The sequence below is a fragment of the Priestia sp. 40 genome (assembly GCF_049368575.1).
In the GTDB taxonomy this organism is placed as follows: Bacteria; Bacillota; Bacilli; order Bacillales; family Bacillaceae_H; genus Priestia; species Priestia zanthoxyli.
Genome location: NZ_JBMPZA010000025.1, coordinates 172801 through 229654 on the forward strand (window position 1 = coordinate 172801; position 56854 = coordinate 229654).

Below are 56854 nucleotides of genomic sequence, written 5' to 3' on the forward strand. Positions count from 1 at the left end.
CGGACAATCCGGCTGGGCTGAATCCGTAGCGTGCGCAGATCCTTTTTATAAAGAAGAAACGCTTAAAACAAACTGGCACATTATGGAGGATTTTTTAATTCCTTTGCTTCAACAGAAAGAAATTCAGCATCCTGATGAAGTATCCCAACGCTTTGCTCATATTCGAGGCAATTACATGGCAAAAGCGGCGTTAGAAGGCGCAGTTTGGGATTTGTATGCGCGGAGGCAAAACCTCTCTCTATCTAAAGCGTTAGGAGGCAGTAAAAGTCAAATTGAAGTTGGTCTTAGCGTTGGCATTCAGCCTACGATTGACGAAACGCTTCGCAAAATTGAAGTCGGATTAAATGAAGGATATAAGCGAATCAAAATTAAAATTAAGCCGGGCTGGGATCTTAACTTGACGCGCGCGGTTCGAAACGAATTTCCTTCTATTCCCCTAATGGTTGATGCGAACTCTGCTTATACGCTTGCAGATGCTGATCACCTTGGTCAGCTTGACGAGTTTGATTTAATGATGATAGAACAGCCGTTAGCTCATGATGATTTAATTGATCACGCTGAACTGCAGGCCCGCATGCGCACGCCTATTTGCTTGGATGAAAGCATTCATTCAGCTGAAGACGTTCGAAAAGCTATTAAACTTGGAAGCACGCAAATTATTAATATTAAAATTGGCCGGGTAGGCGGACTAACCGAGGCCAAAAAAATTCATGATCTTTGTCAAACTCACGGTATTCCCGTATGGTGCGGCGGCATGCTCGAATCAGGTGTAGGGCGAGCACATAATATTGCCATTACCACACTAGCTAATTTTACGCTTCCCGGAGATACGGCTGCATCATCTAAATACTGGCCGCGTGATATCGTTCACCCGGAAATCACCGTCGACAACGGTATTATTTCCGTTCCTGATACACCGGGCATTGGCTATGAACCTGATTATGACCAGATACAAGCGTTAACTTTACACGAAAAAACCTATACTTGCTGACCTTGAAGATCCTGGACCAAAAGTATGTTAGTTGAAGAAAGATCCGAACGATGAATCGTTCGGATCTTTTTATTGTGATGATAAACGTGAACGTAGGTTTCATGTATGTAGTGGCTTCTAGCGGTGGATTGGAGGACAAGACGAAGACTCCTGCGGGGTCTCATCTGTTCCGCTTTTCCCGCAGGAGTCTTGCACGGAAATCCACAGCGGCGTAACAAGCGATCCTACTAGCTCATTTATCACATTTGTTCGTCTTTAGATTGGATTGATCTAGTCTTCTTGTAGGCTCCTCTCCCGAGATGATACGTGCCTTGGCAAGATAAACAAACATATTAGCAAAAATGGTCTTATGCACAATCCTTCTAGTAATAAATGAATATAAATAGAGTGTAAGGGACATGCAAGGGTATATTCATTACAAATTTTAGAAGAAAGGAGCATACTGATGAATATTGAAATTGGAATTGCCATTTTCGTGTTTACAATGACAATGCTCGTCATTTTTTGGAGGCCAAACGGCATCAACGAAGCATGGCCGGCAGCCATAGGAGCAGCCATTATCCTGCTTACAGGGATTGTATCCAAATCAGACATTGTTGATATTTTCGCAAAGATAAGCGGCGCTTCTATTACCATTATTGCCACCATTGTCATGGCCGTCATATTAGAAAGTTTTGGATTCTTCCACTGGGCAGCTGCACGACTAGTGAGTTTATCCAAAGGCTCAGGGTACCGATTATATTGGTACATTCAACTGCTTTGCTTTTTAATGACTTTACTATTTAATAATGACGGCAGTATTTTAATTACCACTCCAATTTTAATTCTACTTTTGAAAAACCTTCAGCTAAAACCCCACCAGCAGATCCCCTACCTTTTAAGTGGAGCGCTTATTGCTACCGCTTCCAGCGCGCCTATAGGTGTAAGTAATATTGTCAATTTGATTGCCTTAAAAATTGTTCACATGTCGCTTTATATGCACACGGCGATGATGTTTGTACCGGCGACACTTGGTTTATTATTTATGTCTTGGCTCATGTATACGGTCGTAAAACGCCATTTGCCAAAAAAACTGCCGCATGCTTCAAAAGATATAGAAGAAAGTTTCTTTACGAAACAGTTTCACCCCTTAAAAGGAAGCATTTCTGTTGAAACAAAACGTAAACGCACACAATTTATGCTGAAAGTTTTATTATTTGTGTTTGTTATGCGCTGTCTCCTATTTGTCGCCTCTTATTTCGGCATACCAATCGAATTGGTTGCTGTACTGGGCTCACTGATCTTACTCATTTGGAGATGGTATCACTTACGTACAAACCCAATTGATATTTTAAAGAAAACGCCATGGCACATTTTCGTTTTTGCCTTTTCGATGTACGTGATTATTTACGGACTGCATAACGTAGGGTTAACGGAGCTGCTTGTAAAAGTTTGCGAACCAATTGTAAATCGAGGACTTTTTGAAGCAAGCTTTATCATGGGAGGACTTGTTTCTATTCTTTCCAACTTGTTTAACAATCACCCCGCCCTGATGGTCGGAACCATTACCTTGACTGAAATGGGGCTCGATCCTATTACTCTTAAAACCATTTATCTTGCTAATATTATTGGAAGTGATATGGGCTCGCTTTTATTGCCGATTGGAACACTAGCTTCTCTTATCTGGATGCATATTTTAAAAGAAAATCATATCAAGATAAAATGGAAAGATTATTTAAAAGTATCACTTATCGTTATCCCGCTTACCACGATCGTTACTCTTTTCCTTCTATTCTACTGGGTGCAGCTCATTTTTTCTTAATACTGATTTACAGGACGGATTGTACTCTTTTGAAGCTTACAGTCCGTCAGAAATAAACAAATGTCTCCCATAAAAACCCCACTATATTTTTCTATTGTTTTTTATAGATACACATTCACCCAATAAAAACATTTTTTTACATTCACTAATTATTTAGAACAATTTAAAAAGAAAATCAATAAATATATTGAATCGAATTTCGTTCATGTGATAAGATATGGTTATATTGTTACTTTAACAATACATAGAGCGAATGAAGTAGAAAATATGCAGATGCATAGAACTTTCTAAACCCCACACGCAACACTTAGAAAGTGACATTCATTTTCTCAGTAACACCCATACCTTTCTGAAAAGAGTGAGTACATTAGACTTGCTCTTTTTGTCTGTTTACTAGCAAGGTGCACTCCTTATGTAAGGCCTTGTTTTGCAATAAGACGACAAAAAAACAGGTAACTAAGCATGCCGCTTCTTACCTGTTTTTATATGCTAAAATGATAAAATCAAATTCTATCGCGCGAACGCCCTTTACGAAATTGATTTTAATTCTTCAATTAATTGAAAAAATTTCTCTTTGTTTCTTTCTTCTAATGTTTGATCGACTTCACGTAAAATTTGATCTCTTCTAAAATCTCGGATAGCCTTATTTAATACCATTTTAGCAAATATAGAATCGAGGATATCCATACGGATGGGCTGCGAGTCTGTCGGGTGCTTTTCGATATAAATCCACTCCTATCCTTTCCTCTATTATAACAAATTCTAGCAATGTATCAAAATTTCATCGAGATATGCGCTGTTGTGAAATAGCTTCGTATTCTGTTTCTAGTTCTTGAAGCGTAAGCTCATATAGCTGCTTGTTTCCTTTTTTATAAACCCCTGCATCCAGCAATAAATCAATCATTGATGTTTTTTTACATTGTATGTGAGAGTAAGGTTGTTTTGTCATCGTTACACCGCCTATTTTACACTTAAAAATGAAATGATTTCTCTATCTTTCACGACCTTTCTTTATCATACGGCCCGTCCTTTAGCTTACTGTGAAGAAAATGTTAAATTTATGTAATAATGCATAAAAAGAGGCCGGGACAGATGAAGCTGTATTCACCATAACAAAAAAAACGAACCACTAATCAAACTTGTTGATCAATGGTTCGTTTTTCACTTGGGCTAAAATACTTTTGTCCCAGCCTCTTAGTTCTTCTATTAAAAATCAAAGTTGTCCGGATCTGGACCTACTCGGTGATTTTGGTTTAATTCATTAATTTTACTTATGTCTTCAGCATCCAATTCAAAATCAAATAGCGATGAATTTTCAACAATACGATGTTCTTTTGTCGATTTTGGAATCGTTACAACTCCGTTTTGCAGATCCCATCGCAGAATAATTTGAGCAACTGATTTACCGTGTTTTTCAGCAATTCCTTTTAACACATCGTTATCTAATAGTTCTCCTTGCATAAGCGGAGACCATGCTTCTAGCTGAATATCATGCTTTTGACAAAAAGCATGCAGCTCTTTTTGCGTCAAACGAGGATGATACTCCACTTGGTTAATAACAGGCTTAACATCTGTATCTTTCATTAAATCTTCTAAATGATGAATTTGAAAATTACTTACGCCCACAGCTCTTACTTTTTCTTCTTTATACAGCGTTTCTAATGCTTTCCACGCTGCTTTATACTTACCTTCTACCGGCCAGTGAATTAAGTATAGATCTAAATATTCTAAGCCAAGCTTTTGTAAGCTTGTTTCGTAAGCAGCTAGCGTCTCTTCATAGCCTAAATCTGCGTTCCAAACTTTTGATGTAACAAAAATGTCTTCGCGTGAAAGACCTGCTTCTTTCAGACCTTGGCGAATTCCTTCTCCTACACCTTCTTCATTTTCATAAATAGCTGCCGTATCAATGCTGCGATAGCCTTTGACGATAGCTGTTTTCACGGCGTTCACTAATTCAGGTCCTTCTTCTACTTTAAATACACCTAATCCAAGCCAAGGCATTTTGACTCCGTTGTGAAGTGTTACTGTATCTTGCAAATGATTGCTCATTATAAAAAACCCCCTGCTAATTTCTTTACATTTGTTATTATGAAACAGGAAAAAAGAAAAAGATAGAACCCACTTTAAAGTAAGTTAGGAACTTCAAAGTTCTAAGGTAACTTTTTAGTAACCTTCTATCCCACTTAAAATTCACTAAAAAAAGAATCCTCCGCAGAGAATTCTTTTTTGTTTTTATTTAACGTTTATATTGACTGCTGAACTTGTATTTCCAGCGGCATCTTTTGCCGTCACAGCCAGTTTTACGCCTGCTTTTTGTTTTGGAATAGTTACTTTAAACTGTCCTTTGCTATCTGCTTTGCCTGATCCGATTACTTTTGTACCGCTTTTAATCGTAATCACGGCATTTGCTTCCGTTTTTCCAGAGAGAAACGTGGACAAAGACGTAACGGCATTCACTGCCGGAGGTGCCGGCGGGGTTGTGTCTTGCACTTTTACAATTTTATACGGACTGTATCCTACTTTATTTTGCAGAACTGCCGTCACTTCCGTTCCTGCTTTTTGAGCAGGAATTTTTACGCTGAACTTGCCGTTTCCATCAATTTTCCCACTCGCAATAATTTTTCCGCCTACTTTAATATAAATGGACGCATTTTTTTCTCCTGTTCCCGTTACTGCTGTACTTTTTTCAGTAAGCGTATTAACAGTTGGAAGCGCTGGTTTTGTCTGTACGGCACTAACCGTTACAAACGTGTTGGAGCTGTAGTTATTGGCTGCATCTTTTGCAATAACAGCTAATTTTGTAGCAGCAGGCTGCTTTGGAATGGTGATGCTGAACGTTCCATCCGATTTTGCATTTCCTTTGCCAATTACTTTTTTGTCAATTTTCACATGCACTTCTGCTCCTGCTTCCGTGCTTCCCGTTATTACTGTATCTTGATTGCTTACACCGTTCACTTTTGGTGTAACGGGTGCTGTTTTATCCTGCACGGTTACGGTTACGACTGGACTTACGCCCGCTGCGTTTCCAGCCGTTACAGACAGCTTACTTCCTGCTTTTTGTTTTGCAATCGAGATGCTGTATGTTCCTTTGGCATCCGCTTTACCAGCTGCAAGCTGAAGACTTCCGTTTTTAATGATAACCGTCGCATTTGCTTCTGCTGTACCCGTAACGGCTGTGCTTCAATCACTCACTTCATTCACTGTCGGTTTTACCGGAACTTTTTGCTTTGCCGTAACGGTTACAGTCAATACAGTGCTGCTATTTCCTGCTGCATCTTTTGCTTGTACGCTTAGCTTTGTATTCGCTTTTTGCAGAGAAATGGCAACAGAAAACGCTCCATTTGCACCTGCTTTAGCCGTTCCCACAGTTGTTGTTCCTGCTTTTACAGTAACCGTCGCATTTGCTTCTGCTGTACCTGTAACTTTTGTATCTTGATCACTTACTGCGTTTAATTTTGGCGCAGCTGGTGCCGTTTTATCCTGTACGGTCACCGCAGTGGCTGAACTTGTTCCACCTGCATTTTGAACCGTCACGTACAGCGTGCTTCCTGCTTTTTGTTTCGCAATTAAGATGCTGTAATTTCCTTTAGCATCTGCGTTGCCTGCTGCAAGCTGGAGACTTTCGTTTTTAACGATGACCGTCGCATTTGCTTCAGCCGTTCCTTTAATCACGGTGTCTTGATCACTTACTGCATTTACTTTTGGTGCAAGCGGTGCTTTTAACGTAGATTTAACCGTAAAAGAAGGAGCTTGGCTTTCATTTCCTGCTTTATCTTTTGCACTTACTTCTATCGTTGTTCCACCTTTTTGCAAGGGAATTGAAACCGTAAATGTACCGTTGGCATCTGCTACTGCAGAGAATGTTGCATCGCCTGCTTTTACCGTCACGGCGGCGTTTGCTTCTGTTACGCCTGTTACGGTCGTATCTTGGTCACTCACTTCATTTACAATAGGAACCGAAGGAGGCGTTTGATCCGTTACGGTCACTACTGTGGCCGTGCTTTCATTTTCAGCTGCATCTTTAGACGTTACCGACACTTTGGTATCTGCTGGCTGCTTGGCAATCGTAATTGCAAATTTTCCGCTTTCATCAGCAAGACCCGTTCCAATTACTTCATTTTCCACTTTGGCAATAACAGAAGCATTTGGTTCTGTCACGCCCGTAAGCGATGTTTGGTTATCTCCTAATGCATTAACTGAAGGTGCATCAGGCGCAACCGTATCTTTCGGTGCTTCTTGCTCCTGCTCTTTTCGGGGATATTTTGTTGTATAAAAACTTAAAAGAGTAGTTGTTGGATAATAAAAATCTAAAATTTCACGATAGTCTTTTCCTAGGCTTGCCATTTTTTGAGCGCCGTATTGACTCATTCCAACACCGTGTCCATTTCCTTTACCATTAAAAGTTGTTGATGTGCTTGTTTCATTTGTTTCCGTTACAAGCAGACTAAGCATCGCACGGCTGTTTAACATCGATTTTAGCTTCGTCGATGTTAAATCTGTCAATTCTAAATGATGAACCACTAGTTTTTGCGAACTGTCTACATCTCCTTTAACGAGATAGTCTACTGTAATCGCACCTTTAGTCACACGACCTCCTGATGAAGGAGCATAAAAACTCACCTTTGGAATGGACGTAATTTTAATCGTTTTACCAGGATGCTTATTGGCTACTAACCATGACTTCAAATTATCCGTAACGGTTTTATCTTTTTCAGAAACCGTATTCCACCAAGCGCTATAGTTGGCTAAATCTTTTCCTGTTAAATCAATTTGCGTTTTTTGAATAGCTAACGTCCAAGGCGTCTGCTTATCGTATGGATCTTCTTTCACCGGGAAATAAGAAAGCTGAGTTCCTCCCCAGGCATTGCTGTTTGATTCCGTTCTTCCACCGTTGCTTGATGAGAAAACGGCGTTGATTAATTTATTGTTATAGGTCACTACTTGTCCGAATGTCTGATCTACTGCTTGGTTTGTGCTGTCATACCACGTATAGCCACCATACACTTGATAGCTTACCGTGTCATTGATTACTTTTCCTGCATAGCTCATTGCGTATGTTCTCGCTGCTACTGCCTGAGTTTTTAAGGCTTGCAGATTCCAAGATGTATAGACTTCATTTGGTACAACGCCTTTTAAATAGTCTTCAATCGGCAGCGTATTAACAGGTCTGACGTAAGTTCCTTTTTCATTTGTAAACGCAACGTCCCCTAAGTACTGTCTGCCGTTAATAGATACGGGATTTTTATAAAGAGACGGTGTAATTTCAAAGCTTGTAAAATCACCTAATACCGTGCTTCCTTGTTTTAAAGTGACACCTTGAGTTGTTGCCGTTACCGTATACTCTGTATTTGCCTTTAAGACCAAATCCGAGTTTTTAATAGTGTATAAATAAGACGGCTTAATTGTAATTGCATGCTGATCTCCTAAATAATTTACTAATTTTACAGACACAACTGGTTCTACCGTTTCAGCTTTCACGCTAGCAAGCGGCGTGAATTGAAACAGCAGTACGCTTAGTACTAAAGCTAATGCCGTTAACTTTCTCATCTTGTTCCCCCATTTTCATGTACTGTCTAATGCATGTTACTATCACTTTTTATATCGACACCGTTTTATAGAAACTGAAGCATTTTACCTAATTTTCTTTTCTGCTCGTCCACTTTTTTGTCGAAAAAACGCTTTTTTTATATCATATGAACGACAAAAAAACGTGTGACATAAATCAATTGATTTAGTCACACGCTTTTATAGGTCTTTTCACCTTTTATTTTTTCATTTCTTCATATGCCACGATACCGTCTGCAACATGATTCATCAGCTTTGTAAGATAGGCCTGATCAGAAAGGTTCCGGTCCTCTTCTGGATTCGTCATATATCCGAGCTCCACTAGCGTTACGGGTACAGTCGACCAGTTAAATCCCGAAAGATCACTGCGATAACGAATGCCGTCTACTTCGACAAACTGATCTTTTTTCACCTCTGTCAGAATAGCTTGAGATGCCTGCAGACTGCTTTGATAAATAGGTTTTGTATAAGAATTATCTTCTGCAGGAGTGAGCACAGAAAGTCCTTTTACAGAACTATTTTCAGAACCATCTGCATGTATCCGCACGTGTAAGTCAGCTTTCGAATTGTTCGCAAGCTCCGCTCGTTCCCGGTTGCTGATATCTACACTATCAGAACTCCGAGTAAGCTTTACCGTTATGCCTTTTTCTTCGAGCAGCTGTTTTAATATCACAGAGGCTTCCAACGTCAGCTTGTATTCCGGCTTCTTGGTCACTACGCCTGATGTGCCTCCGGAAACTTTTATTTTTGTTTCTGCTGCTCCCGGTCCGATTGGCTCTTTCTCGAGGTTAGCATGAGCTTGATGACCAGGGTCAATGTAGACTAAAAATGGAGGCGAATCCGCTTTTTCAGGCATGTTGTTTTTTACATTTTTCATTTCATTACCTGCTTCATGAGGCTGTACTGCTTGGAACTGTGAGATGGGCTGCTTCACTCTTTCTCCCTGCGCATGAGCTTTTGGTACATTTCCGCTAACGACGGCTTTCTCTGTTTGACCTTTCATCATAAAGAAAAGTGAGAGTACTGCTACTATTGCAACAATACCTATTCCATAACTCCATACTAAGCGCTTCATCTTCGCTCACCAAACTTTCGAATAGAGTGGGATGTTCCTTATGTTAAAGTACAAAATGTGTTAACGTTATTATCTCATAGAATATGGATTTTTTTGTATAAAACGTTAAAAATAATATCGGCAATATGTTATGTATATGCAAACAAAAACAACACTACATAATGTAGTGTTGTTTTCCAAAAAAATGACGGATGGTTAAATCCGTTTTGCACCAATATAACGTGCTTTCCAGTAGCTGTTGCTAAGAGATGTAATCGTCACGCCTTTAGACGTAGAAGCTTGAAGAAACTGATTGTTCCCTAAGTACACGCCTACATGTGAAGGACCTTTTTTATACGTTTGAAAGAAAACTAAATCTCCTTTTTGAAGCTTTGCTTTTGAAACGCTTGTCCCTACTCGATACATTTGTTCCGTTGTGCGCGGAAGTGTTTTTCCAGCTTTTTTGAAAATGTATTGAATAAATCCAGAGCAGTCAAAACCTTTTGTTGTTGTGCCTCCCCATTTATAAGGAACACCCATTAATTTTTTACCAGTAGCAATAGCCGTATCTTTGTATGAATATGACGCTGCTTCTACTGTTTGAGCAGGTGCAATAAACGGACTGGCTCCGCTAAATAAGACTGTCGCTGCCGTTATAGACCCAATGATGGCTTTTTTCATTTTTTTCCTCCATTATGTAACCGAACGTTACGTTTCTATGAACCTATTTTTCAATGTGTTCGGTTTAATTATAATGAAAAAAGCCTCAAAAACTATTACGCTATGATTAAATAATGTTACAAAATGGTTACTTAGGAATTTTTATCTTTAGTTGTTTATAAAAAAGAGGATGGGACAAAAGCATTTTTCACTTAGGGAAAAACGAACCACTAATCAGCATGTCTGATTAGTAGTTCGTTTTTTTGTGGTTGTGAACATAGTATTATTTGTTTCGTTCCTTCTAGCAGTTGATTGGAGGACAAGGCGAAGACTCCTGCGGGAAAAGCGGAGCAGGTGAGACCCCGCAGGAGCGCAAGCGACGAGGAGGCTCAGCGCCCGCCCGCGGAAAGCGAAGCCTTGCACGGAAATCAACTGCGGTGTCACAAGCAGTCCAGGTCATGTATCTCATTTATTCGTCTTTAGGCTGGATTCATTTCATTATGTCTCAGTTTTTTTTCTTTTACTTTTCTTTTTGCTGTTTCAAAATTAAGTCCTGTTTCGCTTTAGCATCATGATGCTGCGCTAACTCGCGTGAAAATTCTTCATTTGCTTGATCCGGAGCAATTTTTAACTCTTTTGGTGTTTGAGGCAGTGACCCTTTGTTGTTATGTGATGATTTGTGATTATTTGCTCTTCCCATGTTGTGACCTCCTTGTATCAATCATTTGTTTTTCATCTTTAGTTACTATTCCCAACTTTTCAAAGCAAATTCAAACGAAAAAATCCGAACGATTACTCGTTCGGATCTTCCTTCAACTAAAATACGTTTGTAATTACGATACTTTTTTCGTTACTTCGTTAATATAAGCTTCCTTGTCTTTATCGTTAAATTGACCTTCCCACTTCGAAATGACGATTGCACCAAGTGAGTTTCCAATTACGTTTACCGCTGTACGTCCCATATCTAACAAACGGTCAATTCCAGCGATAAAAGCAAGCCCTTCTACTGGAAGTCCTACAGATCCAAGCGTTGCAAGCAGTACAACAAACGATACGCCCGGAACTCCTGCAATTCCTTTAGATGTAACCATTAAAATTAATATTAGTGAAATTTGCTGTGTGATGCTCATATCAATACCGTACATTTGCGCGATAAAGATCGCAGCAAGCGCTTGATAAAGAGTAGATCCGTCTAAGTTAAACGAATATCCCGTCGGAATAACAAAAGATGTAATGGCTTTAGGACATCCGAACTTTTCCATTTTCGCAATAATACGCGGCAATACCGTTTCTGAACTTGCAGTTGAAAATGCTAGCAGCAACTCATCTTTTAGCACTTTTAATAAGTGGAAGATATTAACGCCAACCCATTTAGCTACAAGTCCTAGTACAACTAATACAAAGAAGATCATTGTGCCGTAAGCAACAATTACAAGCTTACTAAGCGGAATCAGAGACGCTAGTCCAAATTTTGATACGGTTACACCGATTAATGCAAATACGCCAAACGGTGCAAACTTCATAACTAAATTCGTTACCCAAAACATCGCTTCTGCCGTGCCTTCAAAGAATCTTAAAACCGGCTTGCCTTTTTCACCGATTGATGCAATTCCAAGTCCAAATAGGACCGAGAAGAAAATAATTGGCAGCATGTCGCCTGCAGCAATTGACTCAAATACATTCGTTGGAACGATGTGAACAAATGTTTCTACAAATCCTTTTTGCTCTGTAGCTTCTGCCGTTGATGTGTAGCTGCTGATATCTGATTTTTCAAGACCGCTGCGGTCCACACCAGTACCGGGGTGAAGCAAGTTAGCTGCTAATAAGCCTACAACAATGGCAACCGTTGTAATGATTTCAAAGTAAAGAATTGTTTTTCCGCCTAATTTACCAAGCTTCTTAATATCACCAACACCCGCAACGCCCACAATGATACTAGATATAACAATCGGCACCACGATCATTTTAATTAAATGAATGAATACGTCTCCAATTGGCTGCAGCACTTCAACTGCTTTAGGATTTCCGTAAAAAATAGCCCCTACAATAATACCTGCAATCAAACCAATTAAAATTTGTCCTGCTAATCCAAGCTTTTTGAACATATCTTTGCACCTTCCTTCTTTTTTCTAACAGCTCGAAGCTGTTTATTTGCACTTAATGTATTCAACAGATACAATTCCATTAAGAACTGTTTATTAAGTAGTTCTTTTATTCATAAGATTACATTATCACAGGCATCACAAAATCTAACAAAAACCTACTGAAACTAACAAAAAGTTTTTAGAAAATTACAAAATGAAAACGCTGTAGTTTTTTTACTACAGCGTTTGTTTGACTTCATAATAGAGCATTTGAATAAATTTCTTTACATTTATACGACTTGGCGTACTGCTTTTGCCCGTGCCTTTTTCTATATCTCTCATGCGCTGATGCACCATTGAAAAATCGAAAAACTTAGAAGCATAATTTTCAAATTTAGGATTAAAGAAGTCAACCATACCAAGAGAGGTCAAATGATTTAAAGACTGATAAATAGCTCTTCTGACTCGCTGCTCGGCTGCTTTCATTTCTTTTTGCAGCACGTCTTCTGAAAAAGATGAACCAAGCTTTCTCACGGTAATTTTCTCAAAAATTTCTTTGAGAGAAGGAAAATGCTGTTCATACATCGTGCTTTTTTCCGTTTGATACAGGTAATTGATGATTTCAATTAAATCTTTACTTCCGCTTTCTCCTAAAATCCCAAGTTCTCTTAAAAGAAACCTGCACGCTTCTGCCGGATCGCTTTCTTTTTTACCAAAAGAAGGCGTTTTTTGCTGGTTTCCTATATTAAGTACGGTATTTAACGATTCTTGAATTTTCTCCATTGATTGTTGAACATGAATTCGTTCAATTACTTTTTGAATGACCATGAGCACTTCCATACGATTAAGCGGCTTCGTGATATAGTATTCAATGCCAAGCGAGTAGGCTTTTCCAATCAAATCTTTTGTTTCTACCTGTGACATCATAATAATTTTGCCTTTAAAAGTATCCTTTATTTTGCGCACGGTTTCGATTCCGTCTTGAATGGGCATCAACAAATCAATAAATAAAATATCGATCTGCTGCAATAGAGAAGATTGATCATTTAAGACAATTCCGTCTTCTGCTTCCCCTATAACCTCTCCTAGATCATTATCTTCAATAATTTCAGCTAACATTGAACGAAAGACTTCGTCATCATCTATGATATAAAATCGCATATTAGTCCTTATCCCCCATTAACGTAGACATAGGTAAATCTATAGTAAATTGAACACCGGGGCTTGGAGACAGATTAATAAATTGAATACTCCCGCCCAGCTGCTCGGTCATTTGCTTAACGTAGACAAGCCCAAGACCTGTAGAAGGCGTCCCGTCCTTTGCATATTTGGATGTAAATCCCGCTTTAAAAATGAGACGTTCATGCCTTTTTTTCACGCCGGGACCGCTGTCTCTTACATACAATAAAATGCGGTCTTCTTCTCGGCATACGTCGATAATAATGGTGCCTTCTTTTTCAATCGCTTCGACTGCATTCGTTACTAGGTTATTAATTAATGATAAAAACAAGTACACGTGATAGCGAGGGTGCTCTCCTAGAATCGAATGTGAAAAATGAATATCTTTTGCTAACAGCGCTGCATATTTTTCATTGCTGCGCATGACGATTTGAAGCAGACTTTCGATTTCCATATACTCAGAAAATTCTTCTTTTGTAATGACCTTGGACAGTCCTGCTGATATCCGCTGATTGTCTTTTTTAATATCATGTACTTCTCCTGCAATTTGTAATGCTTTTTGGCTAAATTCGTGCAGCGAAGTAAGCTGGTGGATATCCGCTTCGTGTAATTCTTCATATAAATCATACGACTTTTTCGTAATTCTCTCAGCGTCTTGCAGCGTTTTTTTCAAATGAATGGATTCTTCATACAAATTTGAAAGCACAACAAGCAGCTGATCATTTTTTTGAGAGATTTGCCGTTCTCTGAGCTGCCCTTCGTAGAGTTTGATCATGCTAAACAGGCATAAAACAAAGAAACTTCGAAAGACCCCTACAATAAAAATTTGCATGAACTCTGGAAACATAATATGATGATGAACCATCACATACATACAAAGCAGTTCCATGCCGCCCGAAACCGTTTCGATGATGATGCTCCATATGCCAATAATCCACGGCTTTGAATGAAAATCGTTAATCTTAAACCAAGAAAAAGCAATCGCATAAACAAGATAATAAATCCCTGCTGAGCACCGGATCTGCAAAGAATGCAGAAAATCAAATGATTCGTAATTATACCAATCAAGGTACATCCGAAAGGCCACTATAGCACTAGCAACTAAAATACCTGGTATGACAGGAGATACCTTTCTTAAAAGCAGCAGTGAAAAGAAAAAAATGGGCACAGCAAAGCTAACTCTATACGTATCATGAAAAGGATAATATTTGAGCTCTCCTGCTAGCGGCACAACAACTATCATCACCAAAATGAGGAAAACATCTTTTTTTACTACCGTATCAACTTTCATTGTTCACGTCCTGCACTTTTTGAACATAAGTATATAGTTTAGCAATCTAAAAGACAATCGCTCTTTCCTATATTTTTTACACTCCCACTTCCATTTATAAATATAGCCCATATATAAACGATTATTTATTCTCTTTCATTATTCTTTGTAGTTTTTTAGATTTTCTTGTTTTATTTTGTAATTTTTGTTGTATAGTAGAAGTACCTTTTAAAATGTGAGGCTGTATCACAACTATTCAATTATTATTACATCACCTGATAGCTACACTAAAAAGGAAAACTATTATTTTATAGGGGGAGCTTATTTTACAATGTGGATCATTACCGTTTACTCGAAAAACCAAAGTCCGACTATGTTTGAATTTGAATCAGAGGTAGAGGCGAAAAAGACATTTCAGGAGATTAAAGGGTGTAAGATCCTATCGGAAGTTATTTACTATAACGACCGAGTTCCCGCTTTAGCGTAAATCAGTTGATGTAGGAAATTTTACAAATTATCGGTTAAAAGCCACGTAAAGAGCCAAAGGATGATCCTATTCCTTTGGCTCTTTGCTGTTTGATTAGAAAAAACGAGGCTGAGGCATAATGAGATGAATCTACTATAAAAACGAACAAACGGGAGACATGAGCTGAAAAAAAAAACGAACCACTAATCAAACGTGTTGATCAATGGTTCGTTTTTCACTTCGTCTAACATACTTTTGTCCCAGCCTCGTTTTGCTTTGTGAGCATACTGACTCCCCACATTACGATAAAGTTGACAAGCAGCGCAATAAATCCGACGTTGATATCTTTCATTTGCTGAGGCAGTGACGGGAACAACGTACCAATAGTAGATCCGCTGATTGTAATATAGGCTACTACAATAATTCCAGCAACAATCCCCCACGCTGCTCCTTGTTTCGTTACAAAGTTATTTTTCTTCAAACTGAAAAGCAGAGATGGAAACAGCTGTGTCATTAGACTGTAGCCCATTAAAATAATTGTTGACAGCGTCGTTCCTCCGTTTAGCGTAAAGTAAACGGAAATAAGGGCCACGACCGGTACAAAGCTTTTCGCTAAAAGAGCAATACGCGCTTCGCTTGCTTGAGGAGCAAACGGTTTGTAAATGTTTTTCGCCAGCAGCGTTGACGCGCTCATTAACAGCATCGATCCCGGCACAAGCGCTGTCAGCAAACCTGCTCCTCCTATAATTCCAATAAACCAAGGATCAAAGGTTTGGATTGAGATCCGTAATAGCGCAAGATCCACGTCCCCTCCGCTTAAACCAGGAACTTTTAAAATAGCTGCAAATCCAACAAAAAATACAAAGAGCAGCATTAGCGTATAAAGAGGACTAATGATTGCATTTTTACGAAATACCTTTGCATTTTTTGCTGTATAGCTTGAACTAAACACCTGCGGCCACATATAAAAACCAAGTACTAGTAAAATAACGGTCGAAATAAACCATGAGACGCTTAATCCTTGCTCAGGAAACTTTAAAAACCCCGGCTTCGCTGTATTCACCGCTTCAAACATTGGACCGTATCCTCCGTAATAATGAAAAGGTAAATAAATACCTAAAAATCCGATCACAGCAAGCATCATAATGTCTTTAATAACAGCCGTCCATGCAGAACCGTGGATACCAGATATCATCACATACAGCGTTAAACTGATAGCTCCCATCCAAATGGCTGCCGGCATTGAAATGGCGCCGTATGATGCTTGTGATACAATAATCCCCAATCCTTTTAACTGCACAACAATAACAGGAATGACCGCAATCACTCCTACAGCAGCTACAAGCACACCAAGGTAAGGGCTTTTATATTTGCTTACAAAAAAATCAGGCTGCGAGACGAGCTTATGATCTTTTGCATACTTCCAAATAACAGGAAGAAGCCAGTATGATAAGACATATGATAAGCTAATATAAATTAAGACATAAAGTGCAGGAGCTCCTTTTCCATAAGCCCATCCGCTTCCGCCTAAAAACGAAAACGTTGTATAGATTTCTCCGGCCATCAGCACAAAAACTAAAATAGCCCCGAAACCGCGTCCGCCTACCGTCCACTGCTCCAAGTTCATATCCTTGCCTTTGGTTGATCGTATGCCAAGAAAAATAGCTGCCACTAAAAATAGTAAAATAATAATAAGTGCACTATTCATTCTTCTTCCCCTTCCCGATTTCTGGGATCAAGCTTGTACATAACCCCTAAAATAATGGACGTAAGCACCACCCATATCACCATCCAAAACATATTGAACGGCATACCGAGAACAAACGGAGTCACTCGATTAACAAAAGGAAGAAACCCTAATATGCCTACGAACGGAAGGACAGACAAAATATAGATAAATTTCATGACTAAACTCCTCCGACTTTCTAAAACTAACTTCTTTATATTACCACATATTATGTGTATTAAATGAAGGAATGCTTGCATTTAAACTGAAATAATCTCCAAAAGATAAAATATTCTGTACTATTTTACAAAAATACTGTTTTCATTTTTCTGAATAAATAGTATAATCTTTTCTTATAGTTCGCAGGAGGTATCGTACAGATGAAAACAATAGAGAAAATCAGTACATTTGCAGGAAAAACATTTACGCTTTGGGTTATTTTAATTTCCGTTATTGCCTACTCATTCCCAGAGCACTTTGTATGGATTGGAAAGTATATCGTTCCGCTTTTAGGAATTGTCATGTTTGGAATGGGATTAACGCTCTCAGCGTCTGATTTCAGTGAAGTATTTCGAAGACCGAAAGAAGTAGCACTAGGCGTGGTAGGACATTTTATCATTATGCCGCTTCTCGCATTCGGTTTGGCGATTGGCTTAGATTTACCAAAAGAAATAGCAGTGGGCGTTATTTTAGTAGGCTGTTGTCCAAGCGGCACATCATCAAACGTAATGGTCTTTTTGGCTCGAGGAAACGTTGCGCTCGCAGTTGCCATCGCTTCTGTTTCAACCATTTTAGCACCGATCGTTACACCGCTTCTCATTTTATTATTTGCAAGCAAGTGGGTCGATATTGATATCATGTCTCTTATTATTTCCATTATACAAGTTGTCATCATTCCGCTTGCTCTTGGATTTACGATCAAAAAGTTTTTTGGAAAAGCTGCAGAAGCAAGTTCCAAAGCTCTTCCCCTTGTTTCAGTAGTCGCAATTGTTTTGATTGTATCTGCCGTTGTGGCAGGAAGCCAAGCGCAGCTTGCTAAAACGGGCGGTATCATTTTTGCCGTAGTCGTGCTTCACAACATTCTTGGTTTCACAATCGGTTTCTTCTTTGCCCGCTTATGCGGAATGGACCTAGCCAAACAAAAAGCGGTCGCAATGGAAGTGGGCATGCAAAACTCAGGGCTCGGCGTTACCATTGCTTCCACTCACTTTTCGCCACTAGCCGCTGTCCCAAGCGCCATCTTCAGCGTCTGGCACAACATCTCAGGCTCAATTCTTGCCTTTATCTTCAGCAAACTAAAAGACAAAAACCAGCCCTCGTCTGATAAGAAAATGGCTGGCTAATATAAAAAACTTATAAGGGAGGCATAAAAAGCTCCCTTGAATCTTCCTAAAAAGGTTTTAAAAAGTTCTTAAAAGGTTTTACCTAGGCGAATGCCACCAACCCCGCAAGGGGGGTGGCATTCGCTTAGGTATAGAAAAAAGAGACATGGCCGATTTTGCCATGTCTCTTTTTTCTACATCGATTAAAAACTATTAGCCTCTTCCTGCTTGGAAAGAAGGGTATTTCGTCATACCGCCATCAGCAAATAATGTAATACCTGTTACATAGCTTGCTTGTGATGATGCTAAGAATGCTGCAACTGATGCTACTTCTTCTGGTTTACCGATGTAACCCATTGGAATCATGCTTTCTACGTCCGCACGTTGTACAGGATCTGCAAATTTCTCTGCGTTGATTGGTGTGTTCATCGCACCTGGTCCAATGTTATTTACGCGGATACCTTTTGGTGCATATTCAAGAGCCAATGTTTCCGTCATTAGTTTCATACCGCCTTTACTTGCTGCGTAGTGAACAAATAATGGCCAAGGAATCATTTCGTGAACACTAGACATGTTAATAACGTTTCCTTTAATGTCGTTTTCAACGAAATATTTAATTGCTTCACGGCTTCCTAAGAATGCACCTGTTAAGTTTGTATCAATAACTTTGTTCCAGTTATCTAAAGATAGCTCATGAGAAGGAACTGGGTTTTCAACACCAGCGTTGTTAATCATAACGTCTAATGTACCGAATTCTTTAATAGCTGTTTGAACAAGATTTACAACGTCTTCTTCTTTTGTTACGTCGCCTTGAACGATGATTGCTTGTCCGCCTGCTTCTTCTACTTCTTTTTTCGCATCTAAAGCTTCTTCTTCATTGTTGTAATAGTTAATAACAACTTTTGCTTCTTCTTGACCGAAACGAACAGCCATTGCACGTCCTAAACCTGTTGATCCACCTGTAATTACAACTACTTTATCTTTTAAATCTGTATACATAATAAAATCCTCCTAGTGTTTTCATTTATTCATACATACTATCATTAACTTTTACGTAAACGTTAACTTTTAGCCATTCCGAGGAATACGCCACCTAAAATGATGAGCACAATACCAATCGTAATTGAAATAAGCTGACGCTTTGTTTTCTTTTCTCCAAGTAAGAAGATACCGCCAAGCGTTGAAATAACGATTCCCATTTGTGATAATGAGAAGCTTGTTGCAACCCCTACTTTAGGTTGAGAAATAAATAAGAACATATTACCAGCTGCCCAAATCAGCCCTGGAATAATGTTGCGAATTGCGTATTTATTAAACGGTTTGTGTTTATAAGTAAGTATAAGTCCACCAATTAACATACCAATTGCTTGTGGGAATAGTGCCGACCAGCCGTCTACATTAAATAAACGAGCGACAACTACATACACTAAGTATCCAATTGTTGAAACAATAAGGGTAATGATCCCTTTTTTGAATTGTCCAGATTGCTCTGGGTTTTTTTCGCTTTCTAGTGATGTTAGCACGATACCAATAACAATGAAAATAAGAGCTAACACGCCTAAAATAACGGTTGTTGTTGTTGACCACTCGTGAAACACGATAACACCAAATAGTGATGTTGTCACAAGCTGCATACCAGTTGAAATTGGCATGGTTTTTGAAACACCAATATAATCAATCGTTTTCAACTGATTACTTTGCCCAACTGCCCAAAATAATCCTGAAACGATTCCGACAATAAAAATAAGCGGCGTCAACACTGGATGAACTACGAAATAAATAACGGCTGAAAAGATCAGCGCACCAATTGTAGTCCCAAGCGTTTGACTGTAAGGACCTCCGCCCAATTTAACGTTGAACAGGACAATACTTCCCCAGAAAATTGCAGGAAGAATAGCCAAAAGGATATCCATTTGATACTAACCTTCTTTCTCAAACTCTTGATGTAATTGTAAATTTAAAGTACCTTTTATTTAACTAGGTAACTTTATGTAACCAATCTTAGACCTTTTTTCTTGATACGTCAATAATAATATGTCGATTCTGTGACTTTTTTTTAAAACTTTACAATACAGCGTTTCCAAGCTACTGAAAGTTTTGAAAATAAAAAAAGATAGCCTTTTCATTATCCAAATGCTAGTATATAATAACATTATAAGGGTTACTTTTAATATCCTATATACGATAAAGTAGGTGGCATTGATGAATGAATTTGATGAGTTATGTCCAAAAGTGTGGAAAACGTTTGATATAATAGGAAAAAGATGGAACGGGTTAATTATTTATGTCCTGATGAGCGGTCCTAAACGCTTTAGTGAAATTCACAGCAGCATTCCCTCTTTAAGTAAACGAATGTTAACCGAACGAATGAAAGAGTTAGAAGAAGAAGGAATTGTAATCCGGCACGTTATTCCTGAACGTCCGGTTCGTATTGAATATATCTTAACTAAAAAAGGATCAGAGCTTGGTATGATCTTAGGACCCGTGAGCAAGTGGGCAAAAACATGGATAAAATAAAAAAGCCTCCAGTGAGGCTTTTTTTATGTTTGGTAGAGGATATAATTATTTTTCCCTTCTCTTTTTCCTTTATATAACGCATCATCTGCATTTTTTAATAATGAAGCAGCCGATTCCCCGTCTTCTGGATAGATAGAGACGCCGATGGTAGTTGTTGTGCACAAACAATAGCCCCGTACATTCCAGCTTTGCTGAAGGGATACGTGAATTCGCCTAGCAATTTGTTCAATTTCTCGTCCATTTGTTACGTTTAAAATAATGATAAACTCGTCTCCGCCCAAACGATAAATACGATCGCCTTTCCTCACACAGCTCTTTAATCTCTTCGTGTATGCTTTTAGAAATTCGTCGCCTATATGATGGCCATATTCATCGTTAATCTGCTTAAAATTATCACAGTCAAGAAACAAAAGCGCAAAAAACTCATCGTTTTTTTGCTGCCCTTTTTCAATTACTTTGTTTAACTCTTTTAATAACATCGCCCGGTTGGGAAGACCTGTTAAACTATCGTGAGTGGCTTCAAAATGAAGTTTATTTTCTAGCGCTTTTTGTTCAGTAATATCATTATGAATGGATACATAATGAGTAATATTTCCGTCTATATCTTTTAACGGCACAATTGTTTTCGATACCCAGTATGACTGATGATGCTTCGTCCCCATTTCAAGCTGTCCTCGCCATACTTTTCCGCTTTTTATTGTTTCAAGCAGCTCATGATGATCATGATTAAGCCCTGCATCTCGATAATACTTCCCTACTAAATCTTCTTTTTCGTAACCTGAATACTGTACATACATATCATTTACATAGGTAATAGTTCCACTTGCATTTATAATCATAACGCTAGCTGATTCATCAAGCGCATATTTTATATTTTCAAGTTCTTTCAGCGTATACGCCAGCTGTTCTTCTGCTTCTTTTTGAGGCGTAATATCGTGTAAGATTGCATAGGCGCCAACCGTTTGATTATTTACTTTGACAGGAATCGTTGTAATATACACATGTTGTATAGAATGTTGGCTTCTGCGGAATGTTAGCTCTGTACTATAGCTAATTTCTTCATATACATTCCAACGTTTGTAATTACAGGCTCCCAGTCTTTTAGCAACATCTCGGTAATTTTGGTGCAGCACATCGCTTGCAGAAAGCTGCAGCGTTTCTAAGAATGCGCTGTTAATATTTAAAATCGTACCGTCCAAATTCAGCATACAAACTGCGTGGTGGTGGTTTGTAAATAGCGATTTGTACCACTGTTTGCTTTTTATGAGCTCTAATTCTAATCTTTTAATAGCTGTAATATCTCGGTAAATCACTGAATAGGCGACCAGTTGATTTTGATAGTCATAAATCGGTGAACAGCTGACAGATACACACACGCTTTCGCCGCTTTTTGTATACCTGACTGTTTCATAAGGAGACAGCGTCTTACCATTTTTTAATTCTGCTATTAATTTAAGGTTTTCTTGTTCCTCTTTCTTTGACACGATGTTCATCTCTTGACGGCTTTTTCCTATAACTTCTTCTTTTCTCCACTGAAATAGCTTTTCAAATGCTCCATTGACTGTTAAGACCTTCTCATCACAATCAGCAATTAGAATGGCGTCTACCGTGTTTTCTAGAAATGCATCGAGCAAGCGCGTGCTCTCTTCCTGTGTTTTTTTATAATGAATTTCTTGAGCCATGACAAGGACATGTGAAGGGTTTGTCAATTGATTAAATAAAGGGGTAAAAGTTACTTCATATGCATGCCGGTCGGGCTGAAAAAGCTGTATGTATTGATATTGAATCGGTTCTTTCGTGGCAATGGCTTTTTCACAAAGTGTGTAAAAAAGCAGATTTTCTTCTTTATTGATTATCTTGTCTTCCATTTTGTCAAAGAATTGCTGAGCTGCTTTGTTACATTCTTTATAATATAGCTGATGTTTTTCTTGCTGAATTAAAATAACAGGCTGCGGCATATTCATAAAATAAAATTGGAATACCCCTTCACTATACATACTAAATATCCTCCATCTGCCTTTGGAATTTCACTAAACGTCTTGTTTTGATATGCAATTCACTCATTCTCCCAAACCAACACGTCTTCTTTATCCCTTAAAATATTTTAACAATCGCACAAAATCACATAATTTTATAAAAACTCAAGACATCTATGTTTCATATAGGTCTAATTACTCACTTTTATATCACGATAAATTATCTATTTAGTGAAGTGTATGGTTTAAGAGTTCAGCAGCCTTTCTCGTCTGAATAAACTTCGGTACTTATTATAAGTTAAGTAGGAAGAGATCGACTGCGGCATGCCCAGCAAATAGCCCTGCGCGGCATGTAGGTTTAACGAAATCGCTGCAGCTAAATCTTTATCTCGTTCAACGCCTTCTAAAATAAGATTCGTATGCGGATAATAGTTAACAAGCAAATCAATCAGATCTTTCTTTTGCTTGCAGTCGGCTAGCCCTTCCGCATAGCTTCGGTCCAATTTCATATAGTGAGGCTCATACATGCTCACCTGTCTCATCGCTGCGGCTCCTGCTCCAAAATCAGCAATCGCAATTTTGAAACCGGCCTCTTTCAAACTCATTACTCGGGCAAAAAGAGCAGGTGATTCCCATAAAATCTTTTCATGAAGCGTTTCATTTAACTCCCATACAATACGATGTTTCGCATTTTTATAGGTGTTCAACAGATATGTTAAAAACCGTTGGAAATGCGGGTGGAGAAGAGTAGAGGGAAACACATTGATAAATAAATCCTCAGATTTCAATACCTCAAACGGAAAGTTCTTTATAGCCCCTTCAATTGCCATCGTATCAAGCTTGTACAAATAATTATGGCGTCTTGCCAGTGAAAACAACTCTTCAATTTGCCCTTTTGCGAAAGCTGTGCGCAGCAAAGCCTCAAAACCCAGCGTCTCCCACGAATCCAGCGCATAAATAGGCTGATATACAAACTGAAAGTCTTCATACGTCAGTTCCTTTAAAACATGAGCATCCATTCTTTCGTTTAATCACCTTTCGTTTTCAATATACTATTTCTTCCATAACCTAAACTTATAAAAATATATCCTAAAAACAGATAATTGTCCATTAAAAGTAAGATATTCCATTAGGCGATTTAGTATTTTGGGACTTGCTGGAGGCTTATGATAGCAACAAAGAAGTGTTTTAGAGGCTTTTATGATTTTGATAGATAGGCTGTAAAGGATGTTTCAAACAAGAGATTGAGACATAAGCAACTCAGCCCCATCTAAAGATGAGCAAATTAGATAAAGGGACTAGTATAGATTGCTTGGGACACCGCGGTTGATTTCCGTGCATGGCTTCGCTTTCCGCGGGCGGCCGCTGAGCCTCCTCGTCGCTTACGCTCCTGCGGGGTCTCACCTGTTCCGCTTTTCCCGCAGGAGTCTTCGCCTTGCCCTCCAATCAACCGCTAGAAACACCTAATATGTGAAATTTACGTTTATCATATACTTAGCGCAATAACCTGTTATCGTTGGCTTGTAATCATAGACAAATTGCTCATGTTGATAAATAGATGCTAGTTGGAAAATCAACGATAATAGCCTATATACAGCATTACCAAAAAACATTATACCTACAGCTAATATACTAACAGCTAAAGCAAATCCTATAACTTTCTTCATCTAACTTGTTACCTCTTCTTCTCTATAAATTCTCTACTATTTCCCCTCATTAAAACGAATATTTTTCAGCATTTTTAAAAACCATTCTTGTCTTTTGTCTTCATCACCGCTTTTATATTTATCGCTGCTATCGAAGGAAATCTGTACTATTTTATTAGAATGCTTATCTGCTATATATGCCAAGTATGTATTAGGAATATGTTTCTTCTTATCTACTATTACACGCTTTTCTGTTCCTTTGAAATAAATATAAGCTGATTGGTAGTAAATCCTCGTCTGTGAGTTTTCAATCTTATTAGGAAAACTTAATCCAAATCTTCTTTTAAATAAAGCCTCAACGTGAATACTCTCATCTGCAGGATTACTGGTTAAAAACTCAGTTTTTATATAATTCGCTTGTGTTTTACCTTCAACTTCTTCATTGTAGACAGCCCACCAGCTCTCGTAAGAATCATTATTGATAGCATAATCCTCTCTATTTTTATGTAAAACTTGATACTCTTCTGGAAACCACATCGTATACTGCCCGGTCTTTGACTTAAACTCATAAAACCCATCATCCGCTTTTTTATCCTTGTTTAAGAACTTGCGTGTAAAGTGGTCATCAAAAGCTGGAACCTTTGGGTAGCGACTTTCGTTTATTAGCCATATGGCTCCTATTAAAATAACTGTTCCTGTGATAACTATCATGATAAATTTCGAACATTTTTTCATCGGCGTCCCCTCTACTTTATCGTTTGGAACAAACTTTAATCCTTATATATTGAATAGTCTTTAGCATTTTGATTTGTTGCGCTTATGCTAAAAAAACCTTTTGCTTATAATTAATTTCCCTTAACAAATTTAATACTTTGCAACATTTTTAAAAACCATTTCTTTCTATCCATTTTATTTGTTTCTGTATTTTCCCCTACACTATCGTATATTAATTCGATTACCTTATCAGAGCTTTTATCTGCTACATATGCCACATAAAGGTTGGGATGATTTTCTTTACTGTCATGTACTATATGTTGGTTAGTACCACGAAAATATGTATAGGCATAATCATAATAAATTCTTGTATTAGAGGTTTCTAACTGTTTAGGTTTTTTACTGTCTAATTGTTCTTTAAATAAACTCTCTACATAAATTAATTCTGATTTCGTGTCGTTCTCGGAAAATTCAGCCTTGATAGCGTACGTTTGTTGATCATTTTCGTAGGGTTTAATATAAGAGGCTGACCAATTTTCATATGATTCGCCATTTCTAGTGTAATCTTCGCGATATTTATGTAAAACTTGATACTCCTCGGGAAACCACATCGTATACTGCCCGGTCTTTGACTTAAACTCATAAAAACCATCGTCCACTTTTTTATCTTTGTTCAAGAACTTACGTGTAAAGTGGTCATCAAAAGCTGGGGCGTTTGGGTAGCTGCTTTCGTTTATCAGCCATATGGCTCCTATTAAAATAACGGCTCCTGCAATAACTGCAATAATGGCCTTGGTACATTTTTTCATTGTTACACACTCCCTTCATTGGTTGAAATAAACCACATTTAATGTAATTTGAATAGTTTTATTTAAATCTACTGCTATGTATGCTACATACTGCTTACTCATCTATTTGTAGTTATTAAACATATAAAAATTGCTCAAATCATTGTCTGAGCAATAGCAGTTTTATATTCATTCACTTTCATCCCTATAATCCACTGTACTAAAGCAGAGTTATTTTGTTTCTTATATCGTTACTTAATAAAGGTATTCACTCACGACTTTTACCCTCGCTAAAATTAATACTTTTTAATATTGTCAAAAACCATAACTTCCTTTTTTCTTGGCTAGTTTCTGTACCTTTACCTATACTGTCGTATGAAAATTCTATAACCTTATTAGAACTTTTATCTACTACATAAGCTGTATAGGTATTAGGTAAATGAACTTTACTGTTATGTACTACATGCCTTTCAGTTCCCTTGAAATATGCATAAGCATAGTCATAATATATACGAGTACGTGAAGTTTCTATTTCTTTAGGATTATTATTCTTTAATTGCTCTTCAAATAATCCCTTTACATAAATAGGCTCAAATTTCTTATCATTCTTTAAAAATTCAGCTTTTATATAGTATATTGACTTGTTTTTTCCAGCCATCTTCCTATATGAAGCAGACCAATTTTCATATGATTTTCCATTTACAGAGTAATACTCTGAAGCATCATGCAGAATTTGATACTCCTCTGGAAACCACATCGTATACTGACCTGTCTTTGACTTAAACTCATAAAACCCGCCGTCCACTTTTTTATCTTTATTCAAGAACTTACGCGTAAAATGGTCATCAAAAGCTGGGGCGTTGGGGTAGCGACTTTCGTTTATTAGCCATATGGATCCTAGTAAAATAGCTGTTCCTGCAATAACTGCAGTAATGAGTTTTATACGCTTTTTCATCGTTATACCCTCCCTTCATTCTTTTGAAATAAACGGGACTTATTATAAATTGGATAGTATATATTTTTTTGATTCCCTCTTATTCCACAAAAAAAGATTTTAATTGCTAGTATCTTTAAAATCATCAAATTGAACACTTTTTAAGATTTTCATAATCCTCTTATCTTGCTCTCTTCCTTGCCTCTCGTTTAATTCTGCTTTTACGTTATCAAAATAAAATTTAATAACTGAATTAGAATGTTTATCTGCTATATAGGCTACATATTCATTAGGTACGTAGCCCTCTTTTTCTCTATTTACTTGCTTATGAGTACCTTTAAAATAAGTATAGGCCTTATCATAATAAATACTTACATTTCTAGTTTCTATTTTATAAGGTTTATTTGAATTAAATTGCTCTTGAAACAGTCTTTCAACGTAAATAGATTCATTTTTTTTTATTTTGTTTGAAAATTCAACTGTCATATATTCTAATTCATTGCTATTAGATACAGCTCTATAACGCTCATATAACTTTCCTTCTTTAACATACTGCTGTTCATTTTCATGCAACAGCTGATACTCCTCTGGAAACCACATCGTATACTGCCCGGTCTTCGACTTAAACTCATAAAAACCATCATCCACTTTTTTATCTTTGTTCAAGAACTTACGCGTGAAGTGATCATTAAAAGCTGGGGCATTTGGATAGCGGCTTTCGTTTATTAGCCATATTGCTCCTGTTAAAATAACCGTTCCTGCAATAGTTGCAATAATAGTCTTCGTACGTTTCTTCATCCTCTGACATCTCCGTTGTTTTCTGGTCTAAAATGAATACTTTTTAACATTTTTAAAAATTGCTTATTTGTTTTGTTACCTTCATTTTTTGATAAGTTATTACCTATAGAGTCATAAGATATTTCAATTGTCTTATTTGAATGTTCATCAACTACGTAGGCAACATATGTATTGGGTATGTAACTACTTTTATCCTCAATTACTTTCTCCTCCGTACCCTTGAAGTAAGTATAGGCATTATCATAGTAGATTTTTTTATCTTTCGTTTCTATTACCTTTGGTTTATTGGCGTGAAATCTTCTTTTAAAAGTAGACTCTACAAACACAGCTTCATCATTGGTACTCCGTTCAAAAAATTTCAAGTTCAGTTGACTAATCAGATTCTCCCCTTTGTATTTTTTAGTCGATAAGGCTCTCCAATCTTCATAATTTTGTCCGTTCTTTGAATAGCCTTGACCATCGTCATTCGCTATTGCAAATTCTTCTGGAAACCACATCGTATACTGTCCTGTCTTTGACTCAAACTCATAAAACCCGTCGTCCACTTTTTTATCTTTATTCAAGAACTTACGCGTGAAGTGATCATCAAAAGCTGGCACGTTGGGGTAGCGTGTTTCGTTTATCAGCCATATTGCTCCTATTAAAATAGCGACTCCTACAATTACTCCAATAACAGTCTTCATGCGATTCTTCATAGTCGCTCATCCTTTTTTATTGTTTAGAACAAACTTCACTTTGTATATATTGAATAGTTTAGAATTGTTATATCTGTTCTTATTTCTTCGACATACCTTTTTTAAAAGTTATTGAGACTCACAAATCTCTCTGACTTCTTTTTCTTTACCAAATAAGCCTTTGTATTCAAGTTGAGCTATTTTCTTGATTAAAACGAATACTATTTAATATTTCTACAAACCACTCTCTTTTCTCAAGCCCCTTATTAGTTTGATGATTTAAACTGTCATCAAACCATAATTCAATTACCTTATTAGAATACTTATCTGCTACGTATCCTATGTATGTATTTGGAGCATATTTATTCTTATCATGGATGACATGCTCTTCTGTTCCTTTAAAATAAAGATAAGCTGCATCAAAATATATACGGGTATTAGCTGTTTCCCACTTTTCAGGATCATTTGCACCAAACTCACCTTTAAATAGACTCTCTACGTAAATAGATTCATCATCAGGATTACTCTCTGATAGTTCGACTTGTAAATAATTTAGTTGATCTCCTTTTTTATGCTTCTTGACTGATGAAGCTTTCCACCTTTCGTAAAAATCGTCACTTTTAACATATTGTTGTTCATTTTCATGTAACAACTGATACTCCTCCGGAAACCACATCGTATACTGCCCTGTCTTGGACTTAAACTCATAAAACCCATCGTCCACTTTTTTATCTTTGTTTAAGAATTCACGCGTAAAGTGATTATCAAAAGCAGGGACGTTTGGGTAGCGGCTTTCGTTTATCAGCCATATTCCTCCTATTAAAATAGCAACTCCTGTAATGATTGCGGAAAGGGTCTTCGTACGTTTTTTCATTGTCCTACACTCCCTTTATTACTCTTTTGAAATAAATAGGACTTAATGTAAATTGTTCAACATATAAAAATCCCTCAGACCACTGTCTGAGGAATAGAAGTATCCCTTATGTTAATTCACTTTCATCCATTGATTCTCTATATCGAATTTCGTACTCTCTCTTATGCATATCTTTAACAGAATGCATAAAACTCATAATATGCTGAAATGCTCCAGTATCATACTGCTGAGCCCTTAGCGTATATCCCCGCTCTGCTGCTTCTAATTTACTTTTAACCGCATCCGCAAACTCACCCGTTTGGTTTTCTAAATAGCTTTTAGCATGCCAAAGCTTTTCATTTACTTCTTGATCCTTTTTGATTAACTCTTTAATCCTTTTTGCCTGCTTGCCTTTGAAGTCATCACCATCAAATTCAAACGTGTATTTACCGCTCGTTGTTCCTGTGTGTGTAAAATCAAAATCAAACAATTAAATCCCCCCTACTACTTCTTTCATGCTTTTAATATCTGAAGCTACCGATTCGTCTGCTTCCATCATCTTCTCGAAATTTTGAAAGAACGCTTCAAGAAACTTTTGATAGTATGTAACTTCCTCTTGAATAGAAGAAATGATCTCTTCAACAGGAGTAAATACACTATCGTCTAGCTGATCAAACGTTTTGTCAAACGTCACTTTTTCAGCCACACGCTTTTGTCCAAACCATGCGAGGGTAGCGCCGTCTTTATCTGCCTTTTCCATAAATGACTGGGGAGAAGCTTCTTCTCTGGATATTTTCATTTTTAACTTTTTCTTCTTAGCTTCGAAGACTTCATTAATTTCACTATGTAAATACTGCTTTAGTGCATTTAAGTTTGCCTCTTTGTCTTTAATGGCATTAGCACAGTAATAAACAAACTTCTTCATTTGTTCATAATCTAGCAAGATTTCTTCCTGAGATCCTGAATCAAAAACCTGATAATATGTCTTCATAGCATTAGCTTCTGTGTATTTGACAACGTAATTAATTCCGTGCAGTTTTGCTTGATCTCTTTGAGATATTCCTTTAATCCCTTGCACTAAAACTCCAGGACTTTTTATCGCCTGTTTCGTCAAGAAAAATGCGCCTTCTGTTCCTAGCACAATCCCAGGAAGATGCTTAAGCGGCTTTTCCTTAACATCATCAACATATGATGGAATATTGAGAAGAACACTGTCGTCTACATGGGCGTTTGCCAAAGATAATCCTCCAATTATATTGGATACTCCAGAGTTATATCTGACTTCGTCAAGTTTTAAAAATAAGTTCCATTTGGCTAACCTTTTTAGAGGATATTCTCCAATATTAATCATTTCTTCTGTATCCATATCTCCAAGCATGGTTACTTTATTACCTGCATACCAACTGCCAGGGAAAGATTGCGCATGCATAGGTTCACCTTTTACCCAAGTATGGCTAATTGTGGCTTTTTGTTTTTCATAATAGGTATTTGCTAACTTTAACAATTCTTTTGTAGATATATCCTCAGTCTTTCCTTTTATTTGCGTTATATAGTTAGAGAATTGTTTATCTACCCTTTTCAATTGTTTAATATTTACAGGAGCATCATTTAACCCTCTAATATTTGTAAAATCTTTCGTGATTAAACCTAATGTAACTATTAGGTTTCCTCCTAAAGAATGACCATCACCATAGTGTTGAATTTTCACGTTTAAGTTTTTATTCTGTTTCTTATTAATATGTTTCTCAACCTTGTTATACATTTCTTGAGCATCTTCAATTTGATTATCGTTGCTTCCAGCACCAATACCTAAACCATCATAAACAACATCAGGAAAATCCTTGGTTGGTTCCGTTCCTCTCATGAAATAATAAACCTGATTTACTTTCTTCTCTTTGTCATAAAAATGGATAGCAGCACCATCAAACCCCGATTTTTTTCCTATCCCCATGTCTTTGCTCGTGTAAATTTCAAAATTAGGAGGATTTTTTCCTTTAACTTCTTTATAGATCTTCTTTATCTCATCTTCTCTTCCAGATAACCCCTTATACTCAAGCTGAGTTATTCTATTTCGTAGTTTATTATTTAGTAATGCCTTTTCACTCATAATCATTTCTCCTCATGAAAATTTACGCTTTGCAATATTTTCACAATTAATTTTTCTTGTTTCTCCCCTTGTTTTTCTGTTAACTCTTCTCCTGTATATTTGTAGTAGAGCTCGATTACTCTATCCGTATCTTTATCTGCGATATATGCTACATATGTATTTGGAACATATTTAATATTGTTCTTTATAACTTTTTCCTCAGTTCCTTTAAAATATGTATATGCTGAATCGTAATATATGCTGGCATTAGCTGTTTCTACCTTTTTTGGCATATTAACGTGTAAATTTTTTTTAAACAAACTCTCTACATTTATGTCCTCATTTTTTTTAACTTTATCTGCCAGTTCCACGTTAATATATGAAATCTCGTTTTTATTATTAAAGAAATTTTCCGAAGAAGCTACCCATCGCTCATAATCCTTTCCGTTGATAGAATAATCTTCTTTATTTTCATGAATCAACTGATACTCCTCCGGAAACCACATCGTATACTGCCCGGTCTTCGACTTAAATTCATAAAACCCATCGTCCACTTTTTTATCTTTGTTTAAGAATTCACGCGTAAAGTGATCGTCAAAAGCAGGGACGTTTGGGTATCGGCTTTCGTTTATCATCCATATTCCTCCTATTAAAATAGCAGCTCCTGCAATGACTGCAATAATGGTCTTCGTACGTTTTTTCATTGTCGCACACCCTTTTAGTTATGTTATAACCTATGTTTTATACATGTTCGATACTATCATACTTATAATGGGAGAGTCATAAGCAGAACGAATCAAAGAACCATAATTAGGAAGTGGTTATTTTTTACTATCACTTACCCTTTCTATTAAAGAAATAATCACTTCTTTTTTTATCATTGTTACCTTTATTAATGATTTCTCTCAATAAAGAAAACCCCACTTTCAAAAAAGTGAGGTTGATTACATAATATAGGCCATTTACTGAATGTTTCGCTCTCCTTGCGCCAGCACATCAATTTCAGCGTCAATTTTCACGCTGTGGGTTTTTCCATCAAGTCCAAGAATCACAATTTCATATTGCTTGTTAGCAAGAACAATCGATTCGATAATACCTTTATGCTGTCTTAACGCGTATGCTTTTGCACGGCTTTTAGTTAAAGGAATCGTTTTTTCTTTCAAAATACTGCCGGTTTGGGCATTAATTTTTACTTTATGCTCTTCTCCGTTTAACGTAAGGATGTCTACTGTATAAATAGGAAGAGTGAGTATTTTACTCAGCGATATGGATTTGACAATGCCTTTATATTCTTTTAATGCGAGAAGCTTTGCTTGTTCTTTCAACAAAAGTGATCGTTTTTCAGAAATCATTTGACGCCATCCTTTCTAGTTTATAAAACGGACTGCTTTTTCAATTTCTTAACGTACCATATCCTATGTATACGTCTACTAACTAGTATAGCGGGCTTGTCTTAAATTTCTCTTAATATTACATGAAAGATAGCTGAAGAAAGCTGTTATTCACTGAAAAAACTAGACCTGATTAGATCTAGCTTCTTATTGGTGAATGTGAATTCTATATCTTTTTCGTTTCGAATCGTTCTACGGCTCTTATTTGTTTGATTGACGGGGATTTGTGTACGCACATGCCTAAATGAACTTTTTGAAGCAAATAGGGATCAATGTAAAAACCATTTTGAAAGATGTTTTCTTTTTCCTGTTCGTCATGAAATTTGGAGCATCTTACACAGTAATACATATCATAACCTCCTTGCGGACTATTTTATAAACGGGGATAGTTGTGAATGGTATATTTACCTACATCATATGGAAAAGAACAAAAGTCGTGCTTGTTTAGGGAAAATGTCCGAAAAGAAGAAGGCTTGTCTGTGGGCTAAAACACTGGATTTTAAAAATGATTATTTAGAACATAAATCAGTTTAATCGTAACAAAAAAAGCCTCTTTCAAAGAAAAAAGAGGCCTTTTTGTTAATTTGTTACTTTGGCGCTGTTTTGATGCCATTTCCAAGCTGATGCGATGATTTTTTCTAATGAAATTTGCGCTTTCCAGCCTAATTCTGCATGAATTTTATCAGAAGATGCGACCAAGCGTGCCGGATCTCCAGCGCGGCGGTCTGCCATTACGACATTCGCTTTTTTACCCGTTACTTTTTCACACGTTTCAATCACTTCTTTTACAGAGTAGCCAAGACCGTTTCCAAGGTTGTACGTTGCTGTTTTCTTCGTACCGTCTAACAGTGCCTGAAGCGCTGAGATATGCGCGTTTGCTAGGTCCGTTACGTGAATGTAATCACGGATGCACGTTCCGTCTTCAGTATCGTAGTCTGAGCCGAATACAGAAATGTTTTCACGTTCACCGAGCAGGTGCTGAAGAATGATTGGAATTAAGTGCGTTTCAGGATCATGGCACTCGCCAATTTCTGCTGTTTCGTAAGCACCCGCTGCGTTGAAGTAACGAAGCACAACATATTCCATGTCGTAAGCACTTGCAAAGTCAGCTAAAATCTGTTCGATCATTAACTTTGAACGTCCGTACGGATTAATTGGGTTTGTTGCCGTATCTTCTGTAATAATATCTACAGAAGGAATCCCGTATGTAGCAGCAGTAGATGAAAAAATAAACTTTTTCACATTGTGCTTCATCATCGTTTGTAAAAGGGTTAACGTCGCAGCTACGTTATTTTGATAATATTTAAGAGGATCTGTTACTGACTCCCCTACTAAACTATTAGCAGCAAAATGCATGACAGCATCAATTTTATGATTTGTGAATACGCTTTCTAAATCTTTCTCATTACCTAGATTTCCTTCTACGAATACCGCTTTCTCATCAATTGCCCAGCGATGACCCGTTGATAGATTATCAAGTACCACAACTTCATTTGTTTTCACTAATTCTTTTACTAAGTGGCTTCCGATATAGCCTGCTCCTCCGATGACTAAAATCATACTGTCAGTCAGCTCCTTTTTATTAAGTGTCGCTACAGATATCGTACCCGTTTCTTTTCCATTTGTAAATATTTCATTTTTCAGTATATGATAACGCAGCTGTCTCTTTTAATTAGTATATCTACTAATTGTGAACTGAGTGTGAAGATATTCGTTTCCGTTAAAAAGCAATTAAGACAAACTAAATCAACCGCTAGAATCAACTAAGCAGTTGAAAGCTCCTTTCACTATGAAAGTGAAAAAATCCAAACTATTAATTAATAATTTGGATTAACAGTTTGGATTTTACTGCAAATAACATACTTTTGTCACAGCCTCTTTTTTTATATTTGCTGAGGCACTTTCTTCATATCTTTTACTTTATTTTTTAATGGAAGCATGCCTTCAATATGGCATTCAATACAGTCCCCGTCTTCAATAACAGCGGGTCCCGGTGTTCCGGTTAAGATGATATCTCCCGGATGCAGCGTCATGACTTTTGAGAAAAATGAAACACAGTATGCGATGTCGTAAATCATATTAGACACTGTATTTTCATGCTGTATGTCTCCATTTAGCAACGTGCGCACTTGAAGTGATTTCACGTTTGATATGCTTTCTTTTGTGATAAATTCTGAGCCTATACTACAAAATGTATCAAAGCTTTTTGCTCGCATTAAGTAGCGATGATTCGCCGCATGAATATCAGCTGCGGTTACGTCAATGGCTGACGTATAACCAGCAATTACGTTTATGGCTTCATCTGGCTCTATATCCTTACACGTTTCGCCGATTACCACCGCTAGTTCCGCTTCAGCCGTTGTTTTATAGGACTGCTTTGGAATACGAATGCTGTCATCTGGTCCAATAATTGCGGTTGCGGGTTTTAGAAAACTAACTGGATCAATGGCACGGTCGTAGTCTTTTAGTTTTTCTTCAGAAGCTGCATAATTAAATCCAATGCCTAACAATTTTGACGGGTTACTAATGATAGGAGCTGTTTTTCTGCCCTGCAAGTGCAGTGCGGGAAAAGAGCTGTTCATACCAAATTTATTATGGGCGTACCATGTTTCAAGGTGGCGAAGTTCTTTATATTGAATAAGATCCCAAATTGTTGTAGACCAGTTTGTTAAATATTTAGCATTAATATCTTCTATAAGCAGAATGCTGTCATTGTCTAAAATAGCTGCTTGTTCTTTCCCTTGCTCTATTATATTTACTAACTTCATGATACGCTCCTTACCGATGCTTGAATGATATGATCGCTGTTTTCTTTTACCCAATTTAATAATTTTTCATCTTGGTTGTATCCTGCAATAAAAGATAAGCCGATTGGCAAACCGTCTAGTTCTCCTGCAGGTATCGTAACTTGCGGAAGTCCGCTTAGGCCGGCAATACACGTCATTTGAAGTGTTCGCAATCTTCTGTTTTCTAACTCCAGTCCTTTTGCATCTTTTACAGGCGCGGGTCCTGGAGCAGTAGGAAGGACTAATATTCCGTCTTCTCCAAGCTGTGAATACATAAAATAGCGAAGTTCACGGCGCTTTTCTTCTATATAATTCATATTTAATAAGGTAAGAGTGCTCGCCCATTGAAAGCGGCTTCCGATATCGTCTCCAAACGTTGGATTTTCTTTTTGAATCCATTCTCCGTGCGTTTGCCAGATTTCTTTTCCTTGCAGCAAACGGAAGGTTTCCATATATGTAGAAAAACCCTGAGGGGCAATTACTATTTCTTCTGTAGTAGAAAAAGACTTCATTACGTGCTTAATAGGTGGTGCGAGAGCCTGCATGCTTTGTTCATCCACAAGTTCCATTACGTCTGTTGGTACATACAGCCGTGTAAAACCGCTAACAAGAGACGTTGAGTTCAATAAAACCGATCCAACTCTTTGCAGGGTGTGGCCGTCTCTGGCCATTACACCGACTGTATCAAAGCTTGGGGCCAGTGGAATCAGACCGTTTGTAGAAATGCGTCCGTGAGAAGGACGATAACCGAAAATACCGCAGTAGCTTGACGGAATTCGAACCGATCCTCCCGTATCTGTTCCAATTGCAAAATCAGTTATTCCCGCTGCCACAGCAACCGCTGAGCCGCTCGAAGATCCTCCCGGAATTCGATCTGCGCTTTTTGGGTTTACCGGTGTTCCGTAATGCGCGTTTTCTCCATTTAATCCGTACATAAGCTCATCAGTATGCGTAACTCCCTTTAGCGCAGCTCCTTCTTTTAAAAGAGCAGCTACTACGTCTGCATGTTCGCTTGCAGGCTGATGCGTGGCGAGCCAATCCGGATTTCCTGCACTTGATATATGTCCTTGTACATCAAATACGTCTTTTAACGCAAAACTCAAGTTATTTAACATTCCCGTTCCCGTTGGAGGTACGTAAAGGTCACTGTCTACAAATGCGTTCCACGTATCTTTCATTCAACCATCTCCTCATTTCTTATATCTGTTTAGAATATAAAATTTGGAATAAGTTGGTCAATGAATGTGTCAGGTCTGTTAACATTAATATTATGTAAACCTCCCAGCTTCTCTTTCCCTAGAGAAACTAGCCGTTTTATTTCCCTTTTAGCCCGTTTGCGAGTAAAGTAGAAACATATCATTTTACGAAAAGGACTATCGCGATGGAACAATCTACTACGCTTTTCTTATTTATTTTATTAGCTTTTGTGCTAACAAGAGGCATTCCATTTATAGGTTCATTTGCTCCTAGCATTAATACACTGCTTAGGCATATTGGACGTTATTTTTCAAATTTAAATACGATGTTTCATGAAGATGGCCACGCGTTAATGGGGCTTATTGTCGGAAAAGGCGTCAATCGCATTGAGCTTTATACCAATAATGAAGGTGTAGCTGTGACTGCCACCTACGCGGGATCCCGTGGATGGCTGCCGCGCGTCATTATTGCCTTAGCCGGCTACCCGTTCAGCTCAGCAATGGCGTATTTGTTTTTCTACCTGCTCATTCACCATCACTATGACTGGCTTTTTTACGGGTTAGGAAGTGTTGTTGTTATTAATTTACTGCTTTGGGTACGTAACGGATACGGAATTGTTTGGCTTTTTTCTATCGGTTTGATCCTCGGTGGTATTTATTATTTACAAGACCCACAGCTTATGCGTTACAGCATGATGTTTGTTGGTGCACTGTTACTTGTAGAATCTCTATTTTCTGCCTTTATTATTTTTGTGTTAAGCATCAAATACCCAAACGATGCGGGTGACGCTACGAGTTTAAAGCAGCTTACCCATCTTTCAGCACGCTTTTGGGGTTTTTTATTTTTCGCACAGGCCGTGTATGTGGCTTATTTGATTTTCCAGCTGATTTATTAAGGACAAAATTCTATGATTCCCCTAAGAAAACTTTGGGGTTTTTATAATTTAAAGGAATAATTTACTTTTATACGCTAATAGTGGTTTACGAATTCCCTGAATGAGGTATATATTGGGTACTATGAAGTCGTAAAGAGGTGTGGGATACTTGTCATTATTTTTAAAGTGGAAGCAAAAGAAGCAGGAAAAAGAAGTAGAGCGTGTTCTTGAGGAATCAATCTCAAAAAGAAAAGACTACTGGAACACAATTGGACATGTCGACGGAGACGTATTAACTCATTTATTAAATCCCATGTTTTTTGGCGGACCTGCTTGGCCATCTGGACGTCAAACATTTATTCGTGTTCAAAAAACAGAGACGGTTATTCTAGCAAGCGACGGCTTGTCCGATCCGTTTCAATCCCCCGAAGAAAAGAGCCGAACGCAAGGAAAAGGATTAGAATTCTATATCGAATGCGATGATGAATCTCTGCGCGGGCCTTTATCTGATATTCAGGATCACTGGGCATTTGACCTTCTTTATCAAATGAGTCAAAATGCCGCCGCTCATCCTAATATGCTAGAACTATTCATGAAGCATGATGTTCTTTCAATTGAATTTACGGATTTGGACGTACCGCCTCATTTTGTAAATAAAAATGGAGATATTGGTGTATTGCTAGGAGTTCAGTCTCCTTCTGTTTCAACTAGCCTCTCTTTACCTTACGAATCTATTAAACTGATTAGCATGAAGCTTCTTACACCAAACGAATTAGATTATGTGCGCGAACAAGGAGCGCAAGGACGCAGGCAGCTCGCTGAAACATTTCAGCTGTCAAAAAGTTATCATATTACCATGACTAAAAGAGAGTCTCTTATTTAAAAGAGGTTCTTTTTTTATTTCTGCTATTGAAATAGAGCCATGTAGAATATACTCCTTATTTACGTGTAACTCAAGTTCACATACTTTTTTAAAGCTGCTTTTCATATGAGCGTACTATTTTTGATTCGTGGTATATTTTGCTATAGTAAAAAAGAAGATATAAAAAAGGAGATGGACGTTAGACATGGCAGAAAAAGTGCAGATTGGAAAATCCGAATTATATGTTAATCCTATTGGACTTGGAACAAACGCTGTAGGAGGACATAACTTATATCCTAACCTAAACGAAGAAGTCGGCAAAGACCTTGTTCATAAGGCGCTAGATAATGGCATAAACCTACTTGATACAGCGTTCATTTATGGTCCTAAACGTTCTGAAGAATTAATTGGCGAAGTGTTAAAAGAACGCGGGAATCGTGAAGAAGCGGTGATCGCTACAAAAGGAGCACATAAAATTGTTGGAGATGAAGTACTGCTAGACAATTCTCCTGCATTTTTAAAACAGTCGGTTGAAGATAGCTTAAAACGCCTTCAAACAGATTATATCGATTTATATTATATTCACTTTCCAGATAAAAACACACCTAAAGACGAAGCGGTCGGTGCGTTAAAAGAATTAAAAGATGAAGGTAAGATCCGTTCTATTGGCGTATCAAACTTCTCGTTAGATCAGTTAAAAGAAGCAAATAAAGATGGTTATGTAGACGTGGTCCAAGGCCAATATAACTTAATTCAGCGAGAAGCAGAAAGCGATATTTTACCTTATACTGCTGCAAACCGCATTTCATTTATTCCATACTTCCCGCTAGCTGCTGGCTTACTTGCTGGGAAATATGATAAAAATACAAAGTTTAATGACCTGCGCGAAGATATGCCTCATTTTATCGGGGAAGCATTTCAGCAAAATCTAGAAAAAGTAGAGCGTCTTCGTCAAATCTCTAACGCGAAAGGCGTAGAAGTAGCTCATCTTGTTCTGGCTTGGTACTTAACGCGCGATTCAATTGATGTGTTAATTCCAGGGGCAAAACGCGCTGATCAAGTACTTGATAACTTAAAAACATTAGATGTTCAGCTCACTTCTTCTGAAATTAAAGACATTGATCATATTTTTAAATAATATAAAAAGAGCTTTACCATAGGTAAAGCTCTTTTTCTATACAATTCCGCCGGCTAATAAAACAAATCCCGTAAAGAAGAATCCCAGCTGTACAAAGCTTGTGATGTACTCTTTCGTTTCTTGTTTATATTTCCATTCATCTATGCTTTTCAGCAAAATATGCATGCCTAAAAACCACCAAGTCACGATATAAGGCTCTACAACCATAAAAATCATATCGAGTACTAGAAAAAGAACAAAAGCTACCATGACATATTTGTCCCAACGTTCTAAAGCTAGACTTTCATACTCATATTTTCCCCAAAATTTGCTGCGAGGGATATCAAGGACTTTTCTCAAGATAACGTCTGCTAAGACCGCTGCTGCTACAAGTATTATTAATATATACATTGCCATCCCCCCTTCCTTTTTATGGTATCATTTCAGCTCGTTTCTGTTAAGGTCTCAGCTACAAAGTGCTTAAACTGCTTTGTTTCTTCCGTTTCACCTTTTGTTACGATATACGTATGTGAAGAAGGCCGGATAATTTTTTGCTGTGAAATTACGCTTAACGTTTGATTTTCAACTTCCTTTTTCACCATAGAAAATGGCAAATAAGATACGCCTAAACCTTCTTCAATAAAGCGCTTTGTAATTTCTACTTGCGTCACAGGAAGCAGCTGAATGTGAGGATAACAAGACTTGATTTGAAGGAGTAAATCTTCCCAATAAACAGGATGATTATTCGTAAGCAGCCGGTAGGAAGATAACAGCTCCTGTTCCGTACGTGCCTCTGCAGAAAACGGGGCAACTAAGACTGCTTTTTCTTTATGTATTAACTCATAAAAAACGTCTGCCTGACCTGGAAGCATCCTTGTTAATCCAATATCTGACCTTCTGTCGCTGATGTCTTTTCCCACTTGAAACGAATTTGTGATATTAACCGTGACTTCAATATGGGGATATCTCTCTACAAATTGTTTGATTAGACTCGGCAAAACAGATGCTGCTATTTGAGGAGCAGCGGATATAGTCAGTTTTCGGTTATATCCTTGCTTCCATAATTTAAAATTTCCTACTCCTTCTTCATATGCCCTCACCATTTTTTGTGCATGAGGCAAAAAAAAGCGTCCTGCCTCAGTCAGCGTAATATATTTACCTTTTTTTTCAAAAAGCTCAGCGCCTAGCTCTTGCTGCAGTCGCTGAATATGCTTTGATACAGCAGGCTGTGTTAAAAATAAATCTTCAGACGCTTGCCTGAAATTTTCATAAGAAGCCGCTATGATGAATGTTTTTAACCATTTGATCTCCATTTTCTTCTCTCCATCTCTTTCTATTCATAACAAACTGGAATCAATACTGCCTATTTTTGTTTATTTTCTTTTCTACCAAACTTCTATACGATATATGTATCTCAATATTACCAAATAAAGGAGCTGTAAAAATGAAAAATAACGTTAAAGAAAAATTTAATGCCCATGCTTCTCAGTATGACGAGCAGCGCCGCAAACTTATTCCTTGTTTTTTTGATTTTTATTCCATTCCCGTTTCTCTTCTTCACTTTGCAAACAAGCCGCTTCGCGTACTTGATATCGGAGCAGGTACAGGATTGTTTTCTTCTTTTGTAAAAGAAAAATACCCAAATGCTCATTTCACGTTGATTGACGTGTCAGATCAAATGCTTGAAAAAGCTAAGGAGCGCTTTAAAAACGAACAGCATATGGAATTTCTTGTATCAGATATAACAAGCTACGAATTTGAGCATTCATTCGACATTGTGATTTCTTCACTTGCTATTCATCATTTAGAAGACCAACAAAAGCAAAAGCTGTATGGGCAAATTTATAATTTGCTGCATACAGGAGGAATATTTATTAATGCCGATCAAGTATTAGGCCATTCTTCTATTATTGAAGAGTTATATAAAAAAGACTGGAGTGAAAGAATTGCCTCAAGCGGATTAACTCATGAGCAAATTGAGGCTGCTCATGAACGTACGAAGTTAGATAAAATGGCAACTTTACATGATCAGTTAAATTGGCTAACAGCAAGCGGGTTCAGCACAGTGGATTGCATCTATAAATTTTTTAATTTTGTTGTAATGTATGCTCAAAAATAACGGTTTAAAAACTACTTGTCTCTTTGCAAGTAGTTTTTTACTCTGTTCCTCCCTATATTCGAATAAGAATATTTATCTATTTCCGCAAAACTACGCATACTTCTTTTCCAGTTTCGTATATCTAATAATAGCTTCGTTCTCCTGAACTTTTGAATTTTTTGTACATAAAACCCATATAAAGTATTTTTATACTATTTTATGTCTTTTTATGGTATAAAAAATACAACTATGTTACAATATGATTACAAAATAATATGTATAACGCTTTCATTTCTTTACACGAAAATGAAGAACTGGAAAGGATGTGCTGCTTATGTAAATATAAATCCGCTAGATTAGTAAACTTATCTTAGTAAAATTATGCAAAACATCAAGAAAAACTTAGTTATTCTTATTATTATAAATTCCCGCTAGTAAAGTCTTTCTACTTAATGATTTCCTTATTAAGCGCATACATACAGGTATAGAAAATGCAGCTATTCGTCTTTTATTTTATTAGTGAAGAATTTATAGCACTGCCGCACCATACGTTTTTCATTAATGCAGCCTAAGGAGGCGCAGCACATGGCAAATAGAATATCAAGAACAACAATCGTACTCATAGCGGCTATTCTAGCTCTAGCCTGCTTGTTTGTAGGGGTTCCAAAAACAGAAGCTGCTTCAACACCATCTCATTTAATTATCATTAACAAAGCAACAAATAAACTCGCTTATTACCAAAATGGTTCACTTGTCCGAACGTTTTCAGTCGCAACAGGGCGCACGCAGTCTCTTACACCAGAAGGGCATTTCAAAGTAGTGAATAAAATTGTCAATCGCCCTTATTACTCAGGGAACATTCCTGGTGGAGATCCTAGAAACCCTCTTGGCAATCGCTGGCTAGGTCTAAACGCGAGAGGTACATACGGCACGACGTATGCTATTCATGGAAATAATAATCCTGCTTCCATTGGCAAATATGTAAGCAGCGGATGCGTTCGTATGTACGATGAAGAAGTGGCATGGTTATTTAGTAAAGTGACCGTCGGTACACCAGTTGTGATTACAACTTCTTCTAAATCGTTTAACGACATTGCAGCAGCAAACGGATACAATGTTTCTGGAAACTCAGGTTCTACTCCAGCTCCTTCTACAGGAACTGTTTTAAAGAAAGGCAGTAAAGGAAATGCAGTTAAAGAACTTCAGCAGAAGCTAACTTCACTTGGCTATAACACAAAAGGTACGGACGGTGTGTTCGGTGCCAATACAGATTCAGCTGTTCGTAAGTTCCAAAAAGACCACGGCTTAACCGCTGACGGCATTGTTGGTCCATCAACATATAAAGCTTTAGGAAGTTCAGGAACGAAACCGAACCCGACGACACCAACAAACCCAACAAATCCAAAGCCAACAAACCCACCAGCAGATACAGCAATTAACACAAAACAAACGCTTAAAAAAGGAAGCAAAGGCAGCAATGTTCAAGCTCTTCAAAAGAAATTAACGTCGCTTGGCTATGATACAAAAGGCACGGATGGTATCTTCGGTGCCAATACAGAAGCTGCTGTGCGTAAGTTTCAAAAAGACAATAAGCTAGCAGTTGACGGCGTTGCCGGACCTAATACTTTAACTGCTATTTCCAAACGCTAATAGAGCCTGAAATCAGGCTCTGTTTTTTTATTTATAAACCTCTTTTTACATTGACTCCTTAATGAACCATTACGCCGTCTTTCTTTTCTATCACATACTTAATCAACTGATAAACGTTTCTCATAAGAATTTGCTGCTGATAGATATCGTTTTTGGCAGGAATCACACTTTCTATCACCCTGCTATATTTATACGGTTGATCGTCTTCTTTTTCTTTATAAAGAGCGAGCCAGTCCTTACGGGCATTTTCAAGTATCTGCTCGTTCAAATAGGAATAAACGACGGTTGCGAACTCACCTGCCAACTCTTGAATAACCTGCTGTCGGTCGGTGACCGAATGATAGGTACTTGACCATCCAGACGGCTGACTTAGAAAATGCTCGTAGACAGATGAAATAAAAGCGGACGCAATGACTGGCACCGGCCCTTCATGCTCTCCTAAGGAAATGTTCAAACACGTTTCTCTATCCATATAAGGAATGTTCAGGGACTCCATCGCCTCATAAAAAGCCTGGGAAACAGTTAAGTTTAAATAAATAGGATGAAGTTCTTGCTGCTTTTTTCTCGTTTCTGATACTAAAGCTGCCTTTAAGTCTTTATAAAGAAGGTGACTCTCTTCAAATTCCTCGTGTACACATTCTAAAATGGTAGTATTCCCTACTGTTAAATAGTAGTGAAGCTGCTTTTTCATAAGAGGTGAAACGCTTTTAAGCGCACCATCTATCATTTTAGCCATGGCATGTTTTTTAGCATAATCCGTCCGGCAGCTTGGAGAGGTAAGCAAATCTCCGTGTGTAACACAAACGTTTACCTTAGCACCGTGACCATGTACGATGAGCTGTTGAAGAAATTGAATATCTAGTTCTTTAAGCCCGTGATGTACGTATAAAATAGAAGCTGCTTTTTTAAAAGAATCGTGGATGGTGCTCGTATATTCAACAGATGGGTGCTCGCAAATTGCTACCCCTTTCTTAAAAGAAAAAGGGCCGCAAACTTCAATTCTACGAAACAGTGGATAAATAAGACGTCCGTTATTTTCTTCTTCTTCATTTGTTAGCGGATCAAAGGAAGACAGCTCCTTTGCTGTGAGACGGCAGAATATTGGCCAGTCGTCTTCTCCTACTTCCCATATTGCTTCCTTGTATTCTTTCAAGCGGGATTCAATTGCCAGAAGCATTTGCTCAGTGATCTTCCTACATTCAAGCCGCTTATGCCATACCTCTGCAAAATCTCTTCCTTCTTGATCAACAGCGTCTTTTACTATTTCACTTTCTCGTTTAATTGCATCTACAAATTGTTTGAATGAACTATTTTCGTCGCTCATTCTTAAAGGAACATCATCATTAAAGTAACGGGCTTTGTATGGGATATCTCCTAAAAGAGCGCGCAGATTAAAAGAGGAATCTCCGTGTAATAACTCAAAGACCAAGTCATAATCCGTGCCTCCTTCAGCATACACTGCAGCGCTTCTTAGTAGCATATTCTCCAATTTTCTTTGCACTTCACTTCGCGTAAAAAAAGAGACAGCAGCTTCATAGTGTTGGGAATCCTTCACCTTATACGTAGCAGAATAAGCGCCTTTACTGCCTATTCCTAGAAAGCCACATTCCTTTTTTATCCCAAGAAGCTGGCGGATTAAGGATGTTTTGCCGCTTCCTTGTTCTCCTATTACATGGACGTACTCATACTCGCTGTCAATTTGTTCGCTCGTCTTTTTTTCAATATCGTTATAAAAAGCATTTACTACTCGTTCATCATATCTTGCTTTTGCTCTTCCTTTTGCAGTACTTGTCCAAAAATCCTGCACTCTCAGCAGTTCATTCATCTCTTCAACCAGAATGTCAATTTCATCGTGTTGCTCTGTATACATAAACCGTTTAACAAACGGATGCGATCTTCCTCTTTCATCTTTTTTAAACGGATGCTGAAACATAATTGACCAGCCTTTTCGCATAGGAGATTGACAGGCTTTTGCACGAAAAACTTTCATTCATTTCCCCTTCTTTCCCTAACATTGTCCTATTTGAAATGTATGGCTTTTAAAGGGGGGATATGTCTATGATTTTCCTCTTTTTAGAAGGATTTTTCCTTCATTTATCGAAGTAATTAATTGAGGTGATGGGAGAATGTTGACAAAAATTGTGAAATGCAGCATACCGACTAATAAAAAAGCATCTTTTTCATATACGCAACAGCATTGGGCTGCTCTTGCACACGTGAATGGTTTCATTGGCCAATTAGGGGGTTGGAACGTGGAAGATGAAACAGATGCTTGTATTCTAGCTCTGTGGGAAGATGGAACAACTTATCAAGAATTCATGAAGCATACTCATGATTCTATTTTTTATAAAAGCAAGCAGGATCAAACATATACGAATTTGGACGTTTCAACATCAGATCCGTCCTACTTCATAGGAGCACGCTACAATTATTATAGAAGCAGCGCCATTGAAAGCCGTTATTTAGTAAAGACGGAAATTGAAGTCGATTTTTACGACAAAGAAGATATTCATGAGATGGTAAAAAGCTTGATAAATCCTTCTTATCGCTGTTTATCTCACGTTGTATCACCAATCGAGCATAGCAAGCTTGTTATTTTTTCATTATACGGATCTGCTTGTCCGCAAAAAACAATTGATACCTTCGTTCATCCAAATGTACTGAACGCGTCTCAATACATATATCAATTAGAGAAAAATTGGAACGTTCTTTCCAATTAAAAAATAGAAGCCTAGGCCCGACGCCAAAGCTTCTATTTTTTCATGATATGAACCTCTTGATTTTGTACGGTAATGACTTCCTCCGTCATTCCTACAAACAATCCGCTTTCTACTACGCCTGGAACTCTTATCAGCTGTTTTTCCAACTCAGCAGGATTTTCAATTTCTGAAAAATGGCAGTCTAGAATGTAATTTCCGTTATCGGTGATAAACGGCGTATGATCATCTAAAAGCCTAAGCTGCGGTACACAACCTGCACTGCGAATATGCTTCGCCGTCATTTCCCAGCCAAAACGTATAACTTCAACAGGAAGAGGAAAAGCTCCTAGCGTCTTCACTATTTTCTTAGAATCCGCAATCACGATAAACCGCTTCGCTGCGTACGCAATCATTTTTTCTCGAAGCAGTGCGCCTCCTCCTCCTTTAATTAAAGAAAGTTCGCTATCCACTTCATCCGCTCCGTCAATTGCTATATCAATATATTCAACATCCGCTAAGGTAACAATAGGAATACCTAGTTTCCTTGCCAGCTCTTCTGTTTTTTGAGAAGTAGGAACGGCTTTGATGTTTAATCCATTTTTTACTCGTTCACCTAGTTTTACAATTGTATAATAAGCTGTTGAACCTGTCCCTAGCCCTACAATCATTCCATCTTCAACAAATTGTGCTGCTTTTTCACCAACTGCTTGTTTTTCAATCATACGAAGGCCTCCTTACTCATATTGTACCCGTTTACATAAAAAAGCAAAAGTATTATGAACCCTTACGTAAAAACTCAGCTGACTATTCAGCTGAGTTTTTTTGAAACTGTGTATTCAGAAGAATTTTTTCTACCCAATACTGCTGTTTTGTACTGTTTGTCTGTTCGTTGCTTTTTAGTTCAAACGTATAGTAAATATACTTGTCTGAATAATCATCATTCACATAAGCATGATAAATGCTATGCTTTCCATCTCTTGTTTGTTTTTTCACATAAATCGTTGCATTTTTACCTTTTAACATGTAATCAGGCTGAAACGCATCCATTTTTTTTTGAGCTGCTTTGCTTTTTTTCTTAGAAAATAAAGCCGTTATTTTCCCAGCATTGTATGAATCATTTTCCTTCGTTGATGCTGTCCATACTTCACTTTCATCTTCACTGCTTTTATAAGAAGATTTATGAATAACATACTGAAGCGGAAACCACATGCTATATTGATTGGTATCCGAAGTAAATAATTCAAATCCATTGTCTGTTTGTTCATGATCGACCAAAAACGTACTCGTAAACTTATCTGCCTGGGCTTCACTTTTAAATTTCCCGCTTTGAAACAGCCAAATTCCTACGGCAATGACCAATGCTCCAGCTACTGATGCGGCTTTTTTTCGATCCATTGTTTCCACACACCTTTTAATACCCCTTTAACTTTCGATAATACCATATTGATGTTTACATCGTCATAAGGAGAAATAACCAAAGGATTATCAGAGCGCACATGCTAATTTAACTAGAAAAATAAACTTTTTTACAATAATAAATTCGATAACAAGCGCTGTGCTAACAGCCTGTTAGCTTTTCCCGTCTGTATTGCATAGGTTAGTAGTTCCTGCTTTTCAGCTTTCGCTTTTATCAAACATTCACCGGTGGAAGAAAGAAGAGAAGTCATGCTTTTTTGATTTTCTAAGGCATAGTTCACGCTTGCAAAATAGATCCCATTCTCTGTACTTCTTGCAATCATTGCATAGTCATAAAACTCTGGATCAATCTTCATTCATTGCTCCTCCACTTCCAATATCATAAAAAACTCATGCTACTAGCGTAACATGAGTTTTTTATCTTTACGTAAATAATTTAATTAGCATACTAAGAAGAATACCTACCGAACTAAAGTCCGAATCTCCAAATGTTGTGCCTTTAAAACCTAGCGACGCGAGAACAGGCAGTAAAACAGCCGGTAAAAAACTAATTAAGATTCCATTGGCAAATGACCCGACCACTGCTCCTCTTCTTCCCCCCGTTGCATTTCCAAACACTCCCGCGGCGGCTCCAGTAAAAAAGTGCGGAACGAGGCCTGGCACGATAATACTTAGCCCAAATAAAGGCAAAAAGAACATTGAAATAAGGCCTGCGATAAAGCTTGAAAAGAATCCAATGACCACTGCGTTAGGAGCAAAAGGAAACACAGTTGGACAATCTAACGCTGGAATAGCATTTGGTACCGCTTTGTCAGCAATTCCTTTAAATGCTGGCACGATCTCTGCTAAAAGCATACGAACACCCGCCAGCACGACATATACCCCTGCTGCAAACGTGATCGCTTGAATGAGAGAGTACACAATAAAGTTTTGACCCCCGCTTAATTTTGTTTCGATAAATGAAGGACCAGCAAAAAGGGCAACAACAATAAATAAAACGGTCATCGTGAGCGAGACAGAAACGGACGTATCTCGAAGAAATCCTAGGGATTGAGGAACTTTAATTTCTTCTGTAGTTTTTTCACGATTCCCTACTCGCTTGCCGACAAACCCTGCTACTAAGTAGCCTAGGGAACCAAAATGACCAACGGCAATATCGTTTGACCCTGTAATTTCACGCACATAAGGCTGAAGAAGTGCAGGGAATAAAACCATTAAGATACCTAATAATAGCGCACCGATAAAAATCAGAGGTGCTCCTGTTAACCCGCCTGTAGATAAGATAGCTGCAATCAAACAAGCCATAAACATGGTATGGTGCCCCGTTAAAAAGATATACTTAAATTTCGTGATGCGCGCGATAATAATATTTACAATCATACCTAAGAGCATAATCATCGCTGTTTCTGTACCAAACGTTTGTTGAGCTACAGCTACAATTGCTTCATTATTAGGAATGATGCCTTCAACGGAGAACGCTTTATTAAACATTTTTCCAAACGCTTCAAGTGAAGCAATTAATATGTTAGCCCCTGCTCCTAATATAAGAAAGCCCATAATCGTTTTTAAAGTGCCCGATACAATATCTGCACTTTTTTTCTTTTGAAGCAACAAACCAATTAGGGCAAACAATCCTACTAGAATAGCAGGTGTTCCTAATATATCTTTCATAATTAAATCAAACATGGCTTACGCCTCCACGAAGTATTTTTGCAGTGCTCCTTTAATTTCCGCTTGATTTAAAATGTTTTGCAGTGCCACGACCGTTCGAGTGCCATCATCCAATTGATTCACAATATCTGCAGATCCTAAATAGATATCTGCCTGCTCCGTTTTACTAGTTGTTAAATCTGTATGAGATACCTGTGCTTCAACACCAAGTTCTACTAAAATTTTCTTTACATTCATTTCCACAATAAAACTGCTTCCTAAACCGTTTCCGCATACCACTAAAATCTTTTTCATTTTTCATCTCTCCTTTTAATTTGAGTAAGCTTCAATTAATGCAAGCATTTCTTGTTTTGTTTTCATTGCAATAAGCTTGTCAATATTATCGTTTTCAGATAGCATCATCGAAAGCTGAGATAGTGCTTTTAAGTGGGTTTCATTATCAGTAGCAGCAAGTACGATAATTAGCTGTGCTCCGTGCTGTTTTTCAGTAGAAAAATAGACGGGTTCCTTTAAGCGAAGCATGCTCATACCCACACGATTTACACCTTCTTCTGGCCTTGCGTGAGGGAGCGCGACTTTTGGCGCAATAACAATATAAGGGCCTAACTGTTCTACACTTTTAATCATTGCCTCTACATAAGAAGGTTCAATATATTCGTAGTTCAGCAAAGGCTTGGCAGCCAGCCTAACAGCTGCTTTCCAATCATCTGCTGAATCTTTAAGCTGCAAGAATGGCTCCTGCAATACTTCATGCAACATTGGCTTTCTATCCTCTCTTACCATTTTTTTAGATTGCTGTATAACCAGTTTTAAATTAGCTAACAGAGCTTTTTCATCTTGTATATTTGCATGCTGCTTGATAATACCCATGATGGCTTGAGTCGTTAGCTGAGAGGAAGATGGTTCAACTAAATCGATTAATCTCTGCTTTTCATCATCTGTTAAAATAGGATTCACAAGCATCACGTTCATTCGCTTTTTTAACGGCGTAGTTGTAATAACTAAATCATAGCTTTCCTTAAATTGTTCATAATCCCTTACCGTCATCGGCCCTATTAATTCAGCGTCTGTTAACAGTTGTTCAAGCTGATACTGAAGCATGCGAGACGTTCCAATTCCATTGGCACAAACAATAACAATACGCTTTTGTTTTTGCCTTCCCGCTTGTTTTTTCATCCATCCTCCAAAATGAAGAGCAAAATAAGAAATTTCGTCTTCATTAATACGTGTTTGAAGGCTTTTTTCTAAAGGAAGCAACGCTTTTTTTGTCAGTTCCACTATATCCTGATATTTTGTTTGAATAGCCGAAAGCATAGGATTAGGGAGATGAATATTATAGAGAAGCCTGTAATAAGCCGTCTTCAAATGAATATATAAATTTTGTTCAAGCCGGTTTCGATCTTCAAATACTACACAAGCATAGGCTTGAAACCGCGATACCATTTCTTTTACAATGCTTCTCATCCAATCATCACTATCTGCTTGATTTACTACATTTACTTTTGCACTTAGTAAGACAGTGGCAAGATAGTGCTTTTCTTGTGATGGAAGCCCCAACCCTAAAACGCTTTCAATTTCTTGCAGCGCTTTATATTGCCTAGTTTTTTCTAATTCGTCTTTTCTAGTAATCAAGGAGTCTACGTAGCGCTTGCTTTGAATGCGCTGGATGCAGCATGTGAGCATATACGCTAATTGCGTCAGCATCTTGTCTGTAAACGCCATTCCTAGTTTATCTTCACACTCCACAAGCCAGTTATAAATCATTGAATATTCGTAATCTGCTTTCATGACTCTTTTCAGCAATTCTTCTTGATGTTGACTTATTAATTCTGCGATGTGTATATAAAGCAAATTTCGAATGTCGCTTTCAGATCCTTGTGCCTCGTAACCATCTTTATAGCTGTATATCAAAGATATATCTTTTTTTGCCCACTTGTTTTTTAAGTCTTTAATGTCTTGCAGCACAGTATTACGACTAACTTCTGTTTCTTCCATTAGCTGCTGAGTTCCGATTTTTCCGCCTCGAAGTATACACATCAAAGCAACGTATATTTGCCGGTCCTCAGCTGATAAATAAGCAGATGGCATAACATGAGAAAATTGTTTAGCAACTTGGTCCTTCGCCTGATCGTTTAGAAAAAAACCTTTTCCATATGTGTACTGAACAAACTCTAATTCTTGCTGACACAGCCAATCGTTAATTTTCTCAATATCGTAATAGATGGTACGTCTTGACACTTGAAACTGTTTCATTAACTCTTGTACCGGTATAAATGTTGCAGCTTGAAGCAAAACTTGCAATACGGCCGTACTGCGTTTGTCTAACACATGAATCACCTTCAGTCCAATTCGTGCACAAATTGAAATCCTTACTATGCTTTATGCTTTTACTATACTACGGGTCTCGCAAAATGATTAGACCGAATTCACCCACATACATTGTGCAAAAAATGTACTCAACAAAAAAAGAAGTGCTGTATGCACTTCTTTTAGGGGTTAATCTTTAGTCTGCTGTTCCACTGCTTCTCCAATCGCTTTTTTTAAATGTCCGTCATGTTTATCAAGCAGCTGGTGCACTTCATCACCTTCTATAGAAGTAAGAAGCGCAAGGATAGCGGCTTTTGGTGTTTTGTATGTTTGTAAACTTTCCGCTGCCTCTTCTGATGAGACGCCTGTTAGTTCTGCAATAATATTTTTAGCACGCTGTACGAGTTTATCATTAGTCGGCTGTACGTCTACCATTAGATTGCTGTAGACTTTACCGATTTGAATCATAGAAGCGGTCGTCAGCATATTAAGAACAAGCTTTTGAGCAGTTCCGGCTTTCATTCTTGTAGAACCTGTTACAACTTCCGGCCCTGATTCTGCTACTATTGCATATTTTGCTTCTTGTTCCATAGCTGATTGAGGAGAATTTACAACGCAGCCCGTTACTGCCCCCAGGCTGTTTGCATACGCAAGCGCTGAGAGTGTATAAGGAGTTCTTCCACTTGCAGCTATCCCTACAAGAATATCTTTATTTGATAAATTAATCGCTTTCAAATCTTCTATCGCTTGTTTCTTATTATCTTCTGCTCCTTCTAACGCATGCCGGAGCGCCTTGTCTCCCCCAGCTATGATCCCAATTACTTGTTCGGCAGGTGTACCGAATGTTGGTACACATTCAGATGCATCTAACACGCCCAGCCGCCCGCTTGTACCTGCTCCGATATAAATCAGACGTCCTCCTTGTTTAAAAGCACTGACAATTTCATCTACTAACAGAGCAATAACAGGCAGCACCTTATTGATTGCCTGAGGCACTTGGTGATCTTCTTCATTAATTTTTTTTACAATTTCCAGGCTTGATAATTCATCAATGTTTAAAGTTTGCGGATTGCGTTTTTCTGTTAAGATATGATTTAAGTTCACTGTGATCCCCTGCCTTTTCCACCATCATTTTTTCTCTATTTATAATCATTCATGAACAGCTGATAAGCTCCTTTAGCAGATGATACTCGCTGTGTTGCCCACTGGATATGCTTTATTTCTTTCTCACATGCTTTTTTATAAACATCAAACACTTCTGGAATTTCCGTTAAAATGCTGCCTTTGCATGCCAGCAAGCAGCTCCCTTCAAACCGCTGTTTCTTATACAAATGAAGAGTCATGTTTGCAAGGTTCTTTCCAGCCTGTTGAAGGATGTCACTCGCTTCTTGTTTATGATTTCTTGCTTGCTGTACAACAAGCGGAGTGAGTGAAGCAACTTCTGATTTAGGAGATGAGTAGACAAACTTTTTTATGTCGTGTATAGTGTCTGCTTTTACATGTTGCAAGATTGTCTGACTAAGGCTGCTGTACGGACGGCTTTGATCATGCTCCTTCGTCAACAATATAAGTGCTTGAAGACCAATCCAATATCCGCTTCCTTCATCTCCAAGAAGGTGTCCCCACCCTCCTCCGTATTCGTATACCCCGTCTTTTTTTCCAATGCTGACGGCTCCAGTTCCTGCAATGGTTAAAATCCCGTCTTTTCCATGCAGTAGTGCTTCATGTGCAATTATGGCGTCATCATATAAACCTACTTCTACTTGATAACGATTATAAAAATATCTTTTTATTTCTTCTTTGGATAATGCTTTACTTCCAGCAAGTCCTAGTGAAATGCCTTTACATGTATGACCAGCAAGCGCAGTTTTGCACGCCATAATACATTCATCAATATGAGTAATAGCCGTATTGTAATTAATGAGTAAATTGCTGTAACCGCTTTTTGAAGCAGCGAGCTTTTGACCGTCTAAGCTGTACGCAACGGCTTCTGTTTTTGTTCCGCCACCGTCGATACCGATAATATAGTCCATTTCATCACCGCTCACAAAAAGCAAATTTATCCCATGGCTGCAGTTCATTTAATAAGAAAATTTCCTCTTCTGCAATGCGCCCTACTACGTTAGTTTTCCCGGAGTTTTCCATGTCTAACAGCGCAATTTGCAGCTCTCCTTTGTACTGACCATAGAGTTCATTTTCTATTAAAATATCGCCTCTTCGAATTGGTGGAGTATGCGTAGGCTTGAATTCTTCTTTTTTATATTTTACTCGGCTTTGCGTAGAGCGAATTAAATAATCGGATACGTCTCCGCGGTAAAAATGAAACTCTTCCAGCACAATTTTCTTTTCAAGCTCAGTAATCGTATCATACAGGGTCACATTAAAGGTAAAGCGCTCTTGCTGAACAACATCACGCAGCGCCTTCATTTCTTCTTCTGATGCATAAGCATTCGCAATGATTGCACAATCAATTAATCCCGTTTTAAAAAGATGCTTAGCCTGCACGTCGATCGGAAGCGTGCGATGCATTTCAAGCGTACAAAGTCCTTCAGTAACAGGCCACGGTCCAAAAGTAGCGCTTGGTGAATTAATAAACGCTGCTGTTTCAAGGTTATGTTCTTTAAACAATGCTGAACACTTCATAAAGTGATCATACGACAATCCCGCGTATCGATGAGGATAGAAGTTGTGCGACCCCAATAGCTGTTTTCGGTTCGGTCGGTAACTTAAAATATTATCGACATACTTTGTTGCATTACTCATATTAATTTCAATTTTTAAGCCATATGGATTAAAGGTCATAATGGACTCTTCATTTCCCGTATACCCTAGATCAAGACGAATAGCATAAGCCCCTAGTTCGTGAAAGAAAGATAGATCATCATAAGAAATGCCGAGCGCTCCAAATACGCGAGGAGCGATATCAACTACTACTTCCATCTCTAGCTCATTGGCAAACTCAATAATTTCTTTAAAGTTCGCCATTACCTTTTCCTGATCGCCTTCAACAGAAAGCAAGCATGTAAAAATACGTGTAAATCCGTATTGATGCGCAAGTGCTATATACGCTTTATCTTTTTCCACGGTCGAATGTTCCGGATAAATCGCAATACCTAGCTTTTTCATTAATTTTCGCCTTCTTTTTTAAATTTTTTAATAAGCTTAATCATATGTTCAATTAATTTTTGCTCTGAAATAGCCGTCATTAAATGATCTTGTGCGTGAATTAAAAGCAGCGACTTTTCAATTGTTTTTCCGTTCAATTCACGTTGAATAAGCGCAGTTTGCGTTTTATGAGCATGACCGAGCTCTTCTTGAGACTGCTTTAAAAGTTCGTCAGCTTTATTAAAATCATAATCTTCAGCTGCTTCTAATGCTTCGTATGCCAGTGACCTAGCATTTCCTCCGTATGCAATAAGTTCAAAAATTTCATTTTCCATATTTGCTGCTTCTGTCATTTCTTCCATCCCCTTTTTTATAGTGGTACAGGCGTAATGTTTCCTAATATTACAGGAGACACGGCGCCGGTTGCACTTGGTACATTGCTTGGATAACCCGAAAGTGTTTCATTTGCGAGCACTGCGAAAGCTACGGCTTCTTTTGCTTCTGAAGACATTCCTATTTCTTCTTGTGTATACACACTGCAGCGCTTCCCTAGCTTGGCTTTAATCATATTCATCAGCGTATTGTTATAACTTCCGCCTCCTCCAATAATTACTTCGTCAATAGAATAGGCAGGAAAAATAAATGTTTCATAGTGATGTACAATGGATGATGCCGTGAACATAGTAATCGTAGCCAGCAAATCTTCTTTTTTATGTTTGCTATATTTCTCTAGCAGTCTCCTTGTGTACTGTGTACCGAACAGCTCTCTTCCCGTCGATTTAGGAGGAGAAAGCTTCATGTAATCATGATTCATACAGTCTTCTAAAAGCTCTGAAATAATAGTTCCTCCAGCTGCTAAACGCCCATTTTCATCAAATGAAATATTAAAAAGCTGCTGACATGCTTCATCTATCATCATATTTCCCGGCCCCGTATCAAAAGCTACTACCGGTATAGGAGAGTGTTTTGGAGGAATCAACGTTACATTTCCAATACCTCCAATGTTTTGAAGCAGCCTTGTACGGTCAGCGTGGCTGTACAAAATCCGTTCTGTGTGAGGAACTAGCGGAGCACCTTGCCCGCCCGCTGCCATGTCCATCACCCTGAAGTTTGCTACTACCTTCGTTTTGGTTTCATAGGCAATAACAGCGGGCTCTCCAATTTGGAGTGTAGACATCGCTGTATTTTCTAAAGCATACGGCTGATGATAAATCGTTTGCCCATGCGATCCAATGACATCTACTTGTTCCAGAGAAAACCCGGCTTCTTGGCATACTCTTTTCACTGCATCTGCAAACGCATAGCCAAGTTTAAAATTTAAGCTGCAGATCAGCTGTACATTTGAATGTTCGAGAGAAAGCGCCTGTTCAATTTCTTTTTTTAACGGCGGTGAAAACGGCATGGTAATGAACTGAAGAAGTTTAACTTTACTTTCATAGCCGCTTCCTTCAATCTCCACAAGAGCTGCATCAATTCCGTCCAGTGACGTTCCCGACATAAGTCCAACGGCATACATACTATGCTTTCACTTCCTTAAAAAAAGCGGGTAAATACTTACGATGAGCTTGAAGCAGTTCATCTAACACCGACTTAGCCAATTCGTCACTTGGAACAAGCGGATTAATCGTAAGTGCAACCAGTGCTTTTTCGTAAGATCCTGTAACCGCAGCTTCTGCTCCTACTCGTTCAAACGATTTAATTTGCTGTACCAGTCCATTCACTTCTACAGGAAGTTCACCGACAGCGAGTGGGACTGGTCCTTGCTTTGTTACCACGCAGTTTACTTCAACCGCAGATTCGTTTGGGAGTGAGGAAATAGCGCCATTGTTTTTTACATTTAATGTTTGGATATCACCTTTATCGTTATAAATGGATGAAATTAAATTACATGCGGCATCGCTGTAGTAAGCGCCTCCTCGTTTTTCTAGCTGCGGAGGCTTAATTTCTAGATTTGGATTTTTGTAGAGTTCAAAAAGCTCTCCTTCCAGTACTTTGACCACTTCAGCGCGCGTAGTACCTGACTGAAAGGCCACAAGCTCTTCTTCTAATATTTCTTTTGTTTTGTAGTAATAGCGGTGATAAGGACATAAAATCACGCCAAGAGCTTCCAAAAAGTCTGGTTGCCATGGAATAGGAGCTATGTTTCTCATTGTTACTTGGGACTTTGGATCACTTAAACGCTGAATGACTTCTTGCGTTACTTCCTTTCCTTTTGCATACACGTGCAGCCCATATACCAAGTGATTTAACCCTGCAAATTCAATGTGAACATCTTCTTTTTCGATTTGAAGCAAGCTGGCGATTGAGTTTGTCATATGTACAGGCAGGTTACAGACTCCTACTACTTTAGAATGCTTTCCGTAGCGAAGCAGCGCCTCCGTTACCATGCCAGCAGGATTTGTAAAATTAATAAGCCAGGCGTTTGGACAAATTTCGTGTATTTCCTCGGCAATTTTCAACAAAACCGGGATTGTTCGCAAGCCCTTAAATAACCCTCCTGCCCCGTTTGTCTCTTGACCAATCATTCCGTACTTAAGAGGAATACGTTCATCATGAATACGCGCATCAAGCTGGCCT

The 56854-nt window shown here is 38.0% G+C and carries 60 protein-coding genes and 1 pseudogene (2 of these 61 running past the window's edge); 12 read left to right on the plus strand and 49 right to left on the minus strand.

From position 1 onward, the window contains the following. A protein-coding gene (gene menC, locus ACO1DI_RS25530; RefSeq protein WP_014461249.1) for an o-succinylbenzoate synthase crosses the window boundary here: on the plus strand, window positions 1–991 show its 3' portion. 119 nt of this gene lie to the left of the window's left edge; 991 of the gene's 1110 nt are visible here — the last part of the coding sequence; the start codon falls outside the window, past its left edge; the stop codon is at window positions 989–991. A 117-nt stretch (window positions 992–1108) separates the two neighbouring features. Here menC and ACO1DI_RS25535 read toward each other — a convergent pair whose 3' ends face one another. Next, window positions 1109–1234, minus strand: a complete 126-nt coding sequence (locus ACO1DI_RS25535; RefSeq protein ID WP_014461250.1) for a hypothetical protein — start codon at window positions 1232–1234, stop codon at window positions 1109–1111. A 202-nt stretch (window positions 1235–1436) separates the two neighbouring features. Between ACO1DI_RS25535 and ACO1DI_RS25540 the strand changes: the two genes are divergently transcribed. Then, the gene (locus tag ACO1DI_RS25540; protein WP_014461251.1) at window positions 1437–2792 is read left to right on the plus strand and encodes an arsenic transporter; all 1356 of its coding nucleotides are present in this window, start codon (window positions 1437–1439) and stop codon (window positions 2790–2792) included. A 528-nt stretch (window positions 2793–3320) separates the two neighbouring features. Here ACO1DI_RS25540 and ACO1DI_RS25545 read toward each other — a convergent pair. The 8 genes and pseudogenes from ACO1DI_RS25545 to ACO1DI_RS25580 all read right to left on the minus strand — a co-directional run bounded on the left by ACO1DI_RS25545 (window position 3321) and on the right by ACO1DI_RS25580 (window position 10092). Further along, the gene (locus tag ACO1DI_RS25545; protein ID WP_013055775.1) at window positions 3321–3479 is read right to left on the minus strand and encodes an IDEAL domain-containing protein; all 159 of its coding nucleotides are present in this window, start codon (window positions 3477–3479) and stop codon (window positions 3321–3323) included. A 94-nt stretch (window positions 3480–3573) separates the two neighbouring features. Next, window positions 3574–3741 carry a Fur-regulated basic protein FbpA gene (locus ACO1DI_RS25550; RefSeq protein WP_014461252.1) on the minus strand — a complete coding sequence of 56 codons (168 nt, stop codon included), beginning with the start codon at window positions 3739–3741 and terminating at the stop codon, window positions 3574–3576. Between the two features lie 257 nt (window positions 3742–3998). Continuing rightward, window positions 3999–4841 (minus strand): aldo/keto reductase, encoded by an 843-nt coding sequence (locus ACO1DI_RS25555; protein WP_155010379.1) that lies wholly within the window; start codon window positions 4839–4841, stop codon window positions 3999–4001. Between the two features lie 183 nt (window positions 4842–5024). Continuing rightward, window positions 5025–5747 (minus strand): Ig-like domain-containing protein, encoded by a 723-nt coding sequence (locus ACO1DI_RS25560; protein WP_423145719.1) that lies wholly within the window; start codon window positions 5745–5747, stop codon window positions 5025–5027. 84 nt (window positions 5748–5831) lie between these two features. After that, window positions 5832–5930: pseudogene (locus tag ACO1DI_RS25565) on the minus strand (hypothetical protein); the annotation flags it as partial. A 42-nt stretch (window positions 5931–5972) separates the two neighbouring features. Next, entirely contained in the window at window positions 5973–8339 is a 2367-nt protein-coding gene (locus ACO1DI_RS25570; protein WP_423145720.1) for an Ig-like domain-containing protein, read from the minus strand. A gap of 217 nt (window positions 8340–8556) precedes the next feature. Continuing rightward, entirely contained in the window at window positions 8557–9432 is an 876-nt protein-coding gene (locus tag ACO1DI_RS25575) for an N-acetylmuramoyl-L-alanine amidase family protein (RefSeq protein ID WP_115653219.1), read from the minus strand. 195 nt (window positions 9433–9627) lie between these two features. Next, window positions 9628–10092, minus strand: coding sequence for a C40 family peptidase (locus ACO1DI_RS25580; protein WP_025749613.1), 465 nt, complete (start codon window positions 10090–10092; stop codon window positions 9628–9630). A 287-nt stretch (window positions 10093–10379) separates the two neighbouring features. Between ACO1DI_RS25580 and ACO1DI_RS25585 the strand changes: the two genes are divergently transcribed. Next, window positions 10380–10646, plus strand: a complete 267-nt coding sequence (locus ACO1DI_RS25585) for a hypothetical protein (RefSeq protein ID WP_080564780.1) — start codon at window positions 10380–10382, stop codon at window positions 10644–10646. On the opposite strand, the gene ACO1DI_RS25590 is transcribed toward ACO1DI_RS25585, so the two are convergent. From ACO1DI_RS25590 to ACO1DI_RS25605, 4 genes are all read right to left on the minus strand, one after another. After that, window positions 10592–10771, minus strand: coding sequence for a YfhD family protein (locus tag ACO1DI_RS25590; RefSeq protein WP_013055768.1), 180 nt, complete (start codon window positions 10769–10771; stop codon window positions 10592–10594). The genes ACO1DI_RS25585 and ACO1DI_RS25590 overlap by 55 nt on opposite strands. Before the next feature lie 133 nt (window positions 10772–10904). Next, a complete protein-coding gene (locus tag ACO1DI_RS25595) occupies window positions 10905–12176 on the minus strand; it encodes a cation:dicarboxylate symporter family transporter (protein ID WP_014461257.1) in 1272 nt (423 codons plus the stop codon). A gap of 216 nt (window positions 12177–12392) precedes the next feature. Further along, window positions 12393–13316 (minus strand): response regulator, encoded by a 924-nt coding sequence (locus ACO1DI_RS25600; RefSeq protein WP_116741421.1) that lies wholly within the window; start codon window positions 13314–13316, stop codon window positions 12393–12395. A 1-nt stretch (window position 13317) separates the two neighbouring features. Continuing rightward, complete coding sequence (locus ACO1DI_RS25605; RefSeq protein WP_115653218.1) at window positions 13318–14625, minus strand: sensor histidine kinase; 1308 nt, start codon at window positions 14623–14625, stop codon at window positions 13318–13320. A 214-nt stretch (window positions 14626–14839) separates the two neighbouring features. On the opposite strand from ACO1DI_RS25605, the gene ACO1DI_RS25610 reads away from it, so the two are divergent. Then, the gene (locus tag ACO1DI_RS25610; protein WP_141425878.1) at window positions 14840–15091 is read left to right on the plus strand and encodes a hypothetical protein; all 252 of its coding nucleotides are present in this window, start codon (window positions 14840–14842) and stop codon (window positions 15089–15091) included. A 223-nt stretch (window positions 15092–15314) separates the two neighbouring features. On the opposite strand, the gene ACO1DI_RS25615 is transcribed toward ACO1DI_RS25610, so the two are convergent. Both ACO1DI_RS25615 and ACO1DI_RS25620 read right to left on the minus strand, forming a co-directional pair. Then, window positions 15315–16778, minus strand: coding sequence for a sodium:solute symporter family protein (locus tag ACO1DI_RS25615; RefSeq protein WP_423145723.1), 1464 nt, complete (start codon window positions 16776–16778; stop codon window positions 15315–15317). After that, a complete protein-coding gene (locus ACO1DI_RS25620) occupies window positions 16775–16975 on the minus strand; it encodes a DUF3311 domain-containing protein (protein WP_013055761.1) in 201 nt (66 codons plus the stop codon). The genes ACO1DI_RS25615 and ACO1DI_RS25620 overlap by 4 nt, the downstream gene beginning before the upstream one ends. Window positions 16976–17176: 201 nt before the next feature. Here ACO1DI_RS25620 and ACO1DI_RS25625 point away from each other — a divergent pair, with 201 nt between their 5' ends. Continuing rightward, a complete protein-coding gene (locus ACO1DI_RS25625) occupies window positions 17177–18139 on the plus strand; it encodes a bile acid:sodium symporter family protein (RefSeq protein WP_116741417.1) in 963 nt (320 codons plus the stop codon). A gap of 192 nt (window positions 18140–18331) precedes the next feature. On the opposite strand, the gene gdh is transcribed toward ACO1DI_RS25625, so the two are convergent. Continuing rightward, complete coding sequence (gene gdh / locus ACO1DI_RS25630; protein ID WP_014461262.1) at window positions 18332–19117, minus strand: glucose 1-dehydrogenase; 786 nt, start codon at window positions 19115–19117, stop codon at window positions 18332–18334. A 62-nt stretch (window positions 19118–19179) separates the two neighbouring features. Beyond that, window positions 19180–20031 (minus strand): GRP family sugar transporter, encoded by an 852-nt coding sequence (locus tag ACO1DI_RS25635; protein WP_028412283.1) that lies wholly within the window; start codon window positions 20029–20031, stop codon window positions 19180–19182. A 289-nt stretch (window positions 20032–20320) separates the two neighbouring features. On the opposite strand from ACO1DI_RS25635, the gene ACO1DI_RS25640 reads away from it, so the two are divergent. Beyond that, the gene (locus tag ACO1DI_RS25640) at window positions 20321–20635 is read left to right on the plus strand and encodes a winged helix-turn-helix transcriptional regulator (protein ID WP_013055757.1); all 315 of its coding nucleotides are present in this window, start codon (window positions 20321–20323) and stop codon (window positions 20633–20635) included. Between the two features lie 23 nt (window positions 20636–20658). On the opposite strand, the gene ACO1DI_RS25645 is transcribed toward ACO1DI_RS25640, so the two are convergent. The 17 genes from ACO1DI_RS25645 to ACO1DI_RS25725 all read right to left on the minus strand — a co-directional run bounded on the left by ACO1DI_RS25645 (window position 20659) and on the right by ACO1DI_RS25725 (window position 36459). Next, window positions 20659–22632 carry a diguanylate cyclase domain-containing protein gene (locus ACO1DI_RS25645; RefSeq protein ID WP_423145724.1) on the minus strand — a complete coding sequence of 658 codons (1974 nt, stop codon included), beginning with the start codon at window positions 22630–22632 and terminating at the stop codon, window positions 20659–20661. A gap of 224 nt (window positions 22633–22856) precedes the next feature. Then, the gene (locus tag ACO1DI_RS25650) at window positions 22857–23630 is read right to left on the minus strand and encodes an EAL domain-containing protein (protein WP_226556032.1); all 774 of its coding nucleotides are present in this window, start codon (window positions 23628–23630) and stop codon (window positions 22857–22859) included. 266 nt (window positions 23631–23896) lie between these two features. Beyond that, entirely contained in the window at window positions 23897–24061 is a 165-nt protein-coding gene (locus ACO1DI_RS25655) for a hypothetical protein (RefSeq protein ID WP_223260278.1), read from the minus strand. Window positions 24062–24314: 253 nt separating this feature from the next. Continuing rightward, a complete protein-coding gene (locus tag ACO1DI_RS25660; protein ID WP_116741410.1) occupies window positions 24315–24992 on the minus strand; it encodes a hypothetical protein in 678 nt (225 codons plus the stop codon). A 110-nt stretch (window positions 24993–25102) separates the two neighbouring features. Then, window positions 25103–25780 (minus strand): hypothetical protein, encoded by a 678-nt coding sequence (locus tag ACO1DI_RS25665; protein ID WP_155017029.1) that lies wholly within the window; start codon window positions 25778–25780, stop codon window positions 25103–25105. A 247-nt stretch (window positions 25781–26027) separates the two neighbouring features. Further along, entirely contained in the window at window positions 26028–26714 is a 687-nt protein-coding gene (locus ACO1DI_RS25670) for a hypothetical protein (RefSeq protein WP_423145725.1), read from the minus strand. Window positions 26715–26813: 99 nt separating this feature from the next. Beyond that, window positions 26814–27491: a hypothetical protein gene (locus tag ACO1DI_RS25675; RefSeq protein WP_116741404.1), complete on the minus strand. Its 678-nt coding sequence runs from the start codon at window positions 27489–27491 to the stop codon at window positions 26814–26816. Then, entirely contained in the window at window positions 27488–28186 is a 699-nt protein-coding gene (locus tag ACO1DI_RS25680) for a hypothetical protein (protein ID WP_423145726.1), read from the minus strand. Before ACO1DI_RS25680 ends, ACO1DI_RS25675 begins: the two co-directional genes overlap by 4 nt. 166 nt (window positions 28187–28352) lie before the next feature. Further along, window positions 28353–29039 (minus strand): hypothetical protein, encoded by a 687-nt coding sequence (locus ACO1DI_RS25685; RefSeq protein WP_423145727.1) that lies wholly within the window; start codon window positions 29037–29039, stop codon window positions 28353–28355. A gap of 106 nt (window positions 29040–29145) precedes the next feature. Continuing rightward, complete coding sequence (locus ACO1DI_RS25690; RefSeq protein ID WP_116741396.1) at window positions 29146–29508, minus strand: hypothetical protein; 363 nt, start codon at window positions 29506–29508, stop codon at window positions 29146–29148. Beyond that, window positions 29509–31125, minus strand: coding sequence for a DUF6792 domain-containing protein (locus ACO1DI_RS25695; RefSeq protein WP_116741394.1), 1617 nt, complete (start codon window positions 31123–31125; stop codon window positions 29509–29511). Window positions 31126–31127: 2 nt separating this feature from the next. Then, on the minus strand, window positions 31128–31808 hold the full coding sequence (locus ACO1DI_RS25700; protein WP_116741392.1) for a hypothetical protein: 681 nt from the start codon (window positions 31806–31808) through the stop codon (window positions 31128–31130). A gap of 258 nt (window positions 31809–32066) precedes the next feature. After that, window positions 32067–32456: a PepSY domain-containing protein gene (locus tag ACO1DI_RS25705; RefSeq protein WP_116741390.1), complete on the minus strand. Its 390-nt coding sequence runs from the start codon at window positions 32454–32456 to the stop codon at window positions 32067–32069. Between the two features lie 205 nt (window positions 32457–32661). After that, a complete protein-coding gene (locus ACO1DI_RS25710; RefSeq protein ID WP_116741388.1) occupies window positions 32662–32844 on the minus strand; it encodes a DUF3973 domain-containing protein in 183 nt (60 codons plus the stop codon). 230 nt (window positions 32845–33074) lie between these two features. Next, the gene (gene galE / locus ACO1DI_RS25715) at window positions 33075–34055 is read right to left on the minus strand and encodes a UDP-glucose 4-epimerase GalE (RefSeq protein WP_098333748.1); all 981 of its coding nucleotides are present in this window, start codon (window positions 34053–34055) and stop codon (window positions 33075–33077) included. Window positions 34056–34378: 323 nt separating this feature from the next. Further along, window positions 34379–35263, minus strand: coding sequence for a fumarylacetoacetate hydrolase family protein (locus ACO1DI_RS25720; protein ID WP_221780566.1), 885 nt, complete (start codon window positions 35261–35263; stop codon window positions 34379–34381). Then, entirely contained in the window at window positions 35260–36459 is a 1200-nt protein-coding gene (locus ACO1DI_RS25725; RefSeq protein ID WP_423145728.1) for an amidase, read from the minus strand. Before ACO1DI_RS25725 ends, ACO1DI_RS25720 begins: the two co-directional genes overlap by 4 nt. Window positions 36460–36662: 203 nt before the next feature. Here ACO1DI_RS25725 and ACO1DI_RS25730 point away from each other — a divergent pair, with 203 nt between their 5' ends. From ACO1DI_RS25730 to ACO1DI_RS25740, 3 genes are all read left to right on the plus strand, one after another. Further along, complete coding sequence (locus tag ACO1DI_RS25730) at window positions 36663–37373, plus strand: M50 family metallopeptidase (RefSeq protein WP_209368372.1); 711 nt, start codon at window positions 36663–36665, stop codon at window positions 37371–37373. A 139-nt stretch (window positions 37374–37512) separates the two neighbouring features. After that, entirely contained in the window at window positions 37513–38235 is a 723-nt protein-coding gene (locus ACO1DI_RS25735; RefSeq protein WP_243557413.1) for a suppressor of fused domain protein, read from the plus strand. A 184-nt stretch (window positions 38236–38419) separates the two neighbouring features. Next, window positions 38420–39352 (plus strand): aldo/keto reductase, encoded by a 933-nt coding sequence (locus tag ACO1DI_RS25740; protein ID WP_014461281.1) that lies wholly within the window; start codon window positions 38420–38422, stop codon window positions 39350–39352. Window positions 39353–39388: 36 nt separating this feature from the next. Here the strand turns inward: ACO1DI_RS25740 and ACO1DI_RS25745 are convergent, their stop codons facing one another. After that, window positions 39389–39742, minus strand: coding sequence for a DUF4181 domain-containing protein (locus tag ACO1DI_RS25745; protein WP_014461282.1), 354 nt, complete (start codon window positions 39740–39742; stop codon window positions 39389–39391). Window positions 39743–39774: 32 nt separating this feature from the next. Continuing rightward, on the minus strand, window positions 39775–40644 hold the full coding sequence (locus ACO1DI_RS25750; protein ID WP_243548847.1) for a LysR family transcriptional regulator: 870 nt from the start codon (window positions 40642–40644) through the stop codon (window positions 39775–39777). Window positions 40645–40775: 131 nt separating this feature from the next. Here ACO1DI_RS25750 and ACO1DI_RS25755 point away from each other — a divergent pair, with 131 nt between their 5' ends. Further along, the gene (locus ACO1DI_RS25755) at window positions 40776–41450 is read left to right on the plus strand and encodes a class I SAM-dependent methyltransferase (protein ID WP_423145729.1); all 675 of its coding nucleotides are present in this window, start codon (window positions 40776–40778) and stop codon (window positions 41448–41450) included. A gap of 564 nt (window positions 41451–42014) precedes the next feature. Beyond that, on the plus strand, window positions 42015–43079 hold the full coding sequence (locus tag ACO1DI_RS25760; protein WP_115653197.1) for a L,D-transpeptidase family protein: 1065 nt from the start codon (window positions 42015–42017) through the stop codon (window positions 43077–43079). Window positions 43080–43137: 58 nt separating this feature from the next. Here the strand turns inward: ACO1DI_RS25760 and ACO1DI_RS25765 are convergent, their stop codons facing one another. Next, window positions 43138–45069: a hypothetical protein gene (locus tag ACO1DI_RS25765; protein ID WP_243548845.1), complete on the minus strand. Its 1932-nt coding sequence runs from the start codon at window positions 45067–45069 to the stop codon at window positions 43138–43140. A gap of 136 nt (window positions 45070–45205) precedes the next feature. Here ACO1DI_RS25765 and ACO1DI_RS25770 point away from each other — a divergent pair, with 136 nt between their 5' ends. After that, window positions 45206–45799, plus strand: coding sequence for a YdbC family protein (locus ACO1DI_RS25770; protein ID WP_014461288.1), 594 nt, complete (start codon window positions 45206–45208; stop codon window positions 45797–45799). A gap of 32 nt (window positions 45800–45831) precedes the next feature. On the opposite strand, the gene rpiA is transcribed toward ACO1DI_RS25770, so the two are convergent. From rpiA to ACO1DI_RS25830, 12 genes are all read right to left on the minus strand, one after another. Next, complete coding sequence (rpiA, locus tag ACO1DI_RS25775; protein WP_014461289.1) at window positions 45832–46500, minus strand: ribose-5-phosphate isomerase RpiA; 669 nt, start codon at window positions 46498–46500, stop codon at window positions 45832–45834. 82 nt (window positions 46501–46582) lie between these two features. After that, complete coding sequence (locus tag ACO1DI_RS25780; RefSeq protein WP_042992282.1) at window positions 46583–47173, minus strand: hypothetical protein; 591 nt, start codon at window positions 47171–47173, stop codon at window positions 46583–46585. 131 nt (window positions 47174–47304) lie between these two features. Next, window positions 47305–47550 (minus strand): hypothetical protein, encoded by a 246-nt coding sequence (locus ACO1DI_RS25785; protein WP_371905408.1) that lies wholly within the window; start codon window positions 47548–47550, stop codon window positions 47305–47307. Between the two features lie 67 nt (window positions 47551–47617). Continuing rightward, window positions 47618–48880, minus strand: a complete 1263-nt coding sequence (locus ACO1DI_RS25790) for a PTS ascorbate transporter subunit IIC (protein WP_423145730.1) — start codon at window positions 48878–48880, stop codon at window positions 47618–47620. Window positions 48881–48883: 3 nt separating this feature from the next. Further along, complete coding sequence (locus ACO1DI_RS25795) at window positions 48884–49159, minus strand: PTS sugar transporter subunit IIB (RefSeq protein ID WP_013055730.1); 276 nt, start codon at window positions 49157–49159, stop codon at window positions 48884–48886. A gap of 15 nt (window positions 49160–49174) precedes the next feature. Then, a complete protein-coding gene (locus ACO1DI_RS25800) occupies window positions 49175–51193 on the minus strand; it encodes a BglG family transcription antiterminator (RefSeq protein ID WP_243548843.1) in 2019 nt (672 codons plus the stop codon). A 168-nt stretch (window positions 51194–51361) separates the two neighbouring features. Further along, entirely contained in the window at window positions 51362–52276 is a 915-nt protein-coding gene (murQ, locus tag ACO1DI_RS25805; RefSeq protein WP_226556063.1) for an N-acetylmuramic acid 6-phosphate etherase, read from the minus strand. Window positions 52277–52311: 35 nt separating this feature from the next. Beyond that, complete coding sequence (locus tag ACO1DI_RS25810) at window positions 52312–53205, minus strand: BadF/BadG/BcrA/BcrD ATPase family protein (protein ID WP_423145731.1); 894 nt, start codon at window positions 53203–53205, stop codon at window positions 52312–52314. Window positions 53206–53209: 4 nt separating this feature from the next. Beyond that, a complete protein-coding gene (locus ACO1DI_RS25815) occupies window positions 53210–54298 on the minus strand; it encodes a DUF871 domain-containing protein (protein ID WP_226556065.1) in 1089 nt (362 codons plus the stop codon). Beyond that, window positions 54298–54630: a PTS lactose/cellobiose transporter subunit IIA gene (locus ACO1DI_RS25820; protein WP_226556066.1), complete on the minus strand. Its 333-nt coding sequence runs from the start codon at window positions 54628–54630 to the stop codon at window positions 54298–54300. The genes ACO1DI_RS25815 and ACO1DI_RS25820 overlap by 1 nt, the downstream gene beginning before the upstream one ends. A 17-nt stretch (window positions 54631–54647) precedes the next feature. Further along, complete coding sequence (anmK, locus tag ACO1DI_RS25825) at window positions 54648–55793, minus strand: anhydro-N-acetylmuramic acid kinase AnmK (RefSeq protein ID WP_328575083.1); 1146 nt, start codon at window positions 55791–55793, stop codon at window positions 54648–54650. Between the two features lies 1 nt (window position 55794). Next, window positions 55795–56854, minus strand: the 3' portion of a protein-coding gene (locus ACO1DI_RS25830) for a 6-phospho-beta-glucosidase (protein WP_140451585.1). Its footprint extends 257 nt past the window's final position; only the last 1060 of its 1317 coding nucleotides appear in the window; the start codon falls outside the window, past its right edge; the stop codon is at window positions 55795–55797.

What these genes read in the sequence shown, in the direction of transcription:
- ACO1DI_RS25540 (WP_014461251.1), top strand. Translation starts at nt 1,437, where the DNA reads ATGAATATTGAAATTGGAATTGCCATTTTCGTGTTTACAATGACAATG.
- ACO1DI_RS25545 (WP_013055775.1), bottom strand. Translation starts at nt 3,479, where the DNA reads ATGGATATCCTCGATTCTATATTTGCTAAAATGGTATTAAATAAGGCT.
- ACO1DI_RS25550 (WP_014461252.1), bottom strand. Translation starts at nt 3,741, where the DNA reads ATGACAAAACAACCTTACTCTCACATACAATGTAAAAAAACATCAATG.
- ACO1DI_RS25555 (WP_155010379.1), bottom strand. Translation starts at nt 4,841, where the DNA reads ATGAGCAATCATTTGCAAGATACAGTAACACTTCACAACGGAGTCAAA.
- ACO1DI_RS25570 (WP_423145720.1), bottom strand. Translation starts at nt 8,339, where the DNA reads ATGAGAAAGTTAACGGCATTAGCTTTAGTACTAAGCGTACTGCTGTTT.
- ACO1DI_RS25575 (WP_115653219.1), bottom strand. Translation starts at nt 9,432, where the DNA reads ATGAAGCGCTTAGTATGGAGTTATGGAATAGGTATTGTTGCAATAGTA.
- ACO1DI_RS25580 (WP_025749613.1), bottom strand. Translation starts at nt 10,092, where the DNA reads ATGAAAAAAGCCATCATTGGGTCTATAACGGCAGCGACAGTCTTATTT.
- ACO1DI_RS25590 (WP_013055768.1), bottom strand. Translation starts at nt 10,771, where the DNA reads ATGGGAAGAGCAAATAATCACAAATCATCACATAACAACAAAGGGTCA.
- ACO1DI_RS25595 (WP_014461257.1), bottom strand. Translation starts at nt 12,176, where the DNA reads ATGTTCAAAAAGCTTGGATTAGCAGGACAAATTTTAATTGGTTTGATT.
- ACO1DI_RS25600 (WP_116741421.1), bottom strand. Translation starts at nt 13,316, where the DNA reads ATGCGATTTTATATCATAGATGATGACGAAGTCTTTCGTTCAATGTTA.
- ACO1DI_RS25605 (WP_115653218.1), bottom strand. Translation starts at nt 14,625, where the DNA reads ATGAAAGTTGATACGGTAGTAAAAAAAGATGTTTTCCTCATTTTGGTG.
- ACO1DI_RS25615 (WP_423145723.1), bottom strand. Translation starts at nt 16,778, where the DNA reads ATGAATAGTGCACTTATTATTATTTTACTATTTTTAGTGGCAGCTATT.
- ACO1DI_RS25620 (WP_013055761.1), bottom strand. Translation starts at nt 16,975, where the DNA reads ATGAAATTTATCTATATTTTGTCTGTCCTTCCGTTCGTAGGCATATTA.
- ACO1DI_RS25625 (WP_116741417.1), top strand. Translation starts at nt 17,177, where the DNA reads ATGAAAACAATAGAGAAAATCAGTACATTTGCAGGAAAAACATTTACG.
- gdh (WP_014461262.1), bottom strand. Translation starts at nt 19,117, where the DNA reads ATGTATACAGATTTAAAAGATAAAGTAGTTGTAATTACAGGTGGATCA.
- ACO1DI_RS25635 (WP_028412283.1), bottom strand. Translation starts at nt 20,031, where the DNA reads ATGGATATCCTTTTGGCTATTCTTCCTGCAATTTTCTGGGGAAGTATT.
- ACO1DI_RS25640 (WP_013055757.1), top strand. Translation starts at nt 20,321, where the DNA reads ATGAATGAATTTGATGAGTTATGTCCAAAAGTGTGGAAAACGTTTGAT.
- ACO1DI_RS25645 (WP_423145724.1), bottom strand. Translation starts at nt 22,632, where the DNA reads ATGTATAGTGAAGGGGTATTCCAATTTTATTTTATGAATATGCCGCAG.
- ACO1DI_RS25650 (WP_226556032.1), bottom strand. Translation starts at nt 23,630, where the DNA reads ATGGATGCTCATGTTTTAAAGGAACTGACGTATGAAGACTTTCAGTTT.
- ACO1DI_RS25660 (WP_116741410.1), bottom strand. Translation starts at nt 24,992, where the DNA reads ATGAAAAAATGTTCGAAATTTATCATGATAGTTATCACAGGAACAGTT.
- ACO1DI_RS25665 (WP_155017029.1), bottom strand. Translation starts at nt 25,780, where the DNA reads ATGAAAAAATGTACCAAGGCCATTATTGCAGTTATTGCAGGAGCCGTT.
- ACO1DI_RS25670 (WP_423145725.1), bottom strand. Translation starts at nt 26,714, where the DNA reads ATGAAAAAGCGTATAAAACTCATTACTGCAGTTATTGCAGGAACAGCT.
- ACO1DI_RS25675 (WP_116741404.1), bottom strand. Translation starts at nt 27,491, where the DNA reads ATGAAGAAACGTACGAAGACTATTATTGCAACTATTGCAGGAACGGTT.
- ACO1DI_RS25680 (WP_423145726.1), bottom strand. Translation starts at nt 28,186, where the DNA reads ATGAAGAATCGCATGAAGACTGTTATTGGAGTAATTGTAGGAGTCGCT.
- ACO1DI_RS25685 (WP_423145727.1), bottom strand. Translation starts at nt 29,039, where the DNA reads ATGAAAAAACGTACGAAGACCCTTTCCGCAATCATTACAGGAGTTGCT.
- ACO1DI_RS25695 (WP_116741394.1), bottom strand. Translation starts at nt 31,125, where the DNA reads ATGAGTGAAAAGGCATTACTAAATAATAAACTACGAAATAGAATAACT.
- ACO1DI_RS25700 (WP_116741392.1), bottom strand. Translation starts at nt 31,808, where the DNA reads ATGAAAAAACGTACGAAGACCATTATTGCAGTCATTGCAGGAGCTGCT.
- ACO1DI_RS25705 (WP_116741390.1), bottom strand. Translation starts at nt 32,456, where the DNA reads ATGATTTCTGAAAAACGATCACTTTTGTTGAAAGAACAAGCAAAGCTT.
- ACO1DI_RS25710 (WP_116741388.1), bottom strand. Translation starts at nt 32,844, where the DNA reads ATGTATTACTGTGTAAGATGCTCCAAATTTCATGACGAACAGGAAAAA.
- galE (WP_098333748.1), bottom strand. Translation starts at nt 34,055, where the DNA reads ATGATTTTAGTCATCGGAGGAGCAGGCTATATCGGAAGCCACTTAGTA.
- ACO1DI_RS25720 (WP_221780566.1), bottom strand. Translation starts at nt 35,263, where the DNA reads ATGAAGTTAGTAAATATAATAGAGCAAGGGAAAGAACAAGCAGCTATT.
- ACO1DI_RS25725 (WP_423145728.1), bottom strand. Translation starts at nt 36,459, where the DNA reads ATGAAAGATACGTGGAACGCATTTGTAGACAGTGACCTTTACGTACCT.
- ACO1DI_RS25730 (WP_209368372.1), top strand. Translation starts at nt 36,663, where the DNA reads ATGGAACAATCTACTACGCTTTTCTTATTTATTTTATTAGCTTTTGTG.
- ACO1DI_RS25740 (WP_014461281.1), top strand. Translation starts at nt 38,420, where the DNA reads ATGGCAGAAAAAGTGCAGATTGGAAAATCCGAATTATATGTTAATCCT.
- ACO1DI_RS25745 (WP_014461282.1), bottom strand. Translation starts at nt 39,742, where the DNA reads ATGTATATATTAATAATACTTGTAGCAGCAGCGGTCTTAGCAGACGTT.
- ACO1DI_RS25750 (WP_243548847.1), bottom strand. Translation starts at nt 40,644, where the DNA reads ATGGAGATCAAATGGTTAAAAACATTCATCATAGCGGCTTCTTATGAA.
- ACO1DI_RS25755 (WP_423145729.1), top strand. Translation starts at nt 40,776, where the DNA reads ATGAAAAATAACGTTAAAGAAAAATTTAATGCCCATGCTTCTCAGTAT.
- ACO1DI_RS25760 (WP_115653197.1), top strand. Translation starts at nt 42,015, where the DNA reads ATGGCAAATAGAATATCAAGAACAACAATCGTACTCATAGCGGCTATT.
- ACO1DI_RS25765 (WP_243548845.1), bottom strand. Translation starts at nt 45,069, where the DNA reads ATGAAAGTTTTTCGTGCAAAAGCCTGTCAATCTCCTATGCGAAAAGGC.
- ACO1DI_RS25770 (WP_014461288.1), top strand. Translation starts at nt 45,206, where the DNA reads ATGTTGACAAAAATTGTGAAATGCAGCATACCGACTAATAAAAAAGCA.
- rpiA (WP_014461289.1), bottom strand. Translation starts at nt 46,500, where the DNA reads ATGATTGAAAAACAAGCAGTTGGTGAAAAAGCAGCACAATTTGTTGAA.
- ACO1DI_RS25780 (WP_042992282.1), bottom strand. Translation starts at nt 47,173, where the DNA reads ATGGATCGAAAAAAAGCCGCATCAGTAGCTGGAGCATTGGTCATTGCC.
- ACO1DI_RS25785 (WP_371905408.1), bottom strand. Translation starts at nt 47,550, where the DNA reads ATGAAGATTGATCCAGAGTTTTATGACTATGCAATGATTGCAAGAAGT.
- ACO1DI_RS25790 (WP_423145730.1), bottom strand. Translation starts at nt 48,880, where the DNA reads ATGTTTGATTTAATTATGAAAGATATATTAGGAACACCTGCTATTCTA.
- ACO1DI_RS25795 (WP_013055730.1), bottom strand. Translation starts at nt 49,159, where the DNA reads ATGAAAAAGATTTTAGTGGTATGCGGAAACGGTTTAGGAAGCAGTTTT.
- ACO1DI_RS25810 (WP_423145731.1), bottom strand. Translation starts at nt 53,205, where the DNA reads ATGGACTATATTATCGGTATCGACGGTGGCGGAACAAAAACAGAAGCC.
- ACO1DI_RS25815 (WP_226556065.1), bottom strand. Translation starts at nt 54,298, where the DNA reads ATGAAAAAGCTAGGTATTGCGATTTATCCGGAACATTCGACCGTGGAA.
- ACO1DI_RS25820 (WP_226556066.1), bottom strand. Translation starts at nt 54,630, where the DNA reads ATGACAGAAGCAGCAAATATGGAAAATGAAATTTTTGAACTTATTGCA.
- anmK (WP_328575083.1), bottom strand. Translation starts at nt 55,793, where the DNA reads ATGTATGCCGTTGGACTTATGTCGGGAACGTCACTGGACGGAATTGAT.